This window comes from Pseudomonas sp. LABIM340, from assembly GCF_040017195.2.
Taxonomy (GTDB): Bacteria; Pseudomonadota; Gammaproteobacteria; order Pseudomonadales; family Pseudomonadaceae; genus Pseudomonas.
In genome coordinates, this window is sequence record NZ_CM200227.1 from 2,286,086 (window position 1) to 2,343,756 (window position 57,671).

At 64.5% G+C, this 57,671-nt stretch carries 45 protein-coding genes and 3 tRNA genes (2 of these 48 running past the window's edge); 26 read left to right on the plus strand and 22 right to left on the minus strand.

Annotated elements, in window-relative coordinates; all coding sequences use genetic code 11:
- The 7 genes from ABKS89_RS10895 to ABKS89_RS10925 form a co-directional block, all read left to right on the plus strand.
- Window positions 1-1,943, plus strand: the 3' portion of a protein-coding gene (locus ABKS89_RS10895) for a winged helix-turn-helix domain-containing protein (RefSeq protein ID WP_138216364.1). Its footprint begins 766 nt before the window's first position; the window shows 1,943 of its 2,709 coding nt (coding positions 767-2,709); the start codon falls outside the window, past its left edge; it ends in the stop codon at window positions 1,941-1,943.
- A gap of 1 nt (window position 1,944) precedes the next feature.
- Window positions 1,945-4,668 (plus strand): winged helix-turn-helix domain-containing protein, encoded by a 2,724-nt coding sequence (locus tag ABKS89_RS10900; protein ID WP_348590145.1) that lies wholly within the window; start codon window positions 1,945-1,947, stop codon window positions 4,666-4,668.
- A 231-nt stretch (window positions 4,669-4,899) separates the two neighbouring features.
- Window positions 4,900-5,355, plus strand: coding sequence for a DUF6160 family protein (locus tag ABKS89_RS10905; protein ID WP_138216362.1), 456 nt, complete (start codon window positions 4,900-4,902; stop codon window positions 5,353-5,355).
- 90 nt (window positions 5,356-5,445) lie between these two features.
- Entirely contained in the window at window positions 5,446-6,207 is a 762-nt protein-coding gene (locus ABKS89_RS10910; protein ID WP_138216361.1) for a C39 family peptidase, read from the plus strand.
- Between the two features lie 48 nt (window positions 6,208-6,255).
- The gene (locus ABKS89_RS10915) at window positions 6,256-7,260 is read left to right on the plus strand and encodes a transporter (protein WP_138216360.1); all 1,005 of its coding nucleotides are present in this window, start codon (window positions 6,256-6,258) and stop codon (window positions 7,258-7,260) included.
- Window positions 7,261-7,278: 18 nt separating this feature from the next.
- Window positions 7,279-8,877: an outer membrane protein transport protein gene (locus ABKS89_RS10920; RefSeq protein ID WP_138216359.1), complete on the plus strand. Its 1,599-nt coding sequence runs from the start codon at window positions 7,279-7,281 to the stop codon at window positions 8,875-8,877.
- A 55-nt stretch (window positions 8,878-8,932) separates the two neighbouring features.
- Window positions 8,933-10,069 carry a MalM family protein gene (locus ABKS89_RS10925; RefSeq protein ID WP_431312068.1) on the plus strand — a complete coding sequence of 379 codons (1,137 nt, stop codon included), beginning with the start codon at window positions 8,933-8,935 and terminating at the stop codon, window positions 10,067-10,069.
- Window positions 10,070-10,225: 156 nt separating this feature from the next.
- Here ABKS89_RS10925 and ABKS89_RS10930 read toward each other — a convergent pair whose 3' ends face one another.
- The 6 genes from ABKS89_RS10930 to ppsR all read right to left on the minus strand — a co-directional run bounded on the left by ABKS89_RS10930 (window position 10,226) and on the right by ppsR (window position 17,077).
- The gene (locus ABKS89_RS10930) at window positions 10,226-11,212 is read right to left on the minus strand and encodes an alpha-L-glutamate ligase-like protein (RefSeq protein WP_024765708.1); all 987 of its coding nucleotides are present in this window, start codon (window positions 11,210-11,212) and stop codon (window positions 10,226-10,228) included.
- A 3-nt stretch (window positions 11,213-11,215) separates the two neighbouring features.
- Window positions 11,216-12,748 carry an osmotic stress tolerance membrane protein RloB gene (gene rloB, locus ABKS89_RS10935; protein ID WP_081520579.1) on the minus strand — a complete coding sequence of 511 codons (1,533 nt, stop codon included), beginning with the start codon at window positions 12,746-12,748 and terminating at the stop codon, window positions 11,216-11,218.
- A gap of 4 nt (window positions 12,749-12,752) precedes the next feature.
- Window positions 12,753-13,295 (minus strand): retropepsin-like aspartic peptidase RloA, encoded by a 543-nt coding sequence (gene rloA, locus ABKS89_RS10940; RefSeq protein WP_081520578.1) that lies wholly within the window; start codon window positions 13,293-13,295, stop codon window positions 12,753-12,755.
- Between the two features lie 282 nt (window positions 13,296-13,577).
- A complete protein-coding gene (locus tag ABKS89_RS10945) occupies window positions 13,578-14,471 on the minus strand; it encodes a DUF2950 domain-containing protein (RefSeq protein ID WP_138216357.1) in 894 nt (297 codons plus the stop codon).
- Between the two features lie 10 nt (window positions 14,472-14,481).
- On the minus strand, window positions 14,482-16,104 hold the full coding sequence (locus ABKS89_RS10950; protein ID WP_518301008.1) for a DUF3300 domain-containing protein: 1,623 nt from the start codon (window positions 16,102-16,104) through the stop codon (window positions 14,482-14,484).
- Window positions 16,105-16,258: 154 nt separating this feature from the next.
- On the minus strand, window positions 16,259-17,077 hold the full coding sequence (ppsR, locus tag ABKS89_RS10955) for a posphoenolpyruvate synthetase regulatory kinase/phosphorylase PpsR (protein ID WP_017516884.1): 819 nt from the start codon (window positions 17,075-17,077) through the stop codon (window positions 16,259-16,261).
- Between the two features lie 166 nt (window positions 17,078-17,243).
- Here ppsR and ppsA point away from each other — a divergent pair, with 166 nt between their 5' ends.
- From ppsA to ABKS89_RS10995, 8 genes are all read left to right on the plus strand, one after another.
- A complete protein-coding gene (ppsA, locus tag ABKS89_RS10960; RefSeq protein ID WP_138216356.1) occupies window positions 17,244-19,613 on the plus strand; it encodes a phosphoenolpyruvate synthase in 2,370 nt (789 codons plus the stop codon).
- 65 nt (window positions 19,614-19,678) lie between these two features.
- Window positions 19,679-20,653 (plus strand): alpha/beta fold hydrolase, encoded by a 975-nt coding sequence (locus tag ABKS89_RS10965; protein WP_348589793.1) that lies wholly within the window; start codon window positions 19,679-19,681, stop codon window positions 20,651-20,653.
- A 96-nt stretch (window positions 20,654-20,749) separates the two neighbouring features.
- Window positions 20,750-21,238, plus strand: a complete 489-nt coding sequence (gene rraA / locus ABKS89_RS10970; RefSeq protein ID WP_348589794.1) for a ribonuclease E activity regulator RraA — start codon at window positions 20,750-20,752, stop codon at window positions 21,236-21,238.
- A 101-nt stretch (window positions 21,239-21,339) separates the two neighbouring features.
- Window positions 21,340-22,338 carry a divalent cation transporter CmaX gene (gene cmaX, locus ABKS89_RS10975; RefSeq protein WP_081516451.1) on the plus strand — a complete coding sequence of 333 codons (999 nt, stop codon included), beginning with the start codon at window positions 21,340-21,342 and terminating at the stop codon, window positions 22,336-22,338.
- Window positions 22,339-22,392: 54 nt separating this feature from the next.
- Window positions 22,393-22,641 (plus strand): hypothetical protein, encoded by a 249-nt coding sequence (locus ABKS89_RS10980; protein ID WP_017516812.1) that lies wholly within the window; start codon window positions 22,393-22,395, stop codon window positions 22,639-22,641.
- A 2-nt stretch (window positions 22,642-22,643) separates the two neighbouring features.
- Window positions 22,644-23,468: a mechanosensitive ion channel family protein gene (locus ABKS89_RS10985; protein WP_045208529.1), complete on the plus strand. Its 825-nt coding sequence runs from the start codon at window positions 22,644-22,646 to the stop codon at window positions 23,466-23,468.
- A 73-nt stretch (window positions 23,469-23,541) separates the two neighbouring features.
- Window positions 23,542-24,132 (plus strand): RNA polymerase sigma factor SigX, encoded by a 591-nt coding sequence (gene sigX, locus ABKS89_RS10990; RefSeq protein WP_138216354.1) that lies wholly within the window; start codon window positions 23,542-23,544, stop codon window positions 24,130-24,132.
- A 109-nt stretch (window positions 24,133-24,241) separates the two neighbouring features.
- A complete protein-coding gene (locus tag ABKS89_RS10995; protein WP_045208524.1) occupies window positions 24,242-25,300 on the plus strand; it encodes an OmpA family protein in 1,059 nt (352 codons plus the stop codon).
- A gap of 67 nt (window positions 25,301-25,367) precedes the next feature.
- Here ABKS89_RS10995 and cobA read toward each other — a convergent pair whose 3' ends face one another.
- The 11 genes from cobA to acnB all read right to left on the minus strand — a co-directional run bounded on the left by cobA (window position 25,368) and on the right by acnB (window position 41,569).
- Complete coding sequence (gene cobA / locus ABKS89_RS11000) at window positions 25,368-26,105, minus strand: uroporphyrinogen-III C-methyltransferase (RefSeq protein ID WP_348589795.1); 738 nt, start codon at window positions 26,103-26,105, stop codon at window positions 25,368-25,370.
- 36 nt (window positions 26,106-26,141) lie between these two features.
- Window positions 26,142-28,856, minus strand: coding sequence for a nitrate reductase (locus ABKS89_RS11005; protein ID WP_348589796.1), 2,715 nt, complete (start codon window positions 28,854-28,856; stop codon window positions 26,142-26,144).
- 50 nt (window positions 28,857-28,906) lie between these two features.
- Window positions 28,907-29,236: a nitrite reductase small subunit NirD gene (gene nirD, locus ABKS89_RS11010; RefSeq protein WP_081516456.1), complete on the minus strand. Its 330-nt coding sequence runs from the start codon at window positions 29,234-29,236 to the stop codon at window positions 28,907-28,909.
- 56 nt (window positions 29,237-29,292) lie between these two features.
- Complete coding sequence (gene nirB / locus ABKS89_RS11015) at window positions 29,293-31,743, minus strand: nitrite reductase large subunit NirB (protein ID WP_138216351.1); 2,451 nt, start codon at window positions 31,741-31,743, stop codon at window positions 29,293-29,295.
- Between the two features lie 274 nt (window positions 31,744-32,017).
- Window positions 32,018-33,688 (minus strand): bifunctional protein-serine/threonine kinase/phosphatase, encoded by a 1,671-nt coding sequence (locus tag ABKS89_RS11020; protein ID WP_348589797.1) that lies wholly within the window; start codon window positions 33,686-33,688, stop codon window positions 32,018-32,020.
- 77 nt (window positions 33,689-33,765) lie between these two features.
- Window positions 33,766-34,977, minus strand: a complete 1,212-nt coding sequence (locus ABKS89_RS11025) for a nitrate/nitrite transporter (protein ID WP_348589798.1) — start codon at window positions 34,975-34,977, stop codon at window positions 33,766-33,768.
- 313 nt (window positions 34,978-35,290) lie between these two features.
- Window positions 35,291-35,719 (minus strand): thioesterase family protein, encoded by a 429-nt coding sequence (locus ABKS89_RS11030; RefSeq protein ID WP_081516460.1) that lies wholly within the window; start codon window positions 35,717-35,719, stop codon window positions 35,291-35,293.
- Between the two features lie 98 nt (window positions 35,720-35,817).
- Window positions 35,818-36,510 (minus strand): polysaccharide lyase family 7 protein, encoded by a 693-nt coding sequence (locus tag ABKS89_RS11035; protein WP_348589799.1) that lies wholly within the window; start codon window positions 36,508-36,510, stop codon window positions 35,818-35,820.
- 254 nt (window positions 36,511-36,764) lie between these two features.
- Entirely contained in the window at window positions 36,765-37,343 is a 579-nt protein-coding gene (locus ABKS89_RS11040; RefSeq protein ID WP_081516462.1) for an ANTAR domain-containing response regulator, read from the minus strand.
- 2 nt (window positions 37,344-37,345) lie between these two features.
- Window positions 37,346-38,548, minus strand: a complete 1,203-nt coding sequence (locus ABKS89_RS11045) for a CmpA/NrtA family ABC transporter substrate-binding protein (protein WP_348589801.1) — start codon at window positions 38,546-38,548, stop codon at window positions 37,346-37,348.
- 411 nt (window positions 38,549-38,959) lie between these two features.
- Window positions 38,960-41,569 carry a bifunctional aconitate hydratase 2/2-methylisocitrate dehydratase gene (gene acnB, locus ABKS89_RS11050; protein ID WP_138216344.1) on the minus strand — a complete coding sequence of 870 codons (2,610 nt, stop codon included), beginning with the start codon at window positions 41,567-41,569 and terminating at the stop codon, window positions 38,960-38,962.
- Between the two features lie 381 nt (window positions 41,570-41,950).
- On the opposite strand from acnB, the gene ABKS89_RS11055 reads away from it, so the two are divergent.
- Window positions 41,951-42,427 carry a DUF1289 domain-containing protein gene (locus ABKS89_RS11055; protein WP_348589802.1) on the plus strand — a complete coding sequence of 159 codons (477 nt, stop codon included), beginning with the start codon at window positions 41,951-41,953 and terminating at the stop codon, window positions 42,425-42,427.
- Window positions 42,428-42,487: 60 nt separating this feature from the next.
- On the opposite strand, the gene uspL is transcribed toward ABKS89_RS11055, so the two are convergent.
- Window positions 42,488-43,351: a universal stress protein UspL gene (gene uspL / locus ABKS89_RS11060; RefSeq protein WP_348589805.1), complete on the minus strand. Its 864-nt coding sequence runs from the start codon at window positions 43,349-43,351 to the stop codon at window positions 42,488-42,490.
- A 206-nt stretch (window positions 43,352-43,557) separates the two neighbouring features.
- Between uspL and ABKS89_RS11065 the strand changes: the two genes are divergently transcribed.
- On the plus strand, window positions 43,558-44,169 hold the full coding sequence (locus tag ABKS89_RS11065) for a MiaE family protein (protein WP_348589806.1): 612 nt from the start codon (window positions 43,558-43,560) through the stop codon (window positions 44,167-44,169).
- A 64-nt stretch (window positions 44,170-44,233) separates the two neighbouring features.
- Here the strand turns inward: ABKS89_RS11065 and ABKS89_RS11070 are convergent, their stop codons facing one another.
- The 3 genes from ABKS89_RS11070 to ABKS89_RS11080 all read right to left on the minus strand — a co-directional run bounded on the left by ABKS89_RS11070 (window position 44,234) and on the right by ABKS89_RS11080 (window position 46,919).
- Window positions 44,234-45,562 carry an SPFH domain-containing protein gene (locus ABKS89_RS11070; protein WP_348589808.1) on the minus strand — a complete coding sequence of 443 codons (1,329 nt, stop codon included), beginning with the start codon at window positions 45,560-45,562 and terminating at the stop codon, window positions 44,234-44,236.
- Between the two features lie 123 nt (window positions 45,563-45,685).
- Window positions 45,686-46,408 (minus strand): UDP-2,3-diacylglucosamine diphosphatase, encoded by a 723-nt coding sequence (lpxH, locus tag ABKS89_RS11075; protein ID WP_348589809.1) that lies wholly within the window; start codon window positions 46,406-46,408, stop codon window positions 45,686-45,688.
- Between the two features lie 4 nt (window positions 46,409-46,412).
- A complete protein-coding gene (locus tag ABKS89_RS11080) occupies window positions 46,413-46,919 on the minus strand; it encodes a peptidylprolyl isomerase (RefSeq protein WP_138216338.1) in 507 nt (168 codons plus the stop codon).
- A gap of 121 nt (window positions 46,920-47,040) precedes the next feature.
- Here ABKS89_RS11080 and ABKS89_RS11085 point away from each other — a divergent pair, with 121 nt between their 5' ends.
- Window positions 47,041-48,723 carry a glutamine--tRNA ligase/YqeY domain fusion protein gene (locus ABKS89_RS11085; RefSeq protein WP_348589925.1) on the plus strand — a complete coding sequence of 561 codons (1,683 nt, stop codon included), beginning with the start codon at window positions 47,041-47,043 and terminating at the stop codon, window positions 48,721-48,723.
- Between the two features lie 3 nt (window positions 48,724-48,726).
- On the plus strand, window positions 48,727-50,115 hold the full coding sequence (cysS, locus tag ABKS89_RS11090) for a cysteine--tRNA ligase (protein ID WP_348589810.1): 1,389 nt from the start codon (window positions 48,727-48,729) through the stop codon (window positions 50,113-50,115).
- A gap of 63 nt (window positions 50,116-50,178) precedes the next feature.
- Here cysS and folD read toward each other — a convergent pair whose 3' ends face one another.
- Entirely contained in the window at window positions 50,179-51,033 is an 855-nt protein-coding gene (gene folD, locus ABKS89_RS11095) for a bifunctional methylenetetrahydrofolate dehydrogenase/methenyltetrahydrofolate cyclohydrolase FolD (protein ID WP_045208481.1), read from the minus strand.
- A gap of 262 nt (window positions 51,034-51,295) precedes the next feature.
- Between folD and ABKS89_RS11100 the strand changes: the two genes are divergently transcribed.
- From ABKS89_RS11100 to lon, 7 genes are all read left to right on the plus strand, one after another.
- A tRNA-Arg gene (locus tag ABKS89_RS11100) sits at window positions 51,296-51,372 on the plus strand.
- Between the two features lie 31 nt (window positions 51,373-51,403).
- Window positions 51,404-51,479 (plus strand) — tRNA-His (locus tag ABKS89_RS11105).
- A 52-nt stretch (window positions 51,480-51,531) separates the two neighbouring features.
- Window positions 51,532-51,616 (plus strand) — tRNA-Leu (locus ABKS89_RS11110).
- A 142-nt stretch (window positions 51,617-51,758) separates the two neighbouring features.
- On the plus strand, window positions 51,759-53,069 hold the full coding sequence (tig, locus tag ABKS89_RS11115) for a trigger factor (protein ID WP_054907730.1): 1,311 nt from the start codon (window positions 51,759-51,761) through the stop codon (window positions 53,067-53,069).
- Window positions 53,070-53,165: 96 nt separating this feature from the next.
- The gene (gene clpP, locus ABKS89_RS11120) at window positions 53,166-53,804 is read left to right on the plus strand and encodes an ATP-dependent Clp endopeptidase proteolytic subunit ClpP (RefSeq protein WP_138216336.1); all 639 of its coding nucleotides are present in this window, start codon (window positions 53,166-53,168) and stop codon (window positions 53,802-53,804) included.
- A 107-nt stretch (window positions 53,805-53,911) separates the two neighbouring features.
- Window positions 53,912-55,192 (plus strand): ATP-dependent Clp protease ATP-binding subunit ClpX, encoded by a 1,281-nt coding sequence (clpX, locus tag ABKS89_RS11125; protein WP_138216335.1) that lies wholly within the window; start codon window positions 53,912-53,914, stop codon window positions 55,190-55,192.
- A gap of 133 nt (window positions 55,193-55,325) precedes the next feature.
- On the plus strand, window positions 55,326-57,671 hold the 5' portion of the coding sequence (gene lon, locus ABKS89_RS11130) for an endopeptidase La (RefSeq protein ID WP_138216334.1). 51 nt of this gene lie beyond the right edge of the window; 2,346 of the gene's 2,397 nt are visible here — the first part of the coding sequence; it begins with the start codon at window positions 55,326-55,328; the stop codon falls past the right edge of the window.

Consider the following 57,671-nt stretch of genomic DNA (forward strand, 5'->3'; position numbering starts at 1 on the left):
GCAGCGACAAGGCGGCGGTGGGCGATTACCTGCTGCGCGCGGTGTTCGAGCGCCTGCCCGCCGACGTGCAGGACGCACTGCTGTCCCTGGGGATTGCCAACCGCCTGAATGGCGACCTGGCCAACACCCTGGCCGGACGCCAGGACGGCCAGGCGCTGCTGGAGCACCTGGACAGCATGCAGCTGTTCCTGTTGCCGCTGGACCGTGACCGCCAGTGGTATCGCTTCCACCAGCTGTTCGCCGATTTCCTCCGCGCCCGCCTGCGCGAGCGCGACCCGGAGCGCTTCAAGCAACTGCACTTCAACGCCAGCCTGTGGTTCACCAACCACCACATGCCGACCCTGGCCATCGAACACGCCTGCCTCGCCGAGGACCCGGAGATGCTCGCCGCGCTGGTCGATGGCTGCGGCCTTGAACTGATCAACCGGGGCCAGCTCTACCTGATCTCGCGCTGGCGCAAGCACGTGCCGAACGAGATCGCCGAGCGCTACCCGATCCTCGTGCTCAGCGACGTCTGGACCCGCGCCACCGAGCTCAGCCTGCCCGAAGCCAACCGCATGATCGACGAGCTGCTGGCGCGCTGGGGCGACTCCCGCGGCAACGGCCCGATGGGCAATCAATACCTCTCGGCGCTGGCGGTGAAAGCTGTGCTGGCGCTGCAGAAGGATGACCTCGAACAGTGCATCACCCTGGCGCGCAAGGTGGAGAGCCAGCTGGGGCAGAACTCGGCCTTCCTCGAAGGCGCGATCCTGCTGATCGGCGCCTTCGCCCAGGTCGTGCGCGGCCAGGCTGAACAGGCGCGTCGCCTGATGGGGCTGGCGCAGCAGCGCAACCATTTCCTCGACGGCCGCTACCTGCACATGCAGCAGTGCACCATCGAAGTGGTGCTGGCGCTGGAGCAGGGCCAGGTCAAGCAGGCGCAGATGCTCATCGAGCGCGTGCGCGAGCAGGCCATGCCGCTGTTCGACAAACGCTCCCAGGCCTTGGCGCTGCCAGCCATCGCCGAAGCGCTGACGGCCTACTACCGCACCGATCTGGACGGCCTGGAAGAACGCCTGCGCTGGGCGCTGGGCCGGGTCGACGTGGTCAATCCCATCGACCTTTACGCCCAGGGCATGCAGTGCCTGGCGCGCATCCAGCGCCTGCAGGGGCGCGGCAAGGAAGCGCTGGCCACCCTCGGGCTGATGCAGACCCTGGCTTCGCGCAACCAGTCCTGGCGCTTCTTCGCCATGGCGGTGGGCGAGGAGATCAACCTGATCCTCCAGGAGACCGCCACCGACCGCTGCAAGCGCGCCGAGCAGCGGCTCAAGGCTATCGACTGGGCGAAGCTCGCCAGTCACTACAAGCAGATGCCGTTCAACCCGGTGCTCTGGGTGCAGGGCATCAGCCGTGTGCGCCTGCTCCAGGCGCGCGGGCATTTCAGCGAGGCGCTGCACGAAATCACCCAGCTGCGCGGCATGCTGCAGCCGGGCTGGCACGGCCTGCAACGGCTGCGCCTGGACCTGCTGGCAGCCCTGAGCTACCAGCGCCTGGGTTACCAGGAACGTTCCCACAGCCTGCTCGGCCAATGCCTGGTCGGCGCCGAGCGGGAAGGGGTGCGGAGCATCTTCATCGAGGAAGGCGAGGGGATTCGTCAGTTGCTGCAGCAGCTGGAATCCACCGAGCGACAACCGGCACTGCAGGTCTTCATTCGCGGAATGTTGACCGTCTGGCCGGGGCAGGAAGCACGCAGGTCACCCGAGGTGCTCGAAGAAGGTCTGACCGACCGCGAGCGCGAGGTGGTATGCCTGGCGGCCCAGGGGCTCTCCAACGAGGAGATCGGCCAGCAGCTGTCGCTGGCCCTGGGCACCGTCAAATGGCACCTGCACAACATCTACGAGAAGCTCAAGGTGCGCAATCGGACCCAAGCGATACGCCGTGCCCGCGAGCTGAGTCTGCTCTGACATGACGACCCTGACCACATTGCCGCAGCAGCCCATGCCGCTGCTGCGCACCAAGCTGTTCCCGCCGCGCACCGACAGCGATTCGCTGCTGCCGCGTCGCGCCCTGATCGACCGCCTGTACGCCAATCGCCAGCAGCGCGTGCTGATCCTCAGCGCGCCGGCCGGGTTCGGCAAGAGCACCATTCTCAGCCTGTTCCGCCAGCGCTTGCTGGAGAGCGGCGTGCGGGTCGCCTGGATGTCCTGCGACGAGGGCGACAGCGAGCCGCAGCGTTTGGTGCAGTACCTGGTGGCGAGCATCCGCAGCGTCGAGGCGGATTTCGGCACCAATACCTCGAACCTGCTGCAGTCGGACATGACCCTGCCGCTGGAAGGCATCATCGACGCCTTCCTCTCCGACCTGCGCCGCCTCGACGGGCCGATCTACCTGCTGCTCGACGACTTCCATCAGATCCGCCACCCGGCGCTGGCCCACGGCGCGCGCTATCTGATCGAGCACCTGCCGGACAACATCCGCCTGGTTACCAGCACCCGCTATCGTCCGCGCTTCCTGGTGGACGAACCGGGCCTGGCACCCTGGGCCTTCTGCCTGAGCGGTGACGACCTGCGTCTGACCCGCGAGGAAACCGACACCTTCCTCACCGAGCTCAAGGGTCTGGCCCTGAGCGACAGCGAACTCAAGCTGCTGCACAAACGCACCGAAGGCTGGATCACCGCGCTGCATCTGGCCGCCCTGGCGCTGGCACGCAACCCGGACCGCGCGGCGCTGCTCAAGGGGCTCTCCGGCACCGAGCGCGACCTCGCCGATTACCTTGCCGAGGACGTGCTGCGCAGCCTGCCCGAACCGCTGCAGCAGTTCCTCGACCAGACCTCGGTGCTCGACGAATTCTGCGCCGAGTTGTGCAACGCCCTGACCGGTCGCCGCGATGGCCTGGACATGCTGATGCGGCTGCAGAACGAGCAGTTGTTCATCATCCCGCTGGACGACCAGCGCGAGTGGTTCCGCTACCACCACCTGTTCGCCGAATTCCTCCAGGGCCGCCTGGCGCGCAACTCCGATCCGACGCCGCTGCTGCACGCCGCCGCGCGCTGGTGCGAGGGCCGCGACATGGCCGACCGTGCGATCAAGTACGCCCTGCGCGCCCGTGACTATGCCTTCGCCGCCGACCTGCTGGAGCGCCAGGGCGCCAAGCTGATCGCCGGCAACCGCGTCTACGGCATCCTCGGCATGCTCAGCAGCATTCCCGCCGAGGTGATCCGCGAGCACCCGGTGTTCCAGATCTTCTACGCCTGGCAGCTGGCCTTTGAGCAGAAGTTCGCCGAGGCCGAGGCGCTGATCGAAGAGCTCAGCGTCCGGTTGCTGCAAGGGCAGGGCAAGGTGCGTCACTTCGGCATGGCCGAGCTGCTCGCCGTGGCCCAGGTGCTGAAGGCACTGGTGCTGCTCTACCAGGACAAGCTGGAGGCCTGCCTGAAGGTAGCGCGCCAGTGGTTGGCGCTGGTGCCGGGCAACCAGCCGGTGTTCCGCGCCAGCCTGTCGTGCATCCAGGCGGCGGCCTATGCGCTGCTGGGTGACTACGCCGAAGCGGCCAACGCCATCGGTGTCGCCCGCGATTGCCTGCGCATGGCCGACAGCGAATACCTGCAGGTCGTCGTCAGCATGATCGAGGCGCTGATCTGCAAGGAACGCGGCGAACTGGAGCGCGGGCGGACCATCGCCGAGAGCGCGCGCAGCCGTGTGGAGCGGGTCTTCGGCCGGCGCAGCCGGGTCGGTGGACCGTTGTCACTGGCTTATGCGGACTTGCTGTACGAGCAGGATCGCCACGCGGCGATCCTTGCCGAATTGCCGCTGGCGACCACCTGGCGCGACGTCGCCACGCCGGTGGAGTTGATCAGCCGCGGCCAGTTGGTGATGGCCAAGGCGCGTTTCTTCGCCGGCGAGGCCGAACAAGGGTTGGCCCAGCTCGACGAATGGCTGGTTGGCCTGCAGTCGCCGGGCTACGAGCGGGTGCACGCGCTGGCGATGAGCTGCAAGGTACAGCTGCTGCTGTGGATGCGCCGGCCCAACGAGGCCGAGCGCGTGTGTCTGCAACTGGCGCGGCACCTCTCGGGGCTCAACGCCGAACGCTATGCCGATGCCCACGCGGCGCTGGTGATGGCGGAGGCGCGCCTGGCGCTTTCCGAGCGCCACGCCGAACGTGCGCAGCAGCGTCTGGAATCGTGTCTGGCGGGCTTTACCTCGCCCTATCAGCGCGACCGGCGGCTGCGTCTTTCGCTGTTACTTTCTGTGGCGTATTGGCAGAAAGGTAACAGCGAAAAAGCCTTCGCTCTGTTCGCCCCCACCCTCGAGGAAGCCTGGAACCTGGGCTACCGGCGCCTGTTCCAGGATGACGCCCTGTGGTTGCTGCCGCTCTGGGAGGCCTGGAAGGGCGCCGAACCCAAGCGCGCATCAGCCTGGCAAGGGGTGGCCGAGATGCTTCGCGAGCAGTGCCGCAGGCTCTCCGTTGACCCTGAAAGTTTCGATGAAAATCAAGATGTTAGCCATCGCGAACGGGAGATCCTGCGGCTCGTGGCGGCGGGTTTGTCGAACCGGGACATCGCCCAGGCGGTGCATCTGTCGGAGGCCACCATCAAGTGGCATCTGCACAACCTGTTCGCCAAGCTCGGCGTGCGCAGCCGGACCCAGGCGGTACTCAAGGGCAAGAGTCTGGGACTGCTCAGCGAAGCTTGAGTCGGAAGGTTGGTTTTGCGCCATCCCTTGGATGGGCTGGCAGGTTCACGGCGGGTCAGTAGCTTGGAGATCAGGACGCGAAGCTTCGTGCTTCACGAATCCATACCCGCGGCGCCTAAGGAAGAAGTCGGGGGTCTGGAAGATCGGCATCAGCCGGTCAACCTGCAGCGGGGTAGGACGCCCCTTGCAGTGCCTGGGGCAACCCCACCTGAACACTGGAGAGTTATAACAATGAAAATCAAGCAACTGGTTCTTGCAAGCGCAGTTCTGGCCGCTCCGTTCCTGGCACATGCCGACATGAAATCCATGGATGACGCTGCACTGTCCGGTATCACCGGCCAGGATGGCATCAGCATTTCCGGTACCTTCAACGCCTCCATTGGCTCTGTCACCTACAAGGACGCCGACACCAACGGCGGTTCCCTGGTCCTGCAGGGTATCCACCTGCCGAGCGTGACCATCGCCGACAACGCGCCGATGACCGTCGACGTGGTGAAAACCAACATCACTCCGGTTGGCGGCGGCACTGCCGTAGCCACCGAGCAACTGGCCATCGGCCTGCCCACCGTGACCGGCGACGTTACCATCGACGCCGTCAAGGTCGGCACCGGCGGCGCCAGCATTGGCTCGCTGACCGTTTCCAACCTGAACCTGGCGGGTTCGACCGTGAAGGTCTGGGGTCACTGATCCCGAAGGTTGCAGCGCAGTACCCCTTGCCGGCGCCTGCCGGCGAGGGTCTTCCAGGAATGACTTCCAGAATTTGAAGAGAGGGGTGGGATGTTCGAGATTCTGCTGGGAAGCCTGTTGGGCCTGTTCGGATTTACCCAGGCCGTGGATACCAAGCCGCAACAGCAGGGCACAGTGAACATCTCGCAGCCGCTCACGCCCAACGGTCCCTTCCGTGAGTCGGTCCAGCTCGAGCCGATGAGCCAGGTGCAGTTCCGCAATGTCATCCGCCAGGCCTACGACTACAGCTGCGGCTCGGCGGCGCTGACCACGCTGCTGGACTACTACCTGGGCCGCAACCTGGAAGAGCGTCAGGTCATGGAAGGCCTGATCAAGTACGGCGAGGCCGACAAGATCGTCCAGCGCCGTGGATTCTCGCTTCTGGACATGAAGCGCTATGCCGCCGCACTCGGCTACAAGAGTGGCGGCTTCCGTGCCGAGTTCTCCGACCTGGACTCGCTCGAACACCCGGCGCTGGTGCCGATCCACTATGCCGGCTTCAAGCATTTCGTCGTGGTCCGCGACGTCTACAACGACCACGTCTTCGTTGCCGATCCTGCCTTGGGCAACATCAGTTTTACCCGCGCCCGTTTCGAGGAAATCTGGGACCAGAACGTGCTCTTCGTGATCTACCCCAGCGGCCAGGAGCCCAAGAACGCCCTGGAGCTGAAGGAGGCCGACATGCGCCTGGTGGACGACCGGACCGTGAGCCTTCTGGCTTTCCGCGAGTTCCCGGAGATGAGCAAGATCACCCAGAACCAGATTGGCACAGCCGCCACGAACGGAGATGTCCAGTACATCCGGCGCAAGTGATCGCCCGATCGGCCCATACGAATAAGAACAAGACCAGGGGATAGCAACATGGATTTCAAGGGGTTTGCGTGCGTTGCCGCTCTGGCCTTGCTGGCAAGTACCAGCACCATCGCCGAAGAAGCGACAACCGACGATGCGCGTGACGCGCTGGCCAAGAAGGATACCGACGCCGACAGCGCCAAGGCGCTGGAGCAGGTATTCCAGGCCGCCGAGAAGAGCTACACCCTGCTCAAGAAAGGCGAGCGCCAGCTGACCTACGGCTTCGACTACACCCTGATGCGCGACACGCGCCTGCAGGCCGTGCGCAGTGGCGAGAACGTCTACAGCGTGCTGGCCCAGAGCGAGGCGCAGCACACCTTCACCAACTCGTTCACCTTCGACTACGGCATCTGGGACAACCTGACCTTCAGTATGCGCCTGCCGTTCGTGGCCAAGTACGACACCGAGCGCGACATCCATGCCTACAGCCTGGGCGACGTCTCCGCCACCCTGCGCTGGCAGCCCTGGGCCGCGCGCCGCGGCGCTCCGGTCACCACGCTCTACGCGACTCTCGGCCTGCCCACCGGCGACAGCCCGTACAAGGGCAACGTGCAGGACGATGTCTCCACCGGCAACGGCTTCTACAGCCTGGGCGCCGGCGCCAACATGTCCTACGTGATCGACCCGGTCGTGCTCTACGGCTCGCTGGGTTACACCTACAACATGAAGGTCGATGACATCCACCAGAACCAGTTCGGCGAGGAACTGGAGAAGGTGGTGCCTGGCGACACGCTGAACTTCGCCATGGGCATGGCCTACGCGCTGTCCTACGACGTTTCCCTGGCCACCTCCTACCAGATGGCCTACTCGTTCAAGAACAAGTACTACTTCAACGACCGCACGGTCGAGGCGCCCGAGCAGACCAGCGCGATCATGAACTTCTCGCTCGGCCTGCGAACATCGCCGGACTACATCGTCAACGTGAACGCCGGTTTCGGTCTGACCGAAGACTCGCCGGATGTACTGCTGGGGGTATCCCTTCCCCTGGATATCCAAGGCCTCAAAGCCCAGTAACCGACGAGCGACCACCACATGACTATGCGCATTTCGCCCCTCGCGGTGGCGATGGCAGGGGTAGGGTTTGGCTGGGCGACGCTCGCCAACGCCCAGCTCGCCAACGATCTGACCATCGGCAACCCCAAGGCCATGGCCATGGCCAACGCGGTCACGGCCGACTCCACCGGCATCGACGCGGTGCACTACAACCCCGCCGCCCTGACCAAGCTCAAGGGCCGCCAGACCCAGCTCAAGCTGATCACCGGGGTCATGGATATCCGCGCCGGCTTCAAGGCGCCGCCGGACTACGGCTCTTCTTCCTTCGGCCTGGACGATGATCCGGTGGCCGGAGAGAACAGCCGCACCCTGACCCCGACCATGTACCTGCCGGGCCTTGGCGGCATGACCGACATGCCGCTGCTGGTGGCGCCGCTGGCGGGCCTGTCGATCAACCCGCCAGGCTCCAAGTTCACCTTCGCCACCAACGTCTACGCGCCTCAGGCGCTGGGCTATTCGCGGGATTCGGACAGCGACCCGGCGCGCTTCGAGGGGCGCCGCGTCTCGCTGCAGCGCATCACCTACTTCTCGCCTTCGGTGGGCTACGAGGTCAACAACGACCTGTCGGTGGGCCTGAGCATCGGCTTCTCCCACCAGGCCATGGCGCTGGACACCGACTTCCGCAACCCGGGCCTGCTCACCGGTCTGCTGCAGACCCTGCACGACACCACTTGCGTGCCCGGCGCACAGGAAATCGTCGAGCTGGTGTTTAACGTCTGCGGTGGCCGCATCGGTCCCTATGACTCGCTGGCCAACCTCAAGCTGGACATGCAGCAGAGCCTCTCGCCCAGCTACAACCTGGGCGTGCTCTGGGAGCCGTATGACTGGTTCGCCTGGGGCGCGACCTACCAGAGCGAGTCGCGCATGCACCTCAAGGGCAAGTATCGCGTCGACTACACCAAGGACTGGCAAGGCTTCTGGTCCGGCATGCAGAACTCGATCTTCGGCGCCTTCCTCAGTCCGCTGTTCCCCTACGGTAATGCCGAGGAAGAGCACGGCGTGGCGACGCTGAACATGGTCAATCCGGACAGCTTCTCCACCGGTATCAAGGTGCGCCCGTTCGACAAGTGGCAGTTCAACTTCGACCTGAAGTGGACCGACTACAGCGACTGGAACAACCTGGAAATCGAGTTCGACAAGGAGCTCGACCTGCTGCGCATCGCCAAGAACTTTGCGCCCAACGGCGCCACTGACCACAGCATCATCCTCGACCGTGGCTACCAGGACACCTGGAGTTACGCCATGGGTGTGCAGTACGACGTCAACGACCGCCTGCAACTGCGCGCCGGCTACGAGTACCGCCCCTCGGCAATTCCCAAGGACAAGGCCGACGCCCTGGTGCCCATTGGCGACGCCGATCTCTATGGCCTGGGCCTGGGATACCAGTGGGACAAGGACACGGTGATCGACCTGGGCTTCAACTACTTCATCTCCAAACAGAGCATCAAGGCGGGCACCAGCTGCAACATCAACTGCACCGGCATCGACAACCTGGTGTACAACCCCTATGCCGGCCTCGATGTCAGCACCACGGTGAAGGCCTACGTCTTCGCCATGACTTACCGCACCACCTTCTGAGGGCATGGACATGGGCAGGTTGACCCTCCTGATTTCCTGCATCGCCGCCGCCGGCATGGGCGCATCGGCGCAGGCTGCCAGCGGCCGCTACCTGTCGTGGATCGACGACAGCGGCCAGGTGCACAACACCTTCGTCGACGCCAACTACGCCCAGCAGCAGCGCCAGGCAGACAAGCGCATCGACCAGAGCGACCGCGCGCGGCTGATCGACCTCAGTGCCACCCAGTGGCCGGGCAGCCGGCCGGCGGGGGAGAGCAAGCGCCGCTACTTCACCTGGGTGGATGCCCAGGGCAACCTGCAGAACAGCTTCTACGCCGCCGGCCAGGTAGCGCCCGGCCGTGCGGATTACGTGCTGCCCAACGGAGATCATTCTTCCGAGTACATCGACGCGGAGTCCTATGAGGACCGCGGCTTCGTCCGCAGCGAGAACGGCAACCCGTACTTCACCTGGGTCGATGACAAGGGGCAGGTGCGCAACTCTCCGATCACGGCGGAGCAGCGCGGGGCGATGTTCCGCCGCGGCGAGCAGGGCGGCAGCAATATCGCCTTCACCGAAGGCCGGCAGATCGACCTGAAAGCGCGCCCGAACAACCTGCCGGGGCTCGACGGCATGGGCGAACAGACCGATGCCATGAAGGCGCTGCTCAAGGGCAGCGGCAAGACCCTGGACGACCTCTATGTCGACCTGCAGCGGCGCTGCTGTGATCAGATGGGCGACGGTGACTTCACCGAGCTGTCGGTGGAAGAGCCGCGCTACGAGGAGCTGAACAAGTTTTCGCCGAGCTTCGACTTCCCCATGGGCAAGAGCTACTTCGTGGCGATGAAGCTGCCCAGCTCACAACACGTCTACGGCTTGCGCGTGCGCAGCTTCGCCAACCACCAGGTGGTCTACCCGTCGCTGCTGTTCCTCGACGAGCAGAAGCGCCCGACGCGACTGGTGAGCGACGCGGTGTACAAGCTCAATCCGGAGACCTGGTACCGCTACGCGTTCATCGAAGGGACAATCCCGGTGCGCGCCAACCAGGGCGAGCGCTATGTGTTGCTGCTGACCACGGACGAGGATCGCAGCCTGCAGACCCTCGACAACAAGCCCTACAAGCGCCCGCTGGAAGACCTGGCGGTGAACGAGGCGGGTATGAAGGTGCGTGAGCACGGCGATCAGGGTGGGTTCGAGCTGGCCGTAGTGCGCTGAAGTAGTTCCGTAGGGCGGATAACCCGGAACGGGTTATCCGCCAGCCTCCACGGCGGATAACGCCGTTGGCGTTATGCGCCCTACGCGCTGTCCGCGAAATCGGATGACCATGAAAAAGCCCGGCGAATGCCGGGCTTTTTTGTGGGGCAGGGCGCCTCAGACTTCCTTCGGATGTACGTGGCCGAAGAGCTGCTGGGAGAAGCGCACGCGCTCTTCCACCGTCTCCTTCACGCCCTTGGCTTCCAGCTCGGCGATATGCGCCTCGACGGCATGGGTGCGCAGGGTCAGGCCGCAGTCGTTGGCGATCTGGATGTTCAGGCCGGGGCGGGCGTTGAGCTCGAGGATCAGCGGGCCCTTGTCCTGGTCCAGCACCATGTCCACGCCGATGTAGCCCAGGCCGCACAGTTCGTAGCAGCCGGCGGCGAGCTTCATGAAGCCGTCCCAGTTGGGCAGCTGCACGCCGTCCACCGCGTTGGTGGTGTCCGGGTGCTTGCTGATCTTGTTGTTCAGCCAGGTGCCGCGCAGGGTCAGGCCGGTGGCCAGGTCCACACCCACGCCGATGGCGCCCTGGTGCAGGTTGGCCTTGCCGTTGGACTGGCGGGTCGGCAGGCGCAGCATCGCCATGACCGGGTAGCCCATCAGCACGATGATGCGGATGTCCGGTACGCCTTCGTAGCTGATGCTCTTGAAGATCTGGTCCGGGGTCACCCGGTACTCGATCAGCGCACGGTCGCGGTGGCCGCCCAGGGAGTACAGGCCTGTGAGGATGCTCGACAGCTGGTGCTCGATTTCCTCATGGCTGATGATCCGCCCGGAAACCGTCTTGTAGCGCTCCTCGAAGCGGTCGGCGATCACCAGGATGCCGTCGCCGCCGGCGCCCTGCGCCGGCTTGATGACGAAGTCGCTGCGCTCGCCGATGATCTCCGGCAGGCGTTCGATCTCCTTCTCGGTGGAGATGATCCCGTACATTTCCGGTACGTGGATGCCCGCCTCGATGGCGCGCTGCTTGGTGATGATCTTGTCGTCGACGATCGGGTACAGGTGCCGCTGGTTGTACTTGAGCACGTAGTCCGCGTTGCGTCGGTTGATGCCCATGATGCCTTTGGCTTCCAGGGCTTTCCATCGCTTGATCAGGCCGAACATGGCTTAGTCCTTGAGGAAGGCTTTGAAGCGGAACAGTTCGGTCAGGCGGTAACCGCGGTAGCGACCCATCGCCAGCATGAACGACACCAGAATCAGCAGCACGGCCGGGAAGGTGAACACGAAGTACACCAGCTCCGGTACGCGCATCAGGATGTGCGCCAGGGCTGCGGCGAACAGGGTGCCGATGGCAGCCTTCATGGCGTGGGCGGCGCCGCGCTCTTCCCAGGTGATCGACAGGCGTTCGATGCTCATGGTCAGGATCACCATCGGGAACAGGGCGACCGACAGGCCGCTCTCGAAGCCGAGCTTGTGGCTGAGCAGGCTGATGGCGGCGATCATCACCACCACGAAGGTCAGTACCACCGACAGGCGTGGCAGCATCTGCAGCTTCAGGTGTTCCAGGTACGAGCGAAGTGACAGGCCCAGCGCGGTGATCACGGTGAACAGGCCGATACCCCACTGCAGGCCGGTCTCGCGGAAGGCCAGCGCGATCAGCACCGGGGTGAAAGTGCCCAGGGTCTGCAGGCCGATCAGGTTGCGCAGGATCAGGATCACCAGCACGCCGAACGGGATCATGATCATGATCTGGAAGGTCTGCTGGGTGGACAGCGGCAGGCCGTACAGCGAGTACTCGAGGAAGGCCGCGTCGGTGTTCTCGTCCGACAGCTTGGCCAGGCGGATGGCGTTCATCTCGCTGCTGTTGAGGCTGAAGCTGACCTGGGCCTTCTTGCCACCTTCGATGGACAGCAGGCTCTCGTCACCCAGCCACCAGATCAGGCGGTCGTTGGGCAGGCCGCGTTCGCCGGTTTCCGGGTTGAAGTACAGCCATTCCTTGCCGTTGTAGCTGCGCAGCCAGAGTTCGGGCTGCTGCGGCTGGTTGGCGACCAGGCGGATGGTGTGCACGCGCTCCAGCGGCACGTGGGCCACCGCGAGCAGGGTTTCGACCACGTGGGAGCGCTTGTCCAGGCTGGTGTCGCCGGCCAGCAGCAGTTTCACGTTGTCGTCATTGAGGTTGTTGGCGCGCTTGATGGCTTCGCTGACGAAGGTCTCGACGTCCGCCGAGTGCTGGCGGATGGGGGCGATCAGGGCTTCGGCGGCGATCTTGTCCGGGCCTTCCAGGGGCAGGCTGTCGCGGAAGATCGGGCCCTTTTCCTTGGCCTTCTCGGTGGCGCCGGCATAGCGCTTGGTCAGCACCAGGCGGTAGTAGAGGGTCTGCTGGCCGCTGGCGCGGCGCGAGGACCAGGTCACCTTGCGGTTGCCGTCGGAGCGGTTGATGCCCACGCCGTAGTTGTTGGAGACGAAGCTCTCGTTGAGGCTGACGTAATCCTGGGCCAATGGCGGCACGAACATCTGCACCTTCACCGGGGTCTTCGGCGTGGCGACGAACTCGACTTTGGCGTCGATGTTCCACAGGTCGTCGGTCTCGGCCTCGGTCATGGGAATGCCGAGGACGAAGATCTGGTAGGCGGTGATCGCGACGCCCAGCGTCAGCAGGATGGCGATCAGGACCTTCAGATGCAGGGTAAGAGAGCGCATGGGATTACTCGGCAGGTTTCGCTACGGGTTGGCAGCCGGGCTTGCCGGCAGCGTATTTCAGGCTCGGGTCGACCAGGGCGCCGAAGCGCTTGAGCGCATCGGAGCCGATCAGAAGCGGGTATTGGAAGGCGCTGCGGTCGGTAAGGTTCACTTCGATGGTGCGCAGGGCCTTGCCCATGCACAGCTGAAGCTCGATGACCGGACGCGCGGTGTAGGCCTTGCCTTCGTCGGGGTCGTAGTCGCCGTGGCGGCGCTTGATCTTGCTGATGCGCGCCAGGGGTTTCTCGATCGGCTGGCTGTCGGCGGTGTCGGTGGCCAGGTAGAAACGCACCCAGGTCTCGCCATCGCGCTTGAAGCGCTTGATGTCGCGGGCACTGAGGGAGGCGGTCTTGGCCCCGGTGTCGAGCTTGGCGGCCAGTTCGATGTCCAGGTCGTTGATCCGGGCGTATTCGTTCAGGCCATAGACGGTCTTGCCGGCAGCTGCGCTGATGCCGGGAAGCAGGAAGATGCTCAGGAAGAGGAGCAGGGCAGTGGGCTTGAGTCTCATGGGCCTTGATGAGTAAGTGGCCGCAAAGCCTTGAAAAGAAACGCCCCGGTCGTCACCCCAAATGGCTGTGGCCGGCATGCCGGCCGGCGTGGCCTGGTGACGCCAGGCAATAGCGCGCCGAATTCTACCATGTGGTTTTTCGCTGGCGACAGTCGGTTGGCGCGTTGGCAGGGTATTTGTTTCAGGCGTATGACAGGGCCTTGCGGGCCTGCGAGTGCCAGGCGAGCGGCGGGCTCTGCCAGAACCCGTCCGACCGCCAGGCGGCCGGGCGGGTTCAGTCACTCAGGGCTTTTCCTCCTCGGCGGTGACCTCGGTCCAGCTACTGTCGGGGTCGAAGCGGCTCATCTTCTTGGCGATCTTGTCGCTCTCCGGGCCGAGGTTCTTGGAGAAGACCTCGCCGTCGTGGCTGATCATGAAACTCATCACGCCGCTGTCGCCGTACTTCACCGGCCAGGCGATCAGGGCGAAGCCACGGGTCATCCTGCCGCCGATCTTGTAGTCGTAGGCGCCACCGGGTGCCGAGGGGCCCTGGGCGGTGAGGATGCGGTAGTGGTAGCCATGCCAGCCGTCGCCCGGCAGGTCGTCGCCGAACAGCGGGCCGAGCGGGCTTTCCTCGCCGCCGTCTTCCTCCGGCCAGTACAGGCCATCATGGTGCCCGTCGCTGCTGACGAACTTCTGCGCGTATTCGAGGACGCCGTCGCCGTTGCGGTCCACCTCGGCGTAGTCCATCTGCGCATCGTGGTAGGCCTGCACGGCCTCCAGGGTCGATTCCTCGTTGCGGCCGATGCGGCGAATGCGGATTTCCTCGCCGCCGGCCTTGGCATTGAAGGCCCAGCCGTTCTTGTCGTGGACGATCGGCAGGGGCAGGGTCCAGGGGTCGTTGCCGACGACCAGGTGGGCGAGGTGGGGGTTGTCCTTCTCGATCTGGTGCTTGTCCTTGTAGTGGGCGAGGAAGGCGTCCACTTCATCCCGGTCGATGCCGGCGGTCGGTATATAGCTCTGCCAGTCCTTGCCCAGCAGGGCGGCCAGGCGTTCGGGGTCGGCCTTTTCGGTGCCGAGCGCGGCGATGAAGGCGTCGGCGGCCGCGTCGGGGGTGGGGAAGCTGTCCTGGGCCAGCAGGCTGGCGGGCAGGGCGGCGAGGAGGGCGAGCGCCAGCAGGCGCGATGCGATGGGCATGGCTCGTCTCCTAGCGGCGCCGGCCGCCGCCGGAGGGCGCGCGGGCAGGACGTTGGACGGTGTGACCGGCGCGGGCGGCCTGTGGGCGGCTGGCGGCGGCGCGACTGGCTTGGCCGCGGTTGGCAACTTCGCGGGACTGTCTGGGGTTGTTGGCGCCGGCGAAGGCATTGTTGCGCGGGGCCTGGGTGCGGGCGTGCTGCTGGCGCGCCTGTTCGCGGATCTGCTGGTTGTTCTGCGTCCGCGGCCGTTGCTGCGCCTGGTTGCTGCGGTTCTGCACCTGGTTCTGCGCGCGCTGGCGGTTTTCCGGCGTGCGGTTCAGCTCGCGGGTGGCTGCCTGCGCCCGCTCACGGGCCTGGGCGTTGTCGCGGTTGCCTTGCTGCAGACGCTGCTGGGCTTGCGGGTTGTCGCGCAGATCGCGGGTTGCCGCCTGGGCGCGCTCGCGGGCCTGGGCATTGTTTGCCGCCGGCGGCGCGATGCCGCGTTGAGTCAGGCTCTCCCTGGCTTTTGCGCGCTCCTGGGTACGCGCTGAATCGAACCCGCGCAGGGCATCGCGCTGCTCGCCCCCGGCCAGCCGGCGGTTGTACTGCTCGCGGCTGGCGGAGTCGCGGTAGGGCACGCCGTTGCGGTAGGTCGGGTTGTGCTGCCACTTCGCCCGATTGCCATTGACGTTGCCGGTGAAGTCTCGATTCACGTTCCGGTTGCTGTTGAAGTTGTTGTAATGCTCCACATCGACGTCGATGTCATGGTCGTCCCAGTCGCAGTCGCCCCAGAGCGAACCGACGATGGCGACGCCCGCGCCGAACGCCAGACCGGTGGCCAGTGCCGTGGCGACCGGGTATTCGGGCGGCGGCGGATAATAGACCGGCGGGCTGGCGGGATAGGGCCAGGAGCCGTAGACCTGCGTGGGGTTGTAGCTGGGCACGTAGACCACCTGCGGATCGGCGGGCTCGATGACGATCGTCTGCGCCGGTGCCGGTTGTTGCACTACTACGGTGTCGCCACCGGAGGTGGGCTGCGCCGGGGCTGGCTGGGCGGCCGGCTTGATGGTCACGGTCTGCTGCTCGTTCGACTGCAGGTTGCCGGCGGCCTGGGCCTGGCGGCGCAGGCGCTGGATGGAATCCATCACTGCCTCGGGCTGGGCGAGGAAAGCATCGCCGACGCGCTGCACCCAGACCGGGTCCTGCCCCAGCGTGGCCAGCACCAGTGGGAAGGCGACCAGCGACTGGACACTCGGGTCCCACGGCTGGTCGGCCACCTGTTTCACCGCGTCGTCACCCACCGCCTTGGGATGGGCCTTCGACCAGACCACGGCATCGGCCACGTTGCCGGGATAGGTAGTGGCCATCAGCACCTGAGCCAGCAGCGAGTCGGGATACAGCGCCAGCGGCGCGAGCATCTGGTCCAGTTCCTCGACGCTGAACACCGCCTGCGAGGGCGCGGCAGCAGGCGCGGTTGGCGCAGGTGCGGCGGCGGGAGGTGGCGCAGGTGGTGCTGGCGGGGGAGGTGCTGTCGCGGCGGGCGGGCTGGCGGGTGGGGTGGCTGCCGTGGCGGTCTTGGCGACGGGCTTGTCGCCCGAATCGCAGCCCGTCAATGCCAACAAGGCGACCAGAATCAGGTACTGACATTCTCGCATGGCGCTCTCCTGTGCCGGGAATGCCCGATCCGTGAAAACTGCCACGGGTAAAACGCGGGTTCAGAGAATGATAGGCGCCCGAATGAAAGGCTGCTGAAAGTCGAACGGCCGGTGATGCCGGCCGTCGGTTGGGGGATTTTTACGCGGTGGCCGGTTACTTTAGCCGGCGCTCGACGCCCTTCTCGACGAGGATCTTGGCGGAGATCTCCTCCACCGAGAAATGGGTCGAGTTGATGTAGGCGATGTTCTCGCGGCGGAACAGGTTCTCCACCTCGCGGACCTCGAATTCGCACTGGGCGAAGCTGGCGTAGCGGCTGTTGGGCTTGCGCTCGTGGCGGATGGCGGTGAGCCGGTCCGGATCGATGGTCAGGCCGAACAGCTTGTGCTTGTAAGGCTTGAGCGCGTTGGGCAGTTGCAGGCGCTCCATGTCTTCTTCGGTCAGCGGGTAGTTCGCCGCGCGGATGCCGTATTGCAGGGCCATATAGAGGCAGGTGGGCGTCTTGCCGCAGCGCGAGACGCCGACCAGGATCAGGTCGGCCTTGTCGTAGTAGTGGGTGCGGGCGCCGTCGTCGTTGTCGAGGGCGAAGTTCACCGCATCGATCCGCTCCATGTAGTGCGGGTTATGGCCGATGCTGTGGGATTTTCCGACGGAATACGACGAGTCTGAGGATAATTCTTGCTCGAGCGGGGACAAAAAGGTCGAGAAGATGTCAATCATGAAACCGTTGGATTGCGCCAGGACCGAGCGGATCTCACGATTGACGATGGTATCGAAGATGATCGGTCTTGCCCCGTCCGCCTCCGCAGCCCGGTTGATTTGCTGTACCATGACGCGCGCCTTTTCTTCGGTATCGATGTAAGGTCGTGTCAGTTTGGTGAAGTTGATGTTCTCGAACTGCGCCAGAAGGCTCTGGCCGAGGGTTTCGGCAGTGATGCCGGTGCCGTCGGAGATGAAGAATGCAGTTCGTTTCATGTGCGCTGCGGGCCTTATAGGTAGGATTGAATCCTGGTTATGATAGGCCCCGCGTTTGCAAGGCCCTTTGCCGGGGCATTCTCACCCATTTTTCCGGCTCCGGCCAGACAGGGTGGGGCCGCACCGACTTGTATGACCTTTTCCAACACTTAGTGGAGAGATCACCTTGGTAGAGTACGTAGTTTCCCTCGATAAGCTCGGCGTCCACGATGTCGAACATGTGGGGGGCAAGAACGCATCCCTGGGCGAAATGATCAGCAACCTCGCCGGTGCCGGCGTTTCCGTACCGGGTGGCTTCGCCACTACCGCCCAGGCCTACCGTGACTTCCTCGACCAGAGCGGCCTGAACGAACGCATCCACGCGGCCCTCGACGCCCTGGACGTGGACGACGTCAACGCCCTGGCCAAGACCGGCGCGCAGATCCGCCAGTGGGTGATGGACGCCGAGTTCCCCGAGCGTCTGGATGCCGAGATTCGCAAGGCCTTCGCCGAGATGGCCGGCAGCAACGACAACATGGCCGTGGCCGTGCGTTCCTCCGCCACCGCCGAAGACCTGCCGGACGCTTCCTTCGCCGGCCAGCAGGAGACCTTCCTGAACATCCGCGGCGTGGACAACGTGATCCGCGCGGCCAAGGAAGTCTTCGCCTCCCTCTTCAACGACCGTGCCATCGCCTACCGCGTACACCAGGGCTTCGACCACAAACTGGTCGCCCTGTCCGCCGGCGTGCAGCGCATGGTCCGCTCGGAAACCGGTACCGCCGGCGTGATGTTCACCCTGGACACCGAATCCGGTTTCCGTGACGTGGTGTTCATTACCGGCGCCTACGGCCTCGGCGAGACCGTGGTGCAGGGCGCGGTGAACCCCGACGAGTTCTACGTCCACAAGCCGACCCTGGAAGCCGGCCGCCCGGCCATCCTGCGTCGCAACCTGGGCAGCAAGGCGATCAAGATGATCTACGGCGACGAAGCCAAGGCCGGCAAATCGGTCAAGGTGGTCGACGTGGAGAAGGCCGACCGCGCCCGCTTCGCGCTGTCCGACGCCGAAGTGACCGAGCTGGCCAAGCAGGCCCTGATCATCGAGAAGCACTACGAGCGTCCGATGGACATCGAGTGGGCCAAGGACGGTGACGACGGCAAGCTGTACATCGTGCAGGCCCGTCCGGAAACCGTTAAGAGCCGTTCCAGCGCCAACGTGATGGAACGCTACCTGCTCAAGGAAAAAGGCAAGGTCCTGGTCGAAGGCCGCGCCATCGGCCAGCGCATCGGCGCCGGCCCGGTGAAGGTGATCCACGACGTCTCCGAGATGGACAAGGTCCAACCGGGCGACGTGCTGGTCTCCGACATGACCGACCCGGACTGGGAACCCGTGATGAAGCGCGCCAGCGCCATCGTCACCAACCGTGGCGGCCGTACCTGCCACGCCGCGATCATCGCCCGTGAGCTGGGCATCCCGGCAGTTGTTGGCTGTGGCAACGCCACCGCGGCGCTGAAGGATGGCCAGCGCGTGACCGTATCCTGCGCCGAAGGCGATACCGGCCTGATCTACGAAGGCGAACTGGGTTTCGACGTCCGCCAGAACTCGGTCGACGCCATGCCCGACCTGCCGTTCAAGATCATGATGAACGTCGGCAACCCGGATCGCGCCTTCGACTTCGCCCAGCTGCCGAACGAAGGTGTGGGTCTGGCCCGCCTGGAATTCATCATCAACCGTATGATCGGTGTGCATCCCAAGGCGCTGCTGAACTTCGCCAGCCTGCCGGCGGACATCAAGGAAAGCGTCGAGAAGCGCATCGCCGGTTACGACGATCCGGTCGGCTTCTATGTCGAGAAGCTGGTCGAGGGCGTCAGCACCCTGGCCGCCGCTTTCTGGCCGAAGAAGGTCATCGTGCGTCTGTCGGACTTCAAGTCCAACGAATACGCCAACCTGATCGGCGGCAAGCTCTACGAGCCGGAAGAAGAGAACCCGATGCTCGGCTTCCGTGGCGCCTCGCGCTACATCAGCGAATCCTTCCGCGACTGCTTCGAGCTCGAATGCCGCGCGATGAAGAAGGTCCGCAACGAGATGGGCCTGACCAACGTCGAGCTGATGGTGCCGTTCGTCCGTACCCTCGGCGAAGCCTCCCAGGTCGTCGATCTGCTGGCCACCAACGGCCTCAAGCGTGGCGAGAACGGCCTGCGCGTCATCATGATGTGCGAGCTGCCGTCCAACGCCCTGCTGGCTGACGAGTTCCTCGAGTTCTTCGACGGCTTCTCCATCGGCTCCAACGACCTGACCCAGCTGACCCTGGGCCTGGACCGTGACTCGGGCATCGTCGCGCACCTGTTCGACGAACGTAACCCGGCGGTGAAGAAGCTGCTGTCCAATGCCATCCAGGCGTGCAACCGCGCCGGCAAGTACATCGGCATCTGCGGCCAGGGCCCGTCGGATCACCCGGACCTCGCCAAGTGGCTGATGGAGCAGGGCATCGAGAGCGTGTCGCTGAACCCCGACTCGGTCCTCGATACCTGGTTCTTCCTCGCCGAAGGCCAGTCCTGACGGTTCCTTCTCCATCCTGAGAAGGGCGGGTGATTTCACCCGCCCTTTTTTATGCAAGCGATTCCATGCAAAGCAGCAGTCAACTCTTTCCCGTCGCGCTAGTCAGCGCGGAATTGCGCGGCGACCTCACCGAGGACGTCTACCGCCTCAAGCCGAACAACAGCCCGGACTCCAGCGTCGAGCTGGCGGTCACCCGTCTCGGTCGTCCGGAGGGGCGGCGTGGTGTGCCGGTGATCCTGTTGCACGGCAGTTTCTCCAATCGCCGCTTCTGGTTCTCGCCCAAGGGTATTGGCCTGGGCGCGCATCTGGCGCGTGCGGGCTTCGATGTCTGGATCGCCGAGATGCGTGGCCATGGCCTGTCGCCGCGTAACGAGGACTACGATCGCAATCGCGTTGCCGACTACGCGCGCTTCGACCTGCCTGCCATCGCCAATTTCGTGGTCGAGCAGAGCGGTCAGGCACCGCATTGGGTTGGGCACTCCCTGGGTGGCGTCACCCTGGCTGCGGCGCTGGGCGGCGGCTACCTGGATGAGCAGCAGGCCGCCAGCGCGGCACTGTGCGGCAGCCAGATCAGCCGCACCTACTGGCCATTGAAGCTGCCGCCCGTGGCCTGGGGTGGGCGCTTCCTGCTCAGGCGCATGGGCGGGCTGTCCGGTTCGCGGCTCAAGCGCGGCCCGGAGGACGAGCCGCTGGGGCTCGCCCTGGAGGCCCTGCACTGGTACAGCCTGTTCGGCCGCTTCGGCGAGAAGGACAACGACTGGTGGGGCGGTTTGCAGAAGGTTTCCCTGCCGGTGCTGGCCATCGGCTCCGACGGTGATGTCCAGGACCCGGCCTGGGCCTGCCGCAAGTTGCTGGAGCAATTCGGCTCCGAGACCCGGCAGTTCCTGCACCTGGGGCGGCGCCAGGGTTTCTCGGAAGATTTCGGCCACGTCGAGATGCTTATCAGCAAGGGTGCCCAGCGTGAAGTCTGGCCGCTGCTGCAATACTGGTTGGAGCACAGTGGCTTGCCGGAAGGGCAGGGCGCTCTGGCGCAGGCTTGAGCTTGGTGCGGCAGGGAGTAGACTGTGACGCCATTGCGGCTTTCGGTCACATCCAGGCCTGAAACCCTGCCGGATTTCATCAAGAGGAGCTTCTCCATGCATTACGTCACCCCCGATCTGTGCGATGCCTACCCGGAGCTGGTCCAGGTCGTCGAGCCGATGTTCAGCAACTTCGGCGGACGGGACTCCTTCGGTGGCGAGATCGTCACCATCAAGTGCTTCGAGGACAACTCGCTGGTCAAGGAGCAGGTCGAGAAGGACGGCAAGGGCAAGGTGCTGGTGGTCGACGGCGGCGGCTCGCTGCGCCGTGCACTGCTGGGTGACATGCTGGCCGAGAAGGCCGCCAAGAGCGGCTGGGAAGGCATCGTGGTGTACGGCTGCATCCGTGACGTCGACGTGATCGCGCAGACCGATCTGGGCGTGCAGGCGCTGGCCAGCCACCCGATGAAGACCGACAAGCGCGGCATCGGTGACCTCAACGTGGCCGTGACTTTCGGTGGTATCACCTTCCGCCCGGGCGAGTTCGTCTATGCCGACAACAACGGCATCATCGTCTCGCCTAAAGTGTTGAAAATGCCGGAATAATTCGAACCTTCCAGCTAAAGTTCGGGTCAATGCCGGGAGCGAAAGCTTCCGGCATTTTTCATGGGGCCTCGCGCAAGCGACCTTGAGCGAAGGAAAAGGGCATGCAGCAGTACGAGAGCGGCACGGAACGCGGACTGATCGACGGCTTCGTGCTGGATGGCCACGGTGGTGGCCGGCGGATCACCCGTAGCGAGTTGCCGCTGCTGGATCTCAAGCCCGAGGAAAGCCTCTGGGTACACTGGGACCGCGGTGTGCCCGAAGCCCAGTCCTGGCTGCGCGAGTCCAGCGGCCTGAATGAATTCGCCTGCGACCTGCTGCTGGAAGAGGCCACCCGTCCGCGCCTGGTCGACCTGGGGGGCGAACGCCTGCTGCTGTTTCTGCGCGGGGTCAACCTGAACCCCGGTGCGGTGCCCGAGGACATGGTCTCGCTGAGGGTCTACGCCGAGTCGCAGCGGGTGATTTCCCTGCGTCTGCGTCCGCTCAAGGCGGTTGCCGACCTGCGCGCCGACCTGGATGCCGGAACTGGCCCGAAGACGGCCTCGGAAGTGGTGCTGTACCTCGCTCACTATCTCACCGACCGCGTCGACACCCTGATTGGCGGCCTCGCTGACCAACTTGACGCGATGGAAGAGGCCATCGAGGAAGACGAGCGCAGCATTCCCGACCAGCACCAGCTGCGCACCCTGCGACGACGTGCCGCGGGGTTGCGCCGTTACCTGGCGCCGCAGCGCGAAATCTACTCGCAGATGGTCCGGTTCAAGGCATCCTGGACAGTGGCCGACGACGCCGACTACTGGAACGAGCTCTACAACCGCCTGACCCGCAACCTGGAGGAGCTGGAACTGGTGCGCGAACGCATCAGCCTGATCCAGGAAGCCGAACATCGTCGAATTACCGAGCGGATGAACCGCACCATGTACCTGCTTGGTATCATTACCGGCTTTTTCCTGCCCATGAGCTTCGTGACCGGTCTCCTGGGCATCAACGTCGGCGGCATTCCCGGCTCCAGCGCACCCTACGGCTTCGCCGTGGCCTGCCTGGTGATCCTCGGGATAGTGGCTTTCCAATGGTGGATCTTCCGCCGCATGCGTTGGCTCTAGGTGTGACTTTTGAGGTGGTGGGGGCGTCAAGCACCTCACACAGGCGAGGTGCGTATGCACGACCCATTTGAAGAATCCTTGCGCGATCTGCTGCGAATGCCCCCGGAACAACCAGGAGACGATTCGCGCCTGGATCGCGTCCTGAAGACCGCCAACCGCCAGGTAGGCGCGGGCGATCTGTTCAGCCTGATGGGGCACTGGTTCCAGGCCCTGTCCATTGGCGTGAGCCGTGGCGCTGCGCACCTTGCACCCGTCTCGCGCCACGCGCAGAATTCCGCCCCTTCCGCTGACAAGGCCGACTGAACATGCAATTCGACATCTGGACGCAAAGCCTGCTCACTGCCATGAACACCCTGTGGGGCAAGCTGGCCGGGTTCATCCCGAACCTGCTCGCCGCGCTGGTGATCGTGCTGCTGGGCTTCGTCGTCGCCAAACTGCTCGATGCGCTGCTCTCCAAGCTGCTGGCCAAGCTCGGCCTGGATCGCCTGATGGCGGGTACCGGCCTGACCAAGCTGCTGGCCCGCGCCGGCATCCAGGTGCCGGTCTCGACCCTGATCGGCAAGATCATCTACTGGTTCGTGCTGCTGGTATTCCTCGTCTCTGCGGCGGAATCCCTCGGCCTGCAGCGCGTTTCGGCAACCCTGGACATGCTCGCGCTGTACCTGCCCAAGGTATTCGGCGCGGCACTGGTGCTGATCGTCGGCATCCTGCTCGCCCAGCTGGCCAACAGCCTGGTGCGCGGCGCGGCCGATGGTGTCGGCCTGGAATACGCCAACGGCCTGGGCCGCGTGGCCCAGTGGCTGGTCATCATCATCAGTATCTCGGTGGCCATCGGCCAGCTCGAGGTCAAGACCGACCTGCTGAACTACATCATCGCCATCGTGCTGATCACCATCGGCCTGGCTGCCGCCCTGGCCTTGGGCCTGGGCAGCCGCGAGGTGGCGGGGCAGATCATCGCGGGTATTTACGTGCGGGAGCTGTATCAGGTCGGACAGCAGGTGAAAGTGGCTGATGTCGAAGGCATCATCGAGGAAATTGGTACCATCAAGACTATTCTGCTGACAGACGAGGGTGAGCTGGTGTCGATCGCCAACCGCATCCTGCTCGATCAGCGTGTAACCAGTCGCTGAAGATGATGACCGATTACCGGTACGGCTTCCTGAAAGCCGCGCCGGACGCTGACTTGACCTGGCCCGACCCGACTTGAACAAGCCGCAATCACTGTCCTTGCGCTATGACCCGCGCCAGCTCACCGACGAGGAGCTGGTGGAGCGTTCCCACGAGGAGCTCTACCACGTGACGCGGGCCTATGAAGAGCTGATGCGCCGCTACCAGCGCACGCTCTTCAACGTCTGCGCGCGCTATCTGGGCAACGACCGGGACGCCGATGATGTGTGTCAAGAGGTCATGCTCAAGGTGCTGTATGGTCTGAAGAACTTCGAGGGAAAGTCGAAGTTCAAGACCTGGCTGTACAGCATCACTTACAACGAGTGCATTACCCAGTATCGGAAGGAACGGCGTAAACGCAGATTGCTCGATGCGCTGAGTCTGGATCCCATCGAGGAAGCTTCTGAAGAGAAGGCTCCGAAAGTCGAAGAACGGGGTGGACTAGACCGCTGGCTAGTTCATGTCAATCCCATTGATCGGGAAATCCTCGTGCTTCGATTTGTTGCGGAACTGGAGTTCCAGGAGATCGCCGACATCATGCACATGGGGCTTAGCGCCACGAAGATGCGCTACAAACGTGCACTCGATCGAATGAGAGAAAAGTTTTCGAATGTGACGGAATCTTAGTCCGGGAAATATTGTCTCTCTGTTTGGCAAGTTCTGATAAACTTGCCACCCAAGTTGTACGGCCTATGGTTAGGACAACTTATTGACCACCAAGATGGGGATTTAACGGATGAAACTGAAGAACACCTTAGGCGTCGTAGTTGGCTCGCTGATCGCCACCGCCGCTGTCAATGCCTTCGCTCAAGGCCAGGGCGCCGTCGAAGTTGAAGCATTCGGCAAGCGCTACTTCACCGACAGCACCCGCAACATGAAGAACGCGGACCTGTACGGCGGCTCCGTTGGTTACTTCCTGACCGACGACGTCGAGCTGGCTCTGTCCTACGGTGAGTACCACGACGTACGTGGCACCTACGAGACCGGCAACAAGAAGGTCCATGGCAACCTGAGCACTCTGGACGCCATCTACCACTTCGGCACTCCGGGTGCTGGCAACCTGCGTCCGTACGTTTCCGCCGGCGTTGGCCACCAGAGCCTGACCAACATCAACTCCGACAACGGTGGCCGTCAGAACCTGACCATGGCCATGGTCGGTACCGGTCTGAAGTACTACTTCACCGAAAACTTCTATGCCAAAGCCAGCCTCGACGGCCAGTACGGCCTGGAGAAGCGTGACAACGGTCACCAGGGCGAGTGGATGGCTGGCCTGGGCGTCGGCATGAACTTCGGCGGCGGCGCCAAGCCGGCCCCGGCTCCCGAGCCGGTTGCTGAAGTCTGCTCCGACTCCGACAACGACGGCGTCTGCGACAACGTCGACAAGTGCCCGAACACCCCGGCCAACGTCACCGTTGACGCCAACGGCTGCCCGGCTGTTGCCGAAGTTGTTCGCGTTCAGCTGGACGTGAAGTTCGACTTCGACAAGTCCAAGGTTAAAGAGAACAGCTACGCTGACATCAAAAACCTGGCTGACTTCATGAAGCAGTACCCGTCCACCTCCACCACCGTTGAAGGCCACACCGACTCCGTCGGCACCGACGCCTACAACCAGAAGCTGTCCGAGCGTCGTGCCAACGCCGTTCGTGACGTACTGGTCAACGAGTACGGTGTTGAAGGCGGCCGCGTAAACGCTGTTGGTTACGGTGAGTCCCGTCCGGTTGCTGACAACGCAACCGCCGAAGGCCGCGCTGTTAACCGCCGCGTAGAAGCCGAAGTGGAAGCCCAAGCCAAGTAATTGGTCTGAGCTGACGAGAAAAACCCGGCCTAGGCCGGGTTTTTCTTTGCCTGCAGGAAAGTGAATCTCAGGCGGTGCGGGCCAGGATTGCCTGCTGCGCAGCGGCGGCGACTTCGCCGATCACCAGGATTGCCGGGCTCTTCAGGGCGAAGCTGTGGGCGTCTTCGAGCATGTCGCCCAACTGGCTGCGGTATTCGCGTTGGGTGGGCAGGGAAGCGTTCTCGATCATCGCCACCGGCGTGCCGGCCGCCATGCCGCCCTCGAGCAGGCCGTCGCGGATTTCCGCCAGTTTCGCCACGCCCATGTAAACCACCAGCGTTGTTCCGCCTTCGGCCAGGCCGCGCCAATTCAGCGGGCTGTCGTCCTGGGTGTGCGCGGTCACGAGGGTCACGCCTCGGCTGACGCCGCGCAGGGTTACGGAGATGCCGCACTGAGTCGCTGCTGCCAGCCCGGCAGTGATGCCGTTGACCAACTCGCAATCGATGCCCCGCGCAATCAGCCAGTCAGCTTCTTCGCCGCCACGGCCGAAGATGCACGGATCGCCGCCTTTCAGGCGTGCGACGCGGCGCCCCTGGCGGGCGTAGCGCAGCATCAGGCGGTGGATAAAGTCCTGCGGGGTGGAGCGGCAGCCGCCGCGTTTGCCGACGCAAATCACTCGCGCCGAAGGGCAGTGCTCCAGCACCGCCGGGTTCACCAGGTCGTCGATGAGCACCACGTCGGCCTGAGCCATGGCCCGGACGGCCTTCAGGGTCAGCAGTTCCGGGTCGCCGGGGCCGGCGCCGATCAGCCAGACTTTTCCACTCATGTCGTTCTCCTCAGGCTGCCGTCTTCGCAGCTTGATTCAGGCGGTAGCGGCCAGCGGCTTCTGAGCCAGCAGGCGCTTGATTTCCGGTACGCAGGAACCGCAGGCGGTCCCGCACTTGAGTTCGCATTTGAGGCCTTCCAGGTCCAGGCCCTTGTCGATGCCTGCCTGGATGCGGCTCTGGCTGACGTTCAGGCAGTTGCACAGGGTCTTGTCCGCTGCCGCGCCGGCTTTACCCGGGGCGGCGCTGAGCGGGGCGAGCAGCCAGCGGCGCAGCTCCTGGTCGGCGCGGCCTTCCTTCCACAATTCGCGCAGCCAGGCGCGGGCGGCGGTTTCGCCAGCCAGGCGCAGCGAGACGATTCGCGATTGTTCGATACGCACGCGTTTGCCGACGGTGCGGCGCGGGTCGTCATAGGCCATGACCGGACCGTCGCCGAGGTCGAGCAGGGCGTCGATGCGGGCCAGCCAGTCCGCGCTGGGCGCTTCGTGGTGTGCGGCACGGATCACCAGTGCCGGGCGTTCACGGCCGGTGGGGCTGAAGCTGGCGTAGCGCAGGTCTTCGAACAGCGGGCGCAGGGCGTCGAAGCGCTTCTGCACCTCACCTTCCACCAGGGCGAAGAACTGCCAGGGCAGTTCGATGCGGCTGACTTCCACCGTGGCGTGTTTCAGCTCGGGCTGGCGCGACAGCGGGTCCACCGCCGGCAGGGTCAGCACGTTGATGCCCAGGCCCTTGAGGAAGCGGTCGCCCCAGTGCATCGGCAGGAAGGCCTGGCCAGGACGCAGGCGGTCGTCGGCTTGCACCGGCAGCACCAGTTCGCCACGGCGGCTGTGCAGACGAACCAGTTGGCCGTCGTTGATGCGTCGGCGGCGCAGTTCGTCCGGGTGCAGGCCGAGCACGGCTTCTTCCACGTGGCCGAACAGTTGCGGCGCGGTGCCGGTGCGGGTCATGCCGTGCCATTGATCGCGCAGGCGGCCGGTGTTGAGGATCAGCGGGTAGCGCGCATCGCGTTTTTCCTTCGGTGCGCGGTAGGGCTCGGCGATCAGTCGCGCGCGGCCATTGGTGGTGGGAAATTGTCCGTCGCCGTACAGGCGCTCGGTTCCCTGGGTTGCACCGGCCCGGAAGGGCCATTGCTGCGGGCCACGGGTGTCCAGCAGGGTGTAGTCGACGCCGGACAGATCAAGATCACGATCACGGGTCAGCAGCTTGAATTCGTCGAACAGCGCGGACGGCGAATCGAAGTCGAACAGGCTGTTTTCGCCGGGGCGCAAGCGCTGCTCGAGGCGGCGGGCGAAGTCGCAGACGATGTTCCAGTCCGCCCGCGCTTCGCCGATGGCCGGGATGGCCGGGCGCACATGGCTGATGCGGCGTTCGGAGTTGGTCACCGTGCCTTCCTTCTCGCCCCAGCTGGCGGCTGGCAGCAGCAGGTCGGCGTACTGGCAGGTCTCGCTGGTGGTGAAGGCTTCCTGGACGATGACGAAGGGGCAGGCGGCCAGGGCTTCGCGCACGCGGGTCTGGTCCGGCAGTGATTGGGCCGGGTTGGTGCAGGCGATCCACAGGGCCTTGATGCGCCCGTCGCGTACTGCGTCGAAGAGTTCGATGGCGCTCAGGCCGGGGTTCTCCGGCAGTTGTTCGACACTCCAGTAAGCAGCCACTTCGGCACGGTGTTCGGCGCTGGCCGCCTCACGGTGGCCGGGCAGCAGGTTGGACAGGCTGCCAGTCTCGCGGCCGCCCATGGCATTGGGCTGGCCGGTGAGGGAGAAGGGGCCGGCACCGGGGCGGCCGATCTGCCCGGTGGCCAGGTGCAGGTTGATCAGCGCACTGTTCTTCGCGCTGCCGGCGGTGGACTGGTTCAGCCCCATGCACCAGAGCGAGAGGAAGGAAGGCGACTGGCCGATCCACTGGGCCGCGCGTTGCAGGTCGTCGACAGCGATGCCGCAGATTTCCGCCACGGCCAGCGGGCCGTAGTCGCGCACCAGGGCCTTGAGTTCATCCATGCCATCGGTGTGGGCGTCGATGAAGGCGCGGTCGGTCCAGCCTTCCCAGAGCAGGATGTGCAGGATGCCGTGGAACAGCGCGACGTCGGTGCCGGGCAGGATCGCCAGGTGCAAATCGGCCGCCTCGGCGGTGTCGGTGACGCGCGGGTCGATGACGATCAGCTTCATCTCCGGGCGACGTGCGCGGGCCTCTTCCAGGCGGCGGAACAGCACTGGGTGGGCATAGGCCATGTTGCTGCCGGCGATCATCACGCAGTCGGCCAGCTCGATGTCCTCATAGCTGCAGGGCGGGGCGTCGGCGCCCAGGCTGCGCTTGTAGCCGACCACTGCCGAGGACATGCACAGGCGGGAGTTGCTGTCGATGTTGTTGGTGCCGACCAGGGCGCGGGCCAGTTTGTTGAAGGCGTAGTAGTCCTCGGTCAGCAACTGGCCGGAGACGTAGAAGGCCACGCTGTCCGGGCCGTGCTCGCGGATGGTTTCGGCGAAGACGCCGGCAGCATGCTCCAGCGCGGTGTCCCAGTCGGTGCGGGCGCGCGACAGGTCCTTGCCCAGGCGCAGCTCAGGGAACTGCGCGCGGGCATCCGCATCGCCGGTGAGGTGCAGGGTCGAGCCCTTGCTGCACAGGCGGCCGAAGTTGGCCGGATGCTGCGGGTCGCCCTGTACGCCGAGGATGCGCTCGTCGTCGTGCTCGATCAGTACACCGCAACCCACGCCGCAGTAGCAGCAGGTAGAGGCGGTGGTGCGACGGTTCGGGGTCATGGCGCGGCCTCTCGCTCTGAATCAGAAGCAGGGGGAATCAAATACGGGGGTCAGGCGCAGTGGGCCAGGTTGTCGCGCAGGGCCAGCAGCACGCGGCCATCCTCGATCTTCACCTCGTGGCGATGGGCGCAGCCCTGGTCGGGTGCCACGGCCTCGCCGCTGGCCAGTTCGATCTGCCAGTTGTGCAGCGGGCAGGCCACGCGCTTGCCGTAGATCAGGCCCTGGGACAGTGGGCCGCCCTTGTGCGGGCAGCGGTCGTCGAGGGCGAAGACCTCGTCATCGGAGGTGCGGAAAATCGCGATGTCGCCCTTGGGGCCGGCGATGACGCGCGAACCCAGCGGGTTGATGTCGTCCAGGGCGCAGATGTCTAACCAGTTCATGGGGTGTCTCCGGCAATCGGGAAGTAGGGGCCCCGATGGCGGGGCCCGGCGGGCACTCAGGCGGGTTCCAGCTGCTTGAGGGGAATCCGTTCGAATTCCTTCTTCAGCGGTTGCTGGGCGATGCGCTCCTGCCACGGGTCCTGCTCCAGCGACAGGGAGAACTGCAGGCGGGCGTTGAGCGCCTTGCGGTTGTCCGCGTCTTCCAGCACGGCCTTCTTGATGCGCTCCATGCCGACGCGCTGCAGGTAGTGCACGGTGCGTTCGAGGTAGAAGGCTTCCTCGCGGTAGAGCTGGAGGAAGGCGCCGCTGTACTCGCGGACTTCGTCGGAGGTCTTGAGCTTGACGAAGAACTCCGCGACCTCGGTCTTGATCCCGCCGTTGCCGCCGATGTACAGCTCCCAGCCCGAATCCACGCCGATGATGCCGATGTCCTTGATGCCGGCCTCGGCGCAGTTGCGCGGGCAGCCGGAGACCGCCAGCTTGACCTTGTGCGGCGACCACATGTTGAACAGGTCGTGCTCGAGGTCGATGCCCAGCTGGGTCGAGTTCTGCGTGCCGAAGCGGCAGAACTCGCTGCCGACGCAGGTCTTCACGGTGCGGATGGACTTGCCGTAGGCGTGGCCGGAGGGCATGTCCAGCTCCTTCCAGATCGCCGGCAGGTCGTCCTTCCTGATGCCCAGCAGGTCGATGCGCTGGCCGCCGGTGACCTTGACCATGGGCACCTGGTACTTGTCGGCGACGTCGGCGATGCGCCGCAGTTCGGCGGCGTTGGTGACGCCACCCCACATGCGCGGGACTACCGAGTAAGTGCCGTCCTTCTGGATGTTGGCGTGGGCGCGTTCGTTGATCAGGCGCGATTGCGGGTCATCCTTGGCCTCGCCCGGCCAGGTGGAGATCAGGTAGTAGTTCAGCGCCGGGCGGCAGGTGGCGCAGCCGTCCGGGGTGCGCCAGTCCATGAAGCGCATGGCGCTGCTCAGTGTGATCAGGTGATGGTCGCGGATCGCCTGGCGCACCTGGCCGTGGTTGAGGTCGCTGCAGCCGCAGATGGCCTTTTCGCTCTTGGGCTTCACGTCCGCCGCGCCGCCCACGGTGCTGATCAGGATCTGCTCGACAAGCCCTGCGCAGGAGCCGCAGGAGCTGGCGGCCTTGGTGTGCTTCTTCACCTCGTCGACGCTGAACAGGCCGTTCTCCTGGATCGCCTTGACGATGGTGCCCTTGCACACGCCGTTGCAGCCGCAGACTTCGGCGGTGTCGGGCATGTTGGCCGCGCTGTTCTGGCCCTGGTGGCCGACGTCGCCGATGCTGCTCTCGCCGAACATCAGGTGGTCGCGGATTTCGCCGACGTTGTGGTTCTCGCGGATCTGCCGGAAGTACCAGCCACCGTCGGCGGTGTCGCCGTAGAGGCAGGCGCCGACCAGCACGTCGTCCTTGATCACCAGCTTCTTGTACACGCCGCCGATGGGGTCGGAGAGGGTGATGGTCTCGGTGCCTTCGCCGCCCATGAACTGGCCGGCGGAGAACAGGTCGATGCCGGTGACCTTGAGCTTGGTGGAGGTCACCGAGCCCTGGTAGCGGGCGAAGCCGAGCATGGCCAGGTGGTTGGCGCAGACCTTGGCCTGCTCGAACAGCGGCGCGACCAGGCCGTAGGCGATGCCGCGGTGGCTGGCGCATTCGCCCAGGGCGTAGATGCGCGGGTCGTAGGTCTGCAGGGTGTCGTTGACCAGGATGCCGCGGTTGCAGGGCAGGCCGGTCTTTTCCGCCAGTTCGGTGTTGGGGCGGATGCCGGCGGCCATCACCACCAGGTCGGCGGCGATCACTTCGCCGTCCTTGAAGCGGATGGCGCAGACGCGGCCGCTGCCGTCGTCGATCAGCTCTTCGGTGTGGGTGTTCAGGCGGAAGTTGATGCCGCGTGATTCCAGCGCTTCCTGCAGCAGCTTGCCGGCGGTGCGGTCCAGCTGGCGCTCCAGCAGCCAGTCGGAGAGGTGCACCACGGTGACGTCCATGCCGCGCTGCTTGAGGCCGTTGGCCGCTTCCAGGCCGAGCAGGCCGCCGCCGATGACCACCGCGTGGCTGTGGGTGCCGGCGGTGTCGATCATGGTCTGGGTGTCGGCGATGTCGCGGTAGCCGATCACGCCCTGCAGGCGGCTGCCTGGCACCGGCAGGATGAAGGGATTGGAGCCGGTGGCGATCAGCAGTCGATCGTACTCGGCCTCTGTGCCGTCTTCGGCGTAGACCTTGCGGCGATGACGGTCGATGCGGGTGACCTTGCGGTTGAGCAGCAGGCGGATGCCATTCTCGCTGTACCAGTTGAGGTCATTGAGGACGATGTCCTCGAAGGCCTGCTCGCCGGCCAGTACGGGGGAGAGCAGGATTCGGTTGTAGTTGGGGTGGGGCTCGGCGCCGAACACGGTGATGTCGTAGAGGTCCGGTGCGATCTTCAGCAGTTCTTCCAGGGTCCGCACACCGGCCATGCCGTTGCCGATCAGTACGAGCTTGAGCTTTTTCATGTCAGGGCTCCGTCACGCAAAGCTGAAACACGGAAAACAAAAAAGGCGTCCCGCCGGTTACCCAGCGAGGACGCCTTTGTCCAAGTCCCGATCGATCGGGAAGTGCGAGCCTCTTCGTTGAGGGACGCGCTTTTGTAGATTGTTGCAAAGGTCATTGCAGGGGCTGTGCCAACTTTCTCTGGCCCCGGTTTTCGGGGCTTTCAGCTGGCCTGCTTTGCCCGTCGGCCTTTTTGCTGCACTGCGGTGATGCGTTCTGAGCCGAACTGGTGCGCCTTCAGCTCCCGTGCAGCAGCCAGAGCAGCAGCCCCAGGTTGATCGCCAGCGAGGCCAGTGCGACGCCGCGCCAGACCCGCAGCGGCTCGCGCTCCAGAAGCGGGCGTGGGCGCGCCGGGGCCTGGCGCTCGCCTTGCTCCAGGGCTAGCAGGCATTCCTCGGCGGTCTCGAAGCGCTGTTGTGGCTGCGCGGAGGTCAGTTTCGCCAGCCAGTCGTCGAGCCAGACCGGCACGTCCGGGCGGTAGCGGCTGGCCGGGGTGGCCGTGCCGAAGCGCGGATGCTGGAAGGCTTCGATCTCGCCGTAGGGGTAATGCCCGCAGAGCAGGCGGTACAGCGTGACGCCGGCCGCATAGAGGTCCTGGCGGGCCTCCGGCGCCGCGCCCTGGAAGGATTCCGGGGCGAGGTAGCTGGGGGTGCCGGGCAGGTCGTGCGGGTCTTCCTGCGACAATCCGGGGCAATAGGCCAGGCCGAAGTCCAGCAGGCGCAGCTCGCCGTCGTCGGCCCAGTGCAGGTTTTCCGGCTTGATGTCGCGGTGCAGGATGTTGCGCCGGTGCAGCTGGCCCAGGCCGCGCAGCAGGCGCTGGGCGAGGTCGAGCCAGTCGGGAAGGTTCAACGGGCCGTTGAGTTTCAGGTGCTCGTCCAGGGTTTGCCCCGGATACTCGCGCATCACGTAGTAGAGGTGCTGGCGTTGCGGCAGGCTGTGCAGTTCGGGGAAGTAGCGGCCCTGCACGCGGCGCAGGAACCACTCCTCCAGCAGCAGCGCCTGGGCGGCTTCCGCGGAGTCGCGCAGTGCCGGCGGCAGGGTCTTGAGCAGCCAGGGGCGGTTCTGTCGGTCGCGCACACGGTAGATCAGCGATTGGCGCGACTGCGCCAGTCGGCCTTCCACCTGCCAACCCTCGAACTCCTGTTCGTCCCGCAGGGCCGCCGGCGCGGGCCAGTGGTCGAGTTGAGCGAGGGCGTCGCCGAGGCTCGCGGGCGGCAGTTCGTCCACCTGCAGGAGCAGGGCGCTGGCGTTGTCCTGGCTGCCGGCCAGGTGGGCGGCGCTGACCAGTGCGTCGGCGCAGGCTTGCAGGCTTGGCGCGTCCTCCAGCAGGCGCTGGATGGCGCTGTCGCCGAGGGCGGCCCAGATGCCGTCGCTGACCAGCAGGAAGCTCTGCCCGGCTTCCAGTTCGCCGTCGCAGTAATCCACTACCAGATGCTGGTCGAGGCCCAGCGCGCGCTTGAGTACGTGCTGCATGCCGGGCTGTTCCCAGACGTGGTCCTGGGTCAGGCAATCCAGTTGCCCGGCGTGCCAGCGATAAAGTCGGCAGTCGCCGACGTGGGCAAGGGTGAAGCGCCGGCCCCGCAGGACCAGCGCAGTGAGGGTGGTGAGCAGCGGCTGGCCGCCGCCGTTGGCCTGTAGCCAGCGGTTCTGTGAGATCAGCAGGCGGTCGAGGGCCTGGGCAACGGCCCAGGTCTCGGGAGTGGCGTAGTAGTCGGCAGCCAGCGCCTGCAGGCTCAGGCGCGCGGCCAGGCCGCCGTCGGCGCAGTGGCTGACGCCGTCGGCGATGGCGAACATGTGCCCCTTGCTGGCGGCCAGCCCGGCGGGCGGGGTGACCACCCGCAGGGCATCCTGGTTCTCGTCGCGCGGGCCGGTGGCGCTGGCCTGGGCGAAGCTCAGGGTCAGGCTCATGGGTTCTCCCTGTAGGAGCGGGCCATGCCCGCGATTCGCGCGCATGGCGCGCTCCTACAACTGCGTTTTGCCATGGCTTAAACCCGCGCCGCGGTAACGGCCGCGCTACCCCAGGTGGTGCGCCAGCGGGCTTTCACCGCGTGCAGGCCGAACCAGGCCAGTACGCCGAGGCTGGCGAACAGCCAGAGGCCGATCTGGTAGTCGCCGGTGGCCTGTTTGATCGCGCCCAGGCCCGCTGTCAGGCAGAAGCCGCCGATGCCGCCGGCCATGCCGATCAGGCCGGTCATCACGCCGATGGTCTGGCGGAAGCGTTGCGGCACCAGCTGGAACACCGCACCGTTGCCCGCGCCGAGGCTGAGCATGGCGACCACGAAGAGGCTCAGCGCCGCCACTGCGCTGGGCAGGTGGAAGCCCACGGCGGCAATGCAGATCGAGGCGACGGTGTACATCACCAGCAGGCTGCGGATGCCGCCGATGCGGTCGGCAAGGGCGCCGCCCAGCGGGCGCATCAGGCTGCCGGCGAAGACGCAGGCGGCGGTGTAGTAGCCGGCTTTCACCGGGTCGAGGCCGTACTGGTCGTGGAAGTAGCCCGGCAGGGTGCTGGCCAGGCCGAGGAAGCCGCCGAAGGTCACGCTGTAGAAGAACATGAACCACCAGCTGTCGCGGTCGCCCAGGGCCTTCAGGTAATCCGCCAGGGATTTGGCCGGCGGGCGCTCCGGGGCGTTGCGGGCGAGCAGGGTGAACACCACCAGGGTGGCCAGCAGCGGGATCAGCGCGAAGCCGAAGACGTTCTGCCAGCCGAAGGCGGCGGCGATGGCCGGGGCGAACAGCGCGGTGAGCACGGTGCCGGAGTTGCCGGCGCCGGCGATGCCCATGGCCTTGCCCTGGTGCTGCGGCGGGTACCACTGCGAGGCCAGTGGCAGCGCCACGGCGAAGGAGGCGCCGGCCATGCCCAGCAGCACACCGAGGATCATCGCCTGCTCCAGGCTGTGGATGCCCAGCCGCCAGGCGCCGAACAGCGCGCAGATGACGATTATCTGGCCGAGGATGCCGGCGGCCTTGGGCGACCAGCGATCGGCCAGCAGGCCCATGAGGAAGCGCAGGATGGCGCCGGAGAGGATCGGCGTGGCGACCATCAGCGCGCGCTGCTGGGTGGTCAGTTGCAGGTCGGTGGCGATCTGCACCGCCAGTGGGCCGAGGACGTACCAGACCATGAAGCTCAGGTCGAAATACAGGAAGGCGGCAAACAGGGTCGGCGCGTGGCCGGCTTTCCAGAAACTCGTGTTCATCGAACACCTCATCATCGACGGTAGAGGAGCCCGGTCATGCGCCACTTGGCAGCCGCCGGGTTCGAGAAGGTCCTGAGCCCCTGCGCCGGGGCAAACGAAAAAGGCGTCGCTCCACCCACCGCACTGCGCGGGTGTGGATGCGACGCCTTTGTCGAAGTCGGGTAATCGCCGTTGATTACCATCGCCTTGTGCAGAGCAAGGCGCGGGCCAGGATGAGAAATCCCAGTCAGATCAAAGAGATGAGGGAGGAGTCGGGATCAGATTTGATCCATCAAAGGGCGCGCCGTGCTGCGGCGTGCCCTGTACTGGAGCGTCAGGCGACCCAGTTGACGTTGGGGAAAGTGTCGCGGAAGGCCTCGGGGATCGGTACGACCTTGCCGGCCTTGTAGTCGAAGAACACGAAGCCCGACTTGGCCATGGCCACCAGGGTGTCGTCGGCCGGGCGGGTGATGCGGAAGATGATGTCGCCGCCGTACTTGTTGAAGTCCATCACGCCGACCTCGAACAGCAGCTGGTCGCGGGCGTGGGCCTCTGCGCGATAGGTGGTGGCGAGGTCGGTGACGATGATGCCGGTCTCGCGGATGCCGTAGTCGAACAGGAAGCGCGCGCGGGCTTCGGAGATCATCGAGATCATCGAGTCGTTGCCCAGGTGGTTGGCGCCGTTGATATCGGTGACGCGGACGGTGAGCTTGGTTTCGTAGATGAAGAGTTCTTCGGGGAATTCCAGTTTCAGGCGGGCCATGGCGGTCTCGGTGACAAGGCAACGGGTAGTGCGGATGTGCCGCGCATTCTACGCGCAGTCCGCGCGCCCCGCGCCTCATCAGGCCAGTGAATGGCGAATCAGCGGTGCGCCGAGTTCAGGTGGAAGACGGTCACCCGCGCGCCCTCGCTGCTGTCGCCGTAGTTGTCGTTGATGTAGGCGCCGGCCTTGAAGTAGAGCAGTTGCTTGGACCAGGTGGTGCTGAGGATCTTGCGGTAGTAGTTGGCCCGGCCGTCGGAGGTCTCCACGCGGATCGCCAGGTTGCCCACCGAGGTGACGCGCAGGCTGTAGTTGAAGGTCTGGTCCAGGGCGATGTTGTCGATCAGCGGGACGTTGATGCTGGCGCTGTCGTCGGGATGGTTGCGCACCAGGGCCTCCAGGCGTCCGCTTTCCAGGGTGGGCAGGTAGTGGTACTGCAGCTTGACCAGCGGCTCGCCGTTGCCGGTGTAGGGTGAGCGGCTGTGGATCTGGCCGATGATGATCTTGTTCTTCGACGGTACCTGCTGGACGCTCATGGTCACGCGCAGTTCGTTGTCGCCCTGGGTGTAGTACCAGTTGGAGACCTCGCCGTTGGACTGGGTCTCGCGCAGCTCGCTGCGCGGGTAGACGCTGTCGGAGGTGTGCGAGCCGGTGACGGGCACCCAGAACACCACCTGGCTGCCGCCGCGCTGGAAGTAGCGGCTCTGGTAGCCCCGGGCGATCTGTTCGGTGGTGACTTCGGTGGGGCGGGGGTCGGTGGGAACGCTGAGGTTCCAGGTGGTGAGGTCGATCATGGGCTTGCCCTTGCTGAGCCGCGCAGGCGGCGAGGTCGGGTGGGCGCCGAGGTGCCTAGCCGGCGGCGGCCACTGCGATGCGCCATCGAACCCTGCCGATGACGCTCCTGGGGCCCGGCCAGAAGGCCGGGCGGCCGCAGCATAGGGCGTTGCCGGCAGGGGAGGGGCCAGCTCGGCGGCTGGCGAAATGATCGCGCCTTGCCGCCGCTGGCCGTTGGCCGCCTAGCGCTTTCAGCCGATTCGCACTTGCAGCGTCAGTGCCCGAGCATCTCGTGCATCGCAATGATCTGCTCGGCCACCTGCACCAGCTTCTGCTGGCGGCCCATGGCCTGGCGGCGCATCAGGGTGTAGGCCTCTTCCTCGGCGCAGCCCTTCATTTTCATCAGCAGCCCCTTGGCCAGCTCGATGCGCTTGCGCTCGGCCAGCTGCAGCTCGCGAGCCTGCAACTGGGCACGCAGGGCCTGGTCGCTCTCGAAGCGGGCCATGGCGACGTCGAGGATCGGCTGCAGTCGCTCGGCCTGGATGCCCTCGACGATGTAGGCGCTGACCCCGGAGCGGATGGCCTGGCGCATCACCTGCGGGTCGTGCTCGTCGGTGAACATGACGATGGGGCGCGGCTGGTCGCGGCTGACCAGCACTACCTGCTCCATCACGTCGCGGCCAGGGGATTCGGTGTCGATGAGGATCACATCCGGATGCAGGGCCTCGACCCGTTGCGCCAGGTCGACCGTGAGGCCGGATTCGTCGATGACCTCGAAGCCGCTTTCCACCAGCGCAGCCTTGAGGCGCCCGACCTTTTTCGGGGTGTCGTTGATCAGCAGGACGCGCAGCATGCTCAACCTCGCTCCGCCAGGGCATTCAGCTCGAAGCTGAGGGCATAGCCGGCCGGGTCGCTGCCGTCCCAGAGGCGGCCGTCGATCAGGGTCGAGGCGCGCATCTCGGTGTCCGGCACGCTGATACCGACGGCGCTGGCGGCTTCGCGGTAGAGGTCGAGTTGCTGGACCTGGCGGGCGATGCCGAGGTAATCGACGTCTTCGCGCAGCAGGCCCCAGCGGCGGAACTGGGTCATGAACCACAGCCCGTCGGAAAGCCAGGGATAGGTGGCCTGGCCTTCATTGAAGAAGCGCAGCGGGTGCGCGTCCTGCCAGGCGTGGCCAAGGCCGTCCTGGTAACGGCCGAGCAGACGCGGCTCGACGCTGGCGAGTGGGGCGTCGACGTAGTCTTCGCTGCTGATCAGCTGGGCGGCGCTGCGCAGGTTGTCTGCGCTGGCTTCGATGAAGCGGCTGGCGTCCAGCAGGCTCATGACCAGTGCGCGCGCGGTGTTGGGATATTCCTCGACGAAGGCGCGGGTGGTGCCCAGGACCTTCTCCGGGTGGTCTGGCCAGATCTGCTGGCTGGTGGCGAGGGTGAAGCCCATGCCTTCGTCCACCGCCAGGGCGCCCCAGGGGCCGCCGGCGCAGAAGCCGTCGATGCGCCCGGCTTTCAGGTGCTCGACCATCTGTGCCGGCGGCACCACCAGGCTGCGGACGTCCTGCAGGGGGTGGATGCCGTGGCTGGCCAGCCAGTAATAGAGCCACATCGCATGGGTGCCGGTGGGGAAGGTGTGGGCCAGGGTGAGTTGCGCACCGTTCTGGCGCGCGTGGCTCTGCAGTGCCCCGGCAGAGGTCACGCCGTCGCGCATCAGTGGGGCGGAGAGGTTGATCGACTGGCCGTTCTGGCACAGGCCCATGAGCACGGCCATGTCGGTGGCCGGGGCGCCGCCCAGGCCCAGTTGCAGGTCATAGACGAGTCCGTAGAGGCATTGCGCCGCGTCCAGTTCGCCGCTGAGCAGGCGGTCGCGCAGGCCGGCCCAGGAGTTCTGCCGTTGCAGGTTGAGCGTCAGGCCGTAGGGCTGGCCGAAGCCCTGGGTCGCAGCCACCACCAGCGAGGCGGAGTCGGTAAGGGCCATGAAGCCCAGGTCAAGGGCTGTCTTCTCCGGGGCATCGGAGCCGGCCACCCAGGCCAGGCTGTCCGGCAGTGGGCTGGTGCTGTCGATCATCTCCACCTCTGAACTCACTCTCAACGCAAAAGAATGGCGCCGTGCCACCTGCCCGAAGGGCGGTAGCCGCGACGCCATTGTCGATTGTTGATTGTCGGGCGCGATCCGCCGTTGGATCGCAGGTACGAGGAGTTGAGCAAGGGCTGTGCCAGCGGTCGTGCGGAAAAAAAAGAAGCCCCGCCATGGAGGGCGGGGCGCAGAGGAAGGGAGCGCACCTCTGGAGGGTTCCACAAGGGCACCTGAGCACGGATATCGGCAGGAGCCTGTCGTCCACCTTAGACCCGGTAGCCCGTGGCGCAACCGGTCAATAAGTATTAGGCCCATCGTTAGGGGCGGGCGGGAGCGCTCTGTTTCGGGGCCTGGAAAAGAAAAGCCCCGCACGAGGCGGGGCTTTTCATCACGCTAGGAGTCTCAGACCTGGACGGCCGGGATCTTCGCGTTGGCTGCAGCTTCGCGGAACTCGGCGATCTGGTCGAAGCTCAGGTAGCGGTAGATGTCGGCAGACATGCTGTCGATATCCTTCGCGTAGGCCATGTACTCCTCGACGGTCGGCAGCTTGCCGATGATCGAAGCGACAGCGGCCAGCTCGGCGGATGCCAGGAACACATCGGTGGCGTCGCCCAGACGGTTCGGGAAGTTACGGGTCGAAGTGGAAACCACGGTCGAACCGGTCTGTACGCGAGCCTGGTTACCCATGCACAGCGAGCAGCCCGGCATTTCCATGCGCGCGCCAGCCTTGCCGTAGATGCCGTAGTAGCCTTCTTCGGTCAGCTGGTGGGCGTCCATCTTGGTCGGCGGAGCCAGCCACAGACGGGTCGGAATGCCACCCTTGACCTTGTCCAGCAGCTTGCCGGCAGCGCGGAAGTGACCGATGTTGGTCATGCAGGAACCGATGAAGACTTCATCGATCTTGCGGCCTTCGACGCTGGACAGCAGACGGGCGTCGTCCGGGTCGTTCGGAGCGCAGAGTACCGGCTCCTTGACGTCGGCCAGGTCGATCTCGATGACCGCGGCGTACTCGGCGTCCTTGTCGGCGGCCAGCAGTTGCGGGTTGGCCAGCCAGGCTTCCATCGCTTGCGCGCGGCGCTCCAGGGTGCGGGCGTCGCCGTAGCCTTCGCCAATCATCCAGCGCAGCAGGGTGATGTTGGACTTCAGGTACTCGGCGATGGCGTCTTCCGGCAGCTTGATGGTGCAACCGGCAGCCGAACGCTCGGCGGAGGCGTCGGACAGCTCGAAGGCTTGCTCGACGGTCAGGTCGTTCAGGCCTTCGATCTCGAGGATGCGGCCGGAGAAGATGTTCTTCTTGCCCTTCTTCTCGACGGTCAGCAGGCCAGCCTGGATGGCGTAGTAGGGGATCGCATGGACCAGGTCACGCAGGGTGATGCCCGGTTGCAGCTGGCCCTTGAAGCGCACCAGAACCGATTCCGGCATGTCCAGCGGCATGACGCCGGTGGCAGCGGCGAAGGCGACCAGGCCGGAACCGGCCGGGAAGCTGATGCCGATCGGGAAGCGGGTGTGCGAGTCGCCGCCGGTGCCGACGGTGTCAGGCAGCAGCATGCGGTTCAGCCAGCTGTGGATGATGCCGTCGCCCGGACGCAGGGAGACACCGCCGCGGGTCATGATGAAGTCCGGCAGGGTGTGGTGGGTCTTGACGTCGATCGGCTTCGGATAAGCAGCGGTGTGGCAGAAGGACTGCATCACCAGGTCGGCGGAGAAGCCCAGGCAAGCCAGGTCTTTCAGCTCGTCGCGGGTCATCGGGCCGGTGGTGTCCTGGGAACCGACGGTGGTCATCTTCGGTTCGCAGTAGGTGCCCGGACGTACGCCCTGGCCTTCGGCCAGACCGCAGGCGCGGCCAACCATCTTCTGGGCGAGGGTGAAGCCCTTGCCGCTATCGGCCGGCGCTTCCGGCTTCTTGAACAGGTCGGAGGCAGGCAGACCCAGCTCGGCGCGGGCCTTCTCGGTCAGGCCGCGGCCAACGATCAGCGGGATACGGCCGCCGGCGCGGACTTCGTCCAGCAGAACCGGGGTCTTCAGCTCGAAGGTGGTGACCACTTCGCCGCTGTCATGACGGGTGACCTTGCCTTCATACGGGTACACGTCGATGACGTCGCCCATGGCCAGGTTGGTGCAGTCGAATTCGATCGGCAGGGCGCCGGCGTCTTCCATGGTGTTGTAGAAGATCGGGGCGATCTTGGTGCCGAAGCAGAAACCACCGCCGCGCTTGTTCGGCACGTAGGGGATGTCGTCGCCGAAGAACCACAGCACCGAGTTGGTGGCGGATTTACGGGAAGAACCGGTACCGACCACGTCACCGACGTAGGCAACCGGGAAGCCCTTGGCCTTGACCGCTTCGATCTGAGTCAGCGGACCAACGGAGCCCGGCTGGATCGGCTCGATGCCGTCGCGGGCCATTTTCAGCATGGCCAGGGCGTGCAGCGGGATGTCAGGGCGCGACCAGGCGTCCGGAGCGGGGGACAGGTCGTCGGTGTTGGTTTCGCCGGGGACCTTGAACACGGTCAGGGTCAGCTTCTCGGCGACGGCCGGACGGGCCTTGAACCACTCGCCTTCGGCCCAGGACTGCAGCACGGACTTGGCGGCGGCGTTGCCTTTCTTGGCGCGCTCGGCGACGTCGTGGAAGGCGTCGAACATCAGCAGGGTGTGCTTCAGTTGCGCGGCGGCGACTTCGGCCAGCTCGGCGCTGTCCAGCAGCTCGACCATGGTGGTGATGTTGTAGCCACCCTGCATGGTGCCCAGCAGCTCGAGGGCGCGGGTCTTGGAGAGCAGCGGGGAAGTGGCTTCACCCTTGGCGACGGCGGACAGGAAACCGGCCTTGACGTAGGCAGCTTCGTCCACGCCCGGCGGTACGCGGTTGGTGATCAGGTCGAGGAGAAATTCTTCTTCGCCGGCCGGCGGGTTCTTCAGGAGTTCGACCAGACCAGCGGTCTGTTCGGCGTTCAGCGGCTGGGGCACGACGCCCTGGGCGGCACGCTCTTCTACGTGTTTGCGATAGGCTTCAAGCACAGTATTTCCCTCATCAGTGGTCCCGGAGGACGCGTATCCAGGAGACCCCTCCGATCCATTCGTCAGGCATGGTGGACGGTAATCCACTGACCTACGACGGCACCGGCGATCTCCGGGCAGAAGCTGTTTTCAAAGTTTTACGCCGGGGGGCCAGGGACTGATGGGGCTGGGCGCTTGAGGGAGGCGCCCAGACCGCGCGGCTGCCGGAATCTGTGCTTCGTGACGCTTTGAAAACAGCTTCTTTCGGACAATGACGCCAAAAAGGCGCAGCCATTCTAATGGAATTAATGGGGCTTGGTAAGCCGATTTGCGTGGCGCCCGAGGGTGATCTTGCCTAGACAAAGGGCTAACATGCCCGCTTTGCCAGCTATCTGTTCAGCCATGTCTTCGCAACGCATCAAAACCCCCTGCGTCGGGCTCTGCTCGACGGTCTATGGCGACCTGGTCTGCCGTGGCTGCAAGCGCTTCCACCACGAAGTGGTGAACTGGAACCGCTACGGCGACGAGGAGAAGCGGGCGGTGCTGAGCCGTCTGGAGATCCTGCTGACGCAGGTGATGATGGCCAAGCTGGAGGTCTTCGATGCGTCCCTGCTGCGCAGCCAGCTGGAACAGCGGCAGATCCGCTTCGTGCCCGATCAGTCGCCCTATTGCTGGGCCTACCAGTTGATCGCCCGCGGCTCGCGGATGATCAATCAGGTTGAAGCCTACGGTCTGGCGCTGCTGCCGGAGTTCCGCGAATGGCCGCTGCCGGACCTGCGCGACGCCATCGACAAGGAGTTTTTCATTCTTTCCGAGGCGCACTACGAGCGCTATATCGCGCCGAGCTTCCTGGCTGAGGCGCTGGAGTCGCGGGTCTGATCGCCGCCGCGCAATAAGAAAGCCGCCCGATGGGCGGCTTTTTTCGTCAGGGCTGTCGGATCACGGCTTGGCGGCGATCTCTTCCAGGTGGGCGATGATGTCGTCCGGCTTGAGGACCAGGATGTCGCTCTCCAGCGAATCCAGCACCACTTCGGCGGTGTTGCCGATCAGTGCGCCGGACAGCCCAGTACGTGCCACGCTGCCGATCACCGTCACCGCAGCGTCAAGGTTGTGCGCCGCTCGGGGGATCAGTACGTCCGCCGGGCCTTCCTCGATGTGCAGGTGCTGGTCGTCGACGCCGAATTCGGCCTGGAACGCCTTGCACGCCTCGCGGTACTTGGCCTCGATGGTCTCGCTGAGCTGGAAGGTCGGGTCGGCCGCCGAGAGCATGGGCGAGGGATGCGCGCTGATGACGTGCAGCTTGCCATGGGCGAGGCCGGCGATGTCGTAGGCATGGCTGACGATTCCGGCGTGCAGGGTGCGGTGCTCGATGTCGTTGTTGCCCACGTCCACGGCGGCGAGGATGTTGCGTCCGGCCCAGGGCAGGCTGGTCTTCACCAGCAGCACCGGGGAAGGACAGAAGCGCAGCAGCTTCCAGTCGTCCGGGGTGAGCAGGGCCTTCTTCAGCGGGTTGTCCGGGCTGTGCTGCTTGATCACCAGCCCGCAGCCTTCGGCCTGCTGCGCGGCGATGATGGTCTGGTGCAGGTTGTCCTTCCAGGCCTGGCGGCTGGAAGCGCTGAAGCCTTCCTGGCGCAGCACCTCGGCGACTTCCTCGAGCTTGGCGCTGTAGTCGGCGCGCCGCTCGCAGGCCAGCAGGTGCAGGTGTGACTGGGTCACGCTGGCGATCAGGCGGGCCCGTTTCAGCGCGAGACCTTCCGGCTGGTCCGGGTCCACGACTACGAGGATGCTACGGATGGCTTGCATGATCGTCTCCCTTCGTGCGCGTTGTTTATGTGGAACAACTGTAGTCGGGATATCCCGTTCATGACGTTGAGGCATATCAACGCCGGAAGCTGGTTCCGCGCGGTGGCATTCGTATAATGCTCCGCCTTTATTGCACCGACCAGTTACGGGCCGGTGCGCCAAGCGTTTGCGCGGCCGCGCGGCGGTCTGCGGGTTGGAGAAACAACATGCTGTCTGAAATCAGGGAATTCCTCGGTTGTGCCACGCCGGATGCGTGGGTGGAAGCCGCGCTGCGGGATCAGGCGGTGATGCTGATCGACCACAAGAACAACGAGTTCAAGGCCGCCAGCACGGCCCTGGCCCTGATCGCCAAGTACAGCGCCCACGAGGAACTGGTGAACTTCATGTCGCGCCTGGCGCGCGAGGAGCTGCGTCACCACGAACAGGTCCTGGCGATCCTGAAGAAGCGCGGCATACCCCTGCGGCCGATCTCCGCAGGCCGCTATGCCTCCAGCCTGCGTACCGTGGTGCGCAATCACGAGCCGCAGAAGCTGGTGGATACCCTGATCGTCGGCGCCTTCATCGAATGCCGCAGCTGCGAGCGCTTCGCCGCGCTGGTGGATCACCTGGACGCCGATCTGGCCAAGTTCTACGGCTCGCTGCTGAAATCCGAGGCGCGGCACTTCCAGGGTTACCTGAGCCTGGCGCGCCGCTATGGCGATGACGCCGACATCGACCGCCGCGTGGCGGAGATTCGCGAAGTGGAGGCTGGCCTGATCCAGTCGCCGGACGGCGAGTTCCGCTTCCACAGCGGTGTGCCGGTGGAGCAGGCGGCCTGAGCCACCCGCTGGAATGAAAAAAGCGCCCTGATGGGCGCTTTTTCTTTGTCGCTTTTGGTGGGCCTCAGTCCTTCACCTTCAGGTCCAGCGCCAGGTCGCGCGCGGCCTTGGTCGCCAGTACGCCCATCAGTTGGCCGATCTCGTCCTGGCGGCTGCTGGCGCCGGTCGGGCCGCCGGCCATCATCACGCTGGGGACAGGCGCCTGGGCGGCGGCTTCGGCCCAGACCTTGTTGATGGCGATCAGCGCGTCCAGCTTGGGTTGCAGCGCGCCGTCCGCCTTGATCACCGCTTCGCGGGCGTAGGCATCGGCGTCGGCGGTGATCTTGGTGGCCTGCGCCGTCACGGCAGCCTTGTCGCGCAGCAATTCAGCTGTCTGCTTCTCGATCTCGGCGCGCTGCTTCTCGCGCTCGGCGTTGATCACCGCCAGCTGCTTCTCGGTTTCCGCCTGGGTGGTGCGCTCGATCTGGTCGCGCAGGGTTTCCTGGCGCTTGGCTTCCACTTCCTTCTCGCCACGGGCGGTGACCAGCAGCTTCTCTTCCTCTTCCTTCAGGCGGTTCTGGCGCGCCACGGCCAGCTCGGCCAGCGCCTGCTGCACCTTGACCATGCGCTGCTTGTACTGCGGGTTCGGGTCGACGTTGGTGATGCGCGCCTCAACCACTTCCACGCCGAACTTGCGGAACTGCTGCTGTTTGCGCACCGGGATGCCCTTGGCGTCGGTGACCTTCTCGGTGACGAACTGGCTGGCGTTGTTGTCGCCGAAGCTGCCCTGTTCGGTGCCGGCCTGCAGGATGGCGGTCTGGTGTGGTACGGCGCCGCGTGGGCCGCGGACTTCCTTGCGCTTGATCAGGTACAGGCCATCGTTGAGCTGGTTCTCGAACTCCGCGGCGAATTCGCTGCGGGCGCCAGCATAGTAGTCGTCGGCGGTCATCAGCGAGGCGGTGGCCTGCAGGGTTTCCTTGATCGCCGGGACCAGTGCGGTGCGGATGAAGTTGTCCGGGTTGCGGTATTCCTGGGCCATCTTCAGGAACTGGTCGCCGCCGGGCAGGCGGAAGCGCGCCGAGGACTCGACCTTGGCGTCGACGTTGCCGAGGAAGACGATGGGGAAGGCTTCGATGGTCGCGCCCAGCCCGTCGTTGTCCGGGTTGTTGTCGTTCTCGTCCATGATCAGCACGGACTGCACGCTGATGGCTTTCTTCCAGGTGGTGGCGCGGCCGAACCACTTGGTGGCGTAGCCGACGTCGTCGACGATCTTCTCGTCGCCGAAGATGGTCCGCACGTGGGTCATGAAGCCAGCTTCGTTATAGAAGAAGACGCCGTTGAACAGGATGAAGGCGGCGGCGACCAGTGTCAGGGGCAGGGCGCCGAACTTGATGAGATTTCCCTTGCTGAACATGTTTCTTCCTTGATTGAGCAAACCGCGAATGCTGCGCAAGGCGGTCGGTGCCGGTCAAGGGGAAATGTCTGGCAGTGCGGCTGGGTTAACGCCAAAAGGCCACCATTGCGGTGGCCCGGAGCGTCACAGCGGGAAGGGTGCCTGCTGCAGGCCTTGCTCGTCGGCCTCCAGTGCCCAGCCCTGGCTGTCCCAGTCGCCGAGGACGATGCGCCGCGCGGGGCGGCCGTCGATTTCCAGTTCGTGGACGGCGGGGCGGTGGGTGTGGCCGTGGATCAGGATGCGTACGCCCTTGTCGCGCATGATCTTCTCCACTTCCGCCGGGGTGACGTCGACGATCTCGCTGGCTTTCATGCGGGTCTGCGCGCGGCTTTCCTTGCGCAGTTTGCGCGCCAGCTTGTGGCGGGTGGCCAGCGGCAGGTTGCGCAGGATGAACAGCGTCAGCGGGTTGCGCAGCCAGCGGCGCAGCTTCATATAGGCCACGTCGAGGGTGCAAAGGCTGTCGCCGTGCATCAGCAGGATCTTCTCGCCGTCCAGGTCGATCAGGCTCGGGTCGCGCAGCAGGGTGCAACCGGCTTCGCGGCAGAAGGCCTGGCCGATCAGGAAGTCGCGGTTGCCGTGCATCAGGAAGATGCGCGTGCCGCAGTCGGACACTTCACGCAGGGCTCGGGCGATGGAGTGCTGGAACTCGTCCATGCCATCGTCGCCGATCCAGGCTTCGAAGAAGTCGCCGAGGATATACAGCGCCTGCGCCGTGCGGGCGCGGGTGGAGAGGAAATGCAAGAACGCCCGGGTAATGTCCGGGCGTTCCGCTTCGAGATGCAGGTCCGAGATGAACAGGACGCTCATCGGCTCACTCGCCGATGACTTCTGCTTTCTCGATGATCACGTCGTCGGCCGGTACGTCCTGGTGGCCGGAGCGCATGGTGGTGGCGACGGTCTTGATCTTGTTGACCACGTCCATGCCGTCCTTCACTTCACCGAACACGCAGTAGCCCCAGCCCTGCACGGTCGGCGCGCTGTGGTTGAGGAAGTCGTTGTCGGCGACGTTGATGAAGAACTGCGCGCTTGCCGAATGCGGCTCCATGGTACGGGCCATGGCGACGGTGCCGACCTTGTTGCCGACGCCGTTGTTGGCTTCGTTCTTGATCGACTTGCGGGTGGACTTCTGCTTCATGCCCGGCTCGAAACCGCCGCCCTGGATCATGAAGTTGTTGATCACACGGTGGAAAACGGTGTTGTCGTAATGGCCGGCCTTCACGTACTCCTTGAAGTTGGCCACGGTTTCCGGCGCCTTGTCGTCGAAGAGTTCAAGGGTGATATCGCCGAAGTTGGTCTGCAGTTTGACGGTGGTAGGCATCAGGGAATTCCGCTCTTTGGAAAAATCGAAGGCCTGTCAGGGGGTTGACAGCTTCGGCTATGATAAGCGCTTTGGTTTGGCTGGCCTACCCTGGCCGAACACCAGCATGATCAAGGACACCATGAGCAAGCCTACCGCCGATACGAAAGAAGCCACTGTTGCCGCCAACTTCCTGCGTCCGATCGTTGCGGCCGACCTGGAAAGTGGCAAGCACCAGAAAATCGTCACTCGCTTCCCGCCGGAGCCCAATGGCTACCTGCATATCGGTCACGCCAAGTCCATCTGTCTGAACTTCGGCCTGGCCAAGGAGTTCGGCGGTGACTGCCACCTGCGCTTCGACGACACCAATCCGGCGAAGGAAGACCAGGAATACATCGACGCCATCGAGGCCGATGTGAAGTGGCTGGGCTTCGACTGGGCCGGGCAGGTTCGCTACGCCTCCAACTACTTCGACCAGCTGCATGACTGGGCGGTGGACCTGATCAAGGCCGGCAAGGCTTTCGTCTGCGACCTGAACGCCGAGGAAATGCGCGCCTACCGTGGTTCGCTGACCGAGCCGGGCAAGAACAGCCCGTTCCGCGAGCGTTCGGTGGAAGAGAACCTGGACCTGTTCGCCCGCATGAAAGCCGGCGAGTTCCCGGATGGCGCCCGCTCGCTGCGTGCGAAGATCGACATGGCCTCGCCGAACATCAACCTGCGCGACCCGATCCTCTACCGCATCCGCCACGCTCATCACCACCAGACCGGCGACAAGTGGTGCATCTACCCCAGCTACGACTTCACCCACGGTCAGTCGGACGCCATCGAGGGCATCACCCACTCCATCTGCACCCTGGAGTTCGAGGATCACCGCCCGCTGTACGAATGGTTCCTGGCCAACCTGCCGGTCCCGGCCCAGCCGCGCCAGTACGAATTCGCGCGCCTGAACCTGAACTACACCATCACCAGCAAGCGCAAGCTCAAGCAACTGGTCGATGAAAGCCACGTGCATGGCTGGGACGACCCGCGCATGTCGACTCTTTCCGGCTACCGCCGTCGCGGCTATACCCCGGCGTCGATCCGTACCTTCTGCGACATGATCGGCGTGAACCGCGCCGGCGGCGTGGTGGACATCGGCATGCTGGAATTCGCCATCCGTGACGACCTCGATGCCAACGCCGGCCGCGCCATGTGCGTACTCAAGCCGCTGAAGGTGGTCATCACCAACTACCCGGAAGGCCAGGTCGAGAACCTCGAGCTGCCGCGCCATCCGAAGCAGGACATGGGCGTGCGCGTGCTGCCGTTCAGCCGCGAGATCTACATCGACGCCAGCGACTTCGAGGAAGTCCCGCCGGCCGGCTACAAGCGCCTGATCCCCGGTGGCGAAGTGCGCCTGCGCGGCAGCTACGTGATCCGCGCCGACGAAGCCATCAAGGATGCCGCCGGCAACATCGTCGAACTGCGCTGCAGCTATGACGAGAACACCCTGGGCAAGAACCCCGAGGGCCGCAAGGTCAAGGGCGTGATCCACTGGGTGCCGGCCGCCGAGAGCGTCGAGTGCGAAGTGCGCCTGTACGACCGCCTGTTCCGTTCCGCCAATCCGGAGAAGTCGGAAGAGGGCGGCAGCTTCCTCGACAACATCAACCCGGACTCCCTGGTGGTGCTCAAGGGTTGCCGCGCCGAGCCGTCGCTGGCCAGCGCCACCGCCGAGGATCGCTTCCAGTTCGAGCGCGAAGGCTACTTCTGCGCGGACGCCAGGGACTCCGGGGCTGACGCTCTGGTATTCAACCGCACCGTGACCCTGCGCGATTCCTGGGGGCAGTAACGGATGGCTGACTTGCAGATCTACAGCACGCTGTCCAAGACCAAGGACAGCTTCAAGCCGCTGGTGGGCAATCAGGTGCGCATGTACGTGTGCGGCATGACCGTGTACGACTTCTGCCACATCGGCCATGCCCGTGTGATGGTGGCGTTCGACGTCATCGCCCGCTGGCTGCGCCATCGCGGCTATGACCTGACCTATGTGCGCAACATCACCGACATCGACGACAAGATCATCCGCCGCGCCCAGGAGAACGGTGAATCGTTCGAAGACCTCACCGCCCGCATGATCGCCGCGATGCATGAAGACGAGGCGCGCCTGTCGGTCCTGCGTCCGGATATTGAGCCGCGCGCCACCGGCCACATCGTCGGCATGCACGAGATGATCCAGACCCTGATTGACAAGGGTTACGCCTACGCGCCGGGCAATGGCGACGTCTATTACCGGGTCGGCAAGTTCGCCGGCTACGGCAAGCTGTCGCGCAAGAAGATCGAAGACCTGCGCATCGGTGCGCGGATCGAGGTCGACGAATCCAAGGAAGACCCGTTGGACTTCGTGCTCTGGAAGGGCGCCAAGCCGGGCGAGCCGAGCTGGGAATCGCCGTGGGGCGCCGGGCGTCCGGGTTGGCACATCGAGTGCTCGGTGATGTCCACCTGCTGCCTGGGCGAGACCTTCGACATCCACGGTGGCGGCCCGGACCTGGTGTTCCCGCACCACGAGAACGAGATAGCCCAGAGCGAGGCGGCCACCGGCAAGCTCTATGCGGCCAGCTGGATGCACGCCGGCGCGGTGCGCGTGGACGGCGAGAAGATGTCCAAGTCCCTGGGCAACTTCTTCACCATTCGCGAAGTGCTGGAGAAGTACCACCCGGAAGTCGTGCGCTTCCTGCTGGTCTCCAGCCACTACCGCAGCCCGATCAACTACTCCGAAGACAACCTGAAGGAGGCCAAGGGCGCGCTGGAGCGTTTCTACACCGCGCTGCGCGGCTTGCCGCAGGTGACTGCCGCGGGTGGTGGGGAGTTTGTCGAGCGCTTCGGCGCCGCGATGGACGACGACTTCGGTACGCCGGAAGCGGTAGCTGTGCTGTTCGAGATGGTCCGCGAGGTCAACCGCCTGCGCGAGAGCGATCCGACGGCTGCGGCTGCACTGGCGGCACGCGTGCGTGAGTTGGGGGCTCTGCTGGGTGTTCTGCAGCTGGATGCCGACGAGTTCCTCCAGGCCGGCGCAGCCGGCAAGGTCGATGCGGCGCAGGTCGAGGCGCTGATCCAGGCTCGTCTGGATGCCCGTGCGGCGAAGAACTGGGCCGAATCCGACCGCATCCGCGACGAGCTGACCGCTCTGGGCGTAGTGCTGGAAGACGGCAAGGGCGGCACTACCTGGCGCCTTGCCGAGTAACAGCTCCCCGGAAATGAAAAAGGCCGCTGATCAGCGGCCTTTTTCTTGCTCGTCGAAAACCTGTCAGGTGTGCAGGTGTTCGGCGGCGTACAGGGTGTTTTCCAGCAGGCAGGCGCGGGTCATCGGGCCGACACCGCCCGGAACCGGGGTGATCCAGCTGGCGCGCTCGGCGGCGACGTCGTATTCCACGTCGCCCACCAGCTTGCCGTCTTCCTGACGGTTGATGCCCACGTCGATGACGATGGCGCCTTCCTTGATCCACTCGCCCTTGACCAGTCCCGGCTTGCCGGCAGCAACGACCACCAGGTCGGCGCGGCGTACGTGGTCGGCCAGGTCGCGGGTGAAGCGGTGGGTCACGGTGACGGTGCAGCCGCCCAGCAGCAGTTCCAGCGCCATGGGGCGGCCGACGATGTTCGATGCGCCCACTACCACCGCGTCCATGCCGTACAGGTCGACGCCGGTGCTTTGCAGCAGAGTCATGATGCCTTTCGGGGTGCAGGGGCGCAGCAGCGGGATGCGCTGGGCCAGGCGGCCGATGTTGAAGGGGTGGAAGCCGTCCACGTCCTTGTCCGGGCTGATGCGTTCCAGCAGCTGGGAGGCGTCGAGGTGGGCGGGGAGGGGCAGTTGCACGAGGATGCCGTCGATGGCCGGGTCGGCGTTCAGGCGGTCGATCAGCGCCAGCAGCTCTTCCTGGGTGGTGCTGGCGGGGAGGTCGTACGCCTGGGAGAGGAAGCCGACCTCTTCACAGTCCTTGCGCTTGTGCGCGACATAGACCTGAGAGGCGGGGTCGCTGCCGACCAGGATCACTGCCAGGCCGGGGATGCGCAGTCCTTGCTGGCGGCGTTCATTGACGCGTTGGCCAATCTGCTGGCGGAGGCTGGCGGCGATCGCTTTGCCGTCGATCAGTTTTGCAGTCATGTCGGGGGGATAACCATTAAGGCGGGTGAAAAGAAGGCGCGCATTTTCGCATGCTGCCTCCATAAGGCAAAGGCGGGAGCCCCTGATTTGGCGTAACTCCTTTATCTCTTTGAACTTTTTTTAAAAAAGTTGTTGACGGGGTATGGCCTCATCGATAACATGCGCCCCGCTTGCCGAGCACAGCCTGAAACACGAAAGAGGCGGTGCCAACCGATTCGGTGGTTTCCACTGAGTCTGCTTAGCAAGGGTTGCAGCCACTAAAGCGCCCGTAGCTCAGCTGGATAGAGCATCCGCCTTCTAAGCGGATGGTCGCAGGTTCGAGTCCTGCCGGGTGCGCCAAGTGGCGTTCGGTACAAGCAAATGTAATATGGTGGGCGTAGCTCAGTTGGTAGAGCACAGGATTGTGGCTCCTGGTGTCGTGGGTTCGATTCCCATCGTCCACCCCATATTCCGAAGCGCCAGGCCTAGAGCCTGGCGTTTTCGTTTCTGCGGTACCCTGCGGACGTGGTGAAATTGGTAGACACGCCGGATTTAGGTTCCGGTGGCGCAAGCTGTGAGAGTTCGAGTCTCTCCGTCCGCACCATCTTCTTTCCATAAGCTCTCGCATCCGTGAATTTCCGCAGCTTCCACTCGGGGTGACTTCTGCATTTCTAGCTACTAGAATGCTTGCCCTTGATTCTGGGAGCCGGAAGGACCGGCTTACGTCTGTGCCACGAGGAATATCCATGCAAGTTTCCGTTGAAAGCACCTCCGCTCTTGAGCGCCGCATGACCGTTGGCGTGCCGGCCGAGCGTATCGAGACCGAAGTCAACAAGCGTCTGCAGCAGACCGCTCGTCGCGCCAAGGTTCCTGGCTTCCGTCCCGGCAAGGTGCCGATGAGCGTGATCCGTCAGCGCTACGAAGCCGCCGCTCGTCAGGAAGCCCTCGGTGACCTGATCCAGGAAACCTTCTACGAAGCCGTGGTCGAGCAGAAGCTGAACCCGGCCGGTGCTCCTTCCGTCGAACCGAAAGTGTTCGAGAAAGAGAAGGGCCTCGAGTACATCGCTACCTTCGAAGTCTTCCCCGAGTTCCAGGTTGCCGGTTTCGACGGCATCAAGGTCGAGCGCCTGCAGGCTGACGTGGCTGACGCCGATCTCGACAACATGCTGGAAATCCTGCGCAAGCAGAACACCCGCTTCGAAGCCGTTGACCGCGCCGCTCAGAACGACGACCAGGTGAACATCGACTTCGTCGGCAAGATCGACGGCGAAGCCTTCGCTGGCGGTTCCGCCAAGGGCACCCTGCTGGTGCTGGGCTCCGGCCGCATGATCCCGGGCTTCGAAGAAGGCCTGGTCGGCGCCAAGGCCGGTGAAGAGCGCGTTCTGAACGTGACCTTCCCCGAGGACTACCAGAACCTGGACCTGGCCGGCAAAGCCGCCGAGTTCACCGCTACCGTCAACAGCGTCGCCGAGCCGAAGCTGCCGGAGCTGAACGAAGAGTTCTTCGCTCTGTTCGGCGTGAAGGAAAGCACTCTGGAAGGCTTCCGCACCGAAGTTCGCAAGAACATGGAGCGTGAGCTGCGTCAGGCCATCAAGTCCAAGGTGAAGAACCAGGTGATGGAAGGTCTGGTCGAGACCAACCCGATCGAAGTTCCGAAAGCCCTGATCGGCAACGAAGTGAATCGTCTGCGCGTCCAGGCTGTCCAGCAGTTCGGTGGCAACATCAAGCCCGACCAACTGCCGGCCGAGCTGTTCGAAGAACAGGCCAAGCGCCGCGTCGTGCTGGGTCTGATCGTCGCTGAGCTGGTCAAGCAGCACGAGCTGAAGGCTGACGAAGCCCGCGTTCGCGAAATGATCGAAGAGATGGCTTCCGCCTATCAGGAGCCGGAACAGGTTGTTTCCTGGTACTACAAGAACGACCAGCAACTGAACGAAGTCCGTTCGGTTGTACTGGAAGAACAAGTTGTAGATACTGTCCTGCAGAAGGCCAATGTGACCGACAAGCAGGTATCCTACGAAGACGCGGTCAAGCCTGCAGAAGCTCCGCAAGCGGCCTGATTCAGCGCTTCTTCGTTCGATTGTCACAAGCCAGCCTTCGGGCTGGCTTGTGCGTCTATAGAGACATGACTTTTTATTAGGGAGTGATCGTCGGACATGCATAATCCTTATATGCCGCAAGTTCCGAACATTCAGGCCGCTGGTGGTCTGGTGCCGATGGTGGTGGAGCAGTCCGCCCGCGGTGAGCGTTCCTACGACATCTATTCGCGCCTGCTGAAGGAGCGGATCATCTTCCTGGTCGGCCAGGTCGAGGACTACATGGCCAACCTCGTGGTTGCCCAGCTGCTGTTCCTCGAAGCCGAGAACCCGGACAAGGACATCCACCTCTACATCAACTCCCCGGGTGGTTCCGTCACCGCTGGCATGTCGATCTACGACACCATGCAGTTCATCAAGCCTGACGTGTCCACCATCTGCGTGGGCCAGGCGTGCAGCATGGGTGCCCTGCTGCTGGCTGGCGGCGCCGCTGGCAAGCGCTACTGCCTGCCGCATTCGCGCATGATGATCCACCAGCCGCTGGGCGGTTTCCAGGGCCAGGCCTCGGACATCGAGATCCACGCCAAGGAAATCCTTTTCATCAAGGAACGCCTGAACCAGGTGCTGGCACACCACACCGGTCAGCCGCTGGACGTCATTGCCCGCGATACCGACCGTGACCGCTTCATGAGTGGCGAGGAAGCCGTCAAGTACGGTCTGATCGATCAGCTCTTCACTCAGCGTCCTGCTGCCAGCTGAGTCTCTCCGCACTACCGCGGCCGGTAATCCGGCCGCTCGCGGGCTTGAAAATGCCTGCGAATGCCTTCATCTTGTCCTTCACGTATATCCCCGATTGGAACGATCGAATGACTGACACCCGCAACGGCGAGGACAACGGCAAGCTGCTGTATTGCTCCTTCTGCGGCAAGAGCCAGCACGAAGTGCGCAAGTTGATTGCCGGCCCCTCGGTCTTTATCTGCGACGAGTGCGTCGACCTGTGCAACGACATCATCCGTGAGGAGGTGCAGGAAGCACAGGCGGAGAGCAGTGCGCATAAGCTTCCGGCGCCGAAAGAGATTCGCACCATCCTCGATCAGTACGTGATCGGCCAGGAACGTGCCAAGAAAACCCTGGCGGTAGCGGTGTACAACCACTACAAGCGCCTGAACCAGCGTGAGCGCAAGGACGACGTCGAACTGGGCAAGAGCAACATCCTGCTGATCGGGCCGACCGGCTCGGGCAAGACCCTGCTCGCCGAGACCCTGGCGCGTCTGCTCAATGTTCCCTTCACTATCGCCGATGCCACCACCCTCACCGAGGCTGGTTATGTGGGCGAGGATGTCGAGAACATCATTCAGAAGCTGCTGCAGAAGTGCGACTACGATGTCGAGAAGGCCCAGATGGGCATTGTCTACATCGACGAAATCGACAAGATCTCGCGCAAGTCCGACAACCCGTCGATCACCCGCGACGTGTCCGGCGAAGGCGTTCAGCAGGCTCTGCTGAAGCTGATCGAAGGCACCGTGGCTTCCGTACCGCCCCAGGGCGGCCGCAAGCACCCGCAGCAGGAATTCCTGCAGGTCGACACCCGCAATATCCTGTTCATCTGCGGTGGCGCGTTCGCTGGCCTGGAAAAGGTCATCCAGAACCGTTCTACCAAAGGCGGCATCGGCTTCAGCGCCGAGGTTCGCAGTCAGGAAGCGGGTAAGAAGGTGGGCGACGCGCTGCGCGAAGTCGAGCCGGAGGATCTGGTGAAGTTTGGCCTGATTCCCGAGTTCGTCGGTCGTTTGCCGATCATCGCGACGCTCGAAGAGCTGGACGAAGCTGCCCTGATGCAGATTCTCACCGAGCCGAAGAACGCGCTGACCAAGCAGTACGCCAAGCTCTTCGAAATGGAAGGCGTGGACCTCGAGTTCCGTCCGGACGCGCTCAAGGCTGTCGCCCGTCGCGCGCTGGAGCGCAAGACCGGCGCCCGTGGCCTGCGTTCCATCCTCGAAGGCATCCTGCTCGATACCATGTACGAGATCCCCTCGCAGAACGACGTCAGCAAGGTGGTGATCGATGAAAGCGTCATCGAGGGCTCCTCCCAGCCGCTGCTGATCTACGAGAACAGCGAGCAGCCGGCCAAGGCTGCACCTGACGCCTGAAACCAGAAGGGGCCCTAGGGCCCCTTTTTTCTTCCCATCTACCGCGCTTGTTTTTTCCCAGTCCTAACCCCATCTTAGGCCGAAGGGTCCAATCCCATCGTTTTGGCCAAGTGCCGCTGTAGAGCCGAATATCATGAAAACACTCGTCGAGTTGCCCCTGCTCCCCCTGCGTGACGTAGTGGTGTATCCGCACATGGTCATCCCGCTTTTCGTGGGACGAGAGAAATCCATCGAGGCCCTCGAGGCCGCCATGACCAGCGACAAGCAGATCCTGTTGCTGGCGCAGAAGAATCCGGCCGACGACGATCCGGGCGCCGACGGCCTGTACCGCATGGGCACCGTGGCCACCGTCCTGCAGTTGCTGAAACTGCCCGATGGCACCGTCAAGGTGCTGGTCGAGGGCGAGCAGCGCGGCCAGGTAGAGCGCTTCATCGACGAGGAAGCCTACTGCCGCGCGGAAGTTTCGATCATTGACGAGGCCTCCGTCGGCGAGCGCGAATCCGAAGTCTTCACCCGTAGCCTGCTCAGCCAGTTCGAGCAGTATGTGCAGCTGGGCAAGAAAGTCCCAGCCGAAGTCCTGTCCTCGCTCAACAGCATCGACGAGCCGGGTCGTCTTGTAGACACCATGGCCGCCCACATGGCGCTGAAGATCGAGCAGAAGCAGGAAATCCTCGAGATCACCGAGCTGTCTGCCCGCGTCGAGCACGTGCTGGCCATGCTGGATGCCGAGATCGACCTGCTGCAGGTCGAGAAGCGCATTCGCGGCCGCGTGAAGAAGCAGATGGAGCGCAGCCAGCGCGAGTACTACCTCAACGAACAGATGAAGGCCATCCAGAAAGAGCTGGGTGACATCGACGAAGGCCACAACGAAGTCGAGGAGCTGAAGAAGCGCATCGACGCCGCCGGCCTGACCAAGGAAGCCATGGCCAAGGCCACTGCCGAGCTGAACAAGCTCAAGCAGATGTCGCCGATGTCCGCCGAGGCGACCGTGGTGCGTTCCTACATCGACTGGCTGGTGAACGTGCCTTGGAAGGCCGAGAGCAAGGTGCGCCACGATCTGGACAAGGCAGAGGACATCCTCGACGCCGACCACTATGGCCTGGAAGAGGTCAAGGAACGCATCCTCGAGTACCTCGCTGTCCAGAAACGCGTGAAGAAGCTCAAGGGCCCAGTACTCTGCCTGGTCGGCCCGCCCGGCGTGGGCAAGACCTCGCTGGCCGAGTCCATCGCCCGCGCAACCAACCGCAAGTTCGTGCGCATGGCCCTGGGCGGCGTGCGTGACGAGGCCGAGATTCGCGGTCACCGTCGTACCTACATCGGTTCCATGCCCGGTCGTCTGATTCAGAAAATGACCAAGGTGGGCGTGCGCAACCCGCTGTTCCTGCTCGACGAGATCGACAAGATGGGCAGCGACATGCGCGGCGACCCTGCTTCGGCGCTGCTGGAAGTGCTCGATCCGGAGCAGAACCACAACTTCAACGACCACTACCTCGAAGTCGACTACGACCTCTCCGACGTGATGTTCCTCTGCACGGCGAACTCCATGAACATTCCGGCTGCGTTGCTGGACCGCATGGAAGTCATCCGTCTGCCGGGTTACACCGAAGACGAGAAAATCAACATCGCCTCGAAATATCTTGTACCGAAACAGACTGCGGCCAATGGTCTCAAGAAGGGCGAGGTGGTTTTCGAAGAAGCCGCCACCCGTGACATCGTCCGTTACTACACCCGTGAAGCCGGTGTGCGCAGCCTCGAGCGCCAGATCGCCAAGGTCTGCCGCAAGGCGGTCAAGGACGGTGGCAAGGCCAAGCGCATCGAAGCGGTGGTGACTCCCGATTCGCTGGAAAACTACCTGGGTGTGCGCAAGTTCCGCTACGGCCTGGCCGAGCAGCAGGATCAGATCGGCCAGGTGACCGGCCTAGCCTGGACCCAGGTGGGCGGCGAATTGCTGACCATCGAATCGGCCATGGTTCCCGGCAAGGGCGCACTGACCAAGACCGGCTCGCTGGGCGACGTCATGGCGGAATCCATCACCGCTGCGCTGACCGTTGTTCGTAGTCGTTCGAAGAGCCTGGGCATCGCGCCGGACTTCCACGAAAAACACGATATCCACATCCATGTGCCGGAAGGCGCAACCCCCAAGGACGGCCCTAGCGCGGGCATCGGCATGTGCACCGCACTGGTTTCGGCGATCACCCAGATCCCGGTCCGCGCGGACGTTGCCATGACCGGCGAGATCACCCTTCGGGGGCAGGTGCTGGCCATTGGTGGTCTGAAGGAAAAACTTCTGGCTGCGCACCGGGGTGGAATCAAGACGGTGATCATTCCCGAGGAAAACGTACGAGACCTTAGGGAAATTCCGGATAATATTAAGGCCGATCTCGTTATTAAACCGGTTAAATGGATTGACGAGGTCCTGCAAATTGCGCTGCAATACGCCCCGGAGCCCTTGCCCGATGCGGCTCCCGAGATGGTTGCA

Excerpts from the sequence above, each read along its gene's own strand:
- uspL (WP_348589805.1), bottom strand. The coding sequence starts at position 43,351 with ATGCAAGCCATCCGTAGCATCCTCGTAGTCGTGGACCCGGACCAGCCG.
- clpP (WP_138216336.1), top strand. The coding sequence starts at position 53,166 with ATGCATAATCCTTATATGCCGCAAGTTCCGAACATTCAGGCCGCTGGT.
- ppsR (WP_017516884.1), bottom strand. The coding sequence starts at position 17,077 with ATGAAACGAACTGCATTCTTCATCTCCGACGGCACCGGCATCACTGCC.
- ABKS89_RS10920 (WP_138216359.1), top strand. The coding sequence starts at position 7,279 with ATGACTATGCGCATTTCGCCCCTCGCGGTGGCGATGGCAGGGGTAGGG.
- ABKS89_RS11030 (WP_081516460.1), bottom strand. The coding sequence starts at position 35,719 with ATGGCCCGCCTGAAACTGGAATTCCCCGAAGAACTCTTCATCTACGAA.
- ABKS89_RS11005 (WP_348589796.1), bottom strand. The coding sequence starts at position 28,856 with ATGACCCCGAACCGTCGCACCACCGCCTCTACCTGCTGCTACTGCGGC.
- ABKS89_RS10925 (WP_431312068.1), top strand. The coding sequence starts at position 8,933 with ATGGGCGCATCGGCGCAGGCTGCCAGCGGCCGCTACCTGTCGTGGATC.
- ABKS89_RS10910 (WP_138216361.1), top strand. The coding sequence starts at position 5,446 with ATGTTCGAGATTCTGCTGGGAAGCCTGTTGGGCCTGTTCGGATTTACC.
- lpxH (WP_348589809.1), bottom strand. The coding sequence starts at position 46,408 with ATGAGCGTCCTGTTCATCTCGGACCTGCATCTCGAAGCGGAACGCCCG.
- ABKS89_RS10930 (WP_024765708.1), bottom strand. The coding sequence starts at position 11,212 with ATGTTCGGCCTGATCAAGCGATGGAAAGCCCTGGAAGCCAAAGGCATC.
- nirB (WP_138216351.1), bottom strand. The coding sequence starts at position 31,743 with ATGAAAAAGCTCAAGCTCGTACTGATCGGCAACGGCATGGCCGGTGTG.
- rloB (WP_081520579.1), bottom strand. The coding sequence starts at position 12,748 with ATGCGCTCTCTTACCCTGCATCTGAAGGTCCTGATCGCCATCCTGCTG.
- ABKS89_RS11085 (WP_348589925.1), top strand. The coding sequence starts at position 47,041 with ATGAGCAAGCCTACCGCCGATACGAAAGAAGCCACTGTTGCCGCCAAC.
- ABKS89_RS11025 (WP_348589798.1), bottom strand. The coding sequence starts at position 34,977 with ATGAACACGAGTTTCTGGAAAGCCGGCCACGCGCCGACCCTGTTTGCC.
- rraA (WP_348589794.1), top strand. The coding sequence starts at position 20,750 with ATGCATTACGTCACCCCCGATCTGTGCGATGCCTACCCGGAGCTGGTC.
- ABKS89_RS10985 (WP_045208529.1), top strand. The coding sequence starts at position 22,644 with ATGCAATTCGACATCTGGACGCAAAGCCTGCTCACTGCCATGAACACC.
- ABKS89_RS11070 (WP_348589808.1), bottom strand. The coding sequence starts at position 45,562 with ATGTTCAGCAAGGGAAATCTCATCAAGTTCGGCGCCCTGCCCCTGACA.
- ABKS89_RS11040 (WP_081516462.1), bottom strand. The coding sequence starts at position 37,343 with ATGCTGCGCGTCCTGCTGATCAACGACACCCCGAAAAAGGTCGGGCGC.
- folD (WP_045208481.1), bottom strand. The coding sequence starts at position 51,033 with ATGACTGCAAAACTGATCGACGGCAAAGCGATCGCCGCCAGCCTCCGC.
- clpX (WP_138216335.1), top strand. The coding sequence starts at position 53,912 with ATGACTGACACCCGCAACGGCGAGGACAACGGCAAGCTGCTGTATTGC.
- ABKS89_RS10915 (WP_138216360.1), top strand. The coding sequence starts at position 6,256 with ATGGATTTCAAGGGGTTTGCGTGCGTTGCCGCTCTGGCCTTGCTGGCA.
- ABKS89_RS10980 (WP_017516812.1), top strand. The coding sequence starts at position 22,393 with ATGCACGACCCATTTGAAGAATCCTTGCGCGATCTGCTGCGAATGCCC.
- rloA (WP_081520578.1), bottom strand. The coding sequence starts at position 13,295 with ATGAGACTCAAGCCCACTGCCCTGCTCCTCTTCCTGAGCATCTTCCTG.
- ABKS89_RS11035 (WP_348589799.1), bottom strand. The coding sequence starts at position 36,510 with ATGATCGACCTCACCACCTGGAACCTCAGCGTTCCCACCGACCCCCGC.
- ABKS89_RS11055 (WP_348589802.1), top strand. The coding sequence starts at position 41,951 with ATGTCTTCGCAACGCATCAAAACCCCCTGCGTCGGGCTCTGCTCGACG.
- ABKS89_RS11065 (WP_348589806.1), top strand. The coding sequence starts at position 43,558 with ATGCTGTCTGAAATCAGGGAATTCCTCGGTTGTGCCACGCCGGATGCG.
- ABKS89_RS10945 (WP_138216357.1), bottom strand. The coding sequence starts at position 14,471 with ATGCCCATCGCATCGCGCCTGCTGGCGCTCGCCCTCCTCGCCGCCCTG.
- ABKS89_RS10995 (WP_045208524.1), top strand. The coding sequence starts at position 24,242 with ATGAAACTGAAGAACACCTTAGGCGTCGTAGTTGGCTCGCTGATCGCC.
- ABKS89_RS10950 (WP_518301008.1), bottom strand. The coding sequence starts at position 16,104 with ATGCGAGAATGTCAGTACCTGATTCTGGTCGCCTTGTTGGCATTGACG.
- ABKS89_RS11080 (WP_138216338.1), bottom strand. The coding sequence starts at position 46,919 with ATGCCTACCACCGTCAAACTGCAGACCAACTTCGGCGATATCACCCTT.
- cysS (WP_348589810.1), top strand. The coding sequence starts at position 48,727 with ATGGCTGACTTGCAGATCTACAGCACGCTGTCCAAGACCAAGGACAGC.
- cobA (WP_348589795.1), bottom strand. The coding sequence starts at position 26,105 with ATGAGTGGAAAAGTCTGGCTGATCGGCGCCGGCCCCGGCGACCCGGAA.
- cmaX (WP_081516451.1), top strand. The coding sequence starts at position 21,340 with ATGCAGCAGTACGAGAGCGGCACGGAACGCGGACTGATCGACGGCTTC.
- ABKS89_RS10905 (WP_138216362.1), top strand. The coding sequence starts at position 4,900 with ATGAAAATCAAGCAACTGGTTCTTGCAAGCGCAGTTCTGGCCGCTCCG.
- tig (WP_054907730.1), top strand. The coding sequence starts at position 51,759 with ATGCAAGTTTCCGTTGAAAGCACCTCCGCTCTTGAGCGCCGCATGACC.
- ABKS89_RS10965 (WP_348589793.1), top strand. The coding sequence starts at position 19,679 with ATGCAAAGCAGCAGTCAACTCTTTCCCGTCGCGCTAGTCAGCGCGGAA.
- nirD (WP_081516456.1), bottom strand. The coding sequence starts at position 29,236 with ATGAACTGGTTAGACATCTGCGCCCTGGACGACATCAACCCGCTGGGT.
- ABKS89_RS10900 (WP_348590145.1), top strand. The coding sequence starts at position 1,945 with ATGACGACCCTGACCACATTGCCGCAGCAGCCCATGCCGCTGCTGCGC.
- ABKS89_RS11020 (WP_348589797.1), bottom strand. The coding sequence starts at position 33,688 with ATGAGCCTGACCCTGAGCTTCGCCCAGGCCAGCGCCACCGGCCCGCGC.
- ABKS89_RS11045 (WP_348589801.1), bottom strand. The coding sequence starts at position 38,548 with ATGATCGACAGCACCAGCCCACTGCCGGACAGCCTGGCCTGGGTGGCC.